The organism is Polaromonas jejuensis NBRC 106434, assembly GCF_001598235.1.
In the GTDB taxonomy this organism is placed as follows: domain Bacteria; phylum Pseudomonadota; class Gammaproteobacteria; order Burkholderiales; family Burkholderiaceae_C; genus Polaromonas; species Polaromonas jejuensis.
In genome coordinates this window covers 54783-112453 of the sequence record NZ_BCYO01000013.1, presented here as the reverse complement: position 1 = coordinate 112453, position 57671 = coordinate 54783, and the positions used below count along the sequence as shown (strand labels likewise).

Annotated in this window: 46 protein-coding genes and 1 pseudogene (2 of these 47 cut by a window edge); 10 read left to right on the top strand and 37 right to left on the bottom strand. The window is 62.2% G+C overall.

The genetic code is table 11. The features are described 5' to 3' along the window. The 3 genes from PJE01S_RS15500 to PJE01S_RS15490 all read right to left on the bottom strand — a co-directional run. On the bottom strand, positions 1–371 hold the beginning of the coding sequence (locus tag PJE01S_RS15500) for a TerC family protein (protein WP_068834538.1). Its footprint begins 400 nt before the window's first position; the window shows 371 of its 771 coding nt (coding positions 1–371); the start codon lies at positions 369–371; the stop codon falls past the left edge of the window. A 76-nt stretch (positions 372–447) separates the two neighbouring features. After that, positions 448–1188 carry a LytR/AlgR family response regulator transcription factor gene (locus tag PJE01S_RS15495; RefSeq protein WP_068834537.1) on the bottom strand — a complete coding sequence of 247 codons (741 nt, stop codon included), beginning with the start codon at positions 1186–1188 and terminating at the stop codon, positions 448–450. Further along, a complete protein-coding gene (locus PJE01S_RS15490) occupies positions 1185–2249 on the bottom strand; it encodes a sensor histidine kinase (RefSeq protein WP_084389582.1) in 1065 nt (354 codons plus the stop codon). Before PJE01S_RS15490 ends, PJE01S_RS15495 begins: the two co-directional genes overlap by 4 nt. 245 nt (positions 2250–2494) lie before the next feature. Here PJE01S_RS15490 and argH point away from each other — a divergent pair, with 245 nt between their 5' ends. From argH to PJE01S_RS15475, 3 genes are all read left to right on the top strand, one after another. Then, on the top strand, positions 2495–3886 hold the full coding sequence (argH, locus tag PJE01S_RS15485; RefSeq protein WP_068834536.1) for an argininosuccinate lyase: 1392 nt from the start codon (positions 2495–2497) through the stop codon (positions 3884–3886). A 162-nt stretch (positions 3887–4048) separates the two neighbouring features. Then, on the top strand, positions 4049–4705 hold the full coding sequence (locus tag PJE01S_RS15480) for a response regulator (RefSeq protein WP_068834535.1): 657 nt from the start codon (positions 4049–4051) through the stop codon (positions 4703–4705). Continuing rightward, positions 4705–6045, top strand: a complete 1341-nt coding sequence (locus tag PJE01S_RS15475) for an ATP-binding protein (protein WP_068834534.1) — start codon at positions 4705–4707, stop codon at positions 6043–6045. The genes PJE01S_RS15480 and PJE01S_RS15475 overlap by 1 nt, the downstream gene beginning before the upstream one ends. Positions 6046–6198: 153 nt before the next feature. On the opposite strand, the gene PJE01S_RS15470 is transcribed toward PJE01S_RS15475, so the two are convergent. From PJE01S_RS15470 to PJE01S_RS15445, 6 genes are all read right to left on the bottom strand, one after another. Next, complete coding sequence (locus tag PJE01S_RS15470; protein ID WP_068834533.1) at positions 6199–7539, bottom strand: HlyD family type I secretion periplasmic adaptor subunit; 1341 nt, start codon at positions 7537–7539, stop codon at positions 6199–6201. 14 nt (positions 7540–7553) lie between these two features. Further along, positions 7554–18338, bottom strand: a complete 10785-nt coding sequence (locus tag PJE01S_RS15465; protein WP_068834532.1) for an SPM autocatalytic domain-containing protein — start codon at positions 18336–18338, stop codon at positions 7554–7556. An 8-nt stretch (positions 18339–18346) separates the two neighbouring features. Continuing rightward, a complete protein-coding gene (locus tag PJE01S_RS15460; RefSeq protein ID WP_157090352.1) occupies positions 18347–19234 on the bottom strand; it encodes a hypothetical protein in 888 nt (295 codons plus the stop codon). 139 nt (positions 19235–19373) lie between these two features. Next, positions 19374–19856, bottom strand: a complete 483-nt coding sequence (locus PJE01S_RS15455) for a GNAT family N-acetyltransferase (protein WP_068834530.1) — start codon at positions 19854–19856, stop codon at positions 19374–19376. A 3-nt stretch (positions 19857–19859) separates the two neighbouring features. Next, positions 19860–20846, bottom strand: coding sequence for a hypothetical protein (locus tag PJE01S_RS15450; RefSeq protein WP_068834529.1), 987 nt, complete (start codon positions 20844–20846; stop codon positions 19860–19862). After that, entirely contained in the window at positions 20846–22987 is a 2142-nt protein-coding gene (locus PJE01S_RS15445) for a peptidase domain-containing ABC transporter (protein WP_068834528.1), read from the bottom strand. The genes PJE01S_RS15450 and PJE01S_RS15445 overlap by 1 nt, the downstream gene beginning before the upstream one ends. A 255-nt stretch (positions 22988–23242) precedes the next feature. On the opposite strand from PJE01S_RS15445, the gene PJE01S_RS15440 reads away from it, so the two are divergent. Beyond that, positions 23243–24757 (top strand): DegQ family serine endoprotease, encoded by a 1515-nt coding sequence (locus PJE01S_RS15440; protein WP_068834527.1) that lies wholly within the window; start codon positions 23243–23245, stop codon positions 24755–24757. Positions 24758–24846: 89 nt separating this feature from the next. On the opposite strand, the gene PJE01S_RS15435 is transcribed toward PJE01S_RS15440, so the two are convergent. Together PJE01S_RS15435 and PJE01S_RS15430 are read right to left on the bottom strand one after the other, a co-directional pair. Continuing rightward, positions 24847–25281, bottom strand: coding sequence for a c-type cytochrome (locus tag PJE01S_RS15435; RefSeq protein WP_245660797.1), 435 nt, complete (start codon positions 25279–25281; stop codon positions 24847–24849). Between the two features lie 22 nt (positions 25282–25303). Then, on the bottom strand, positions 25304–25900 hold the full coding sequence (locus tag PJE01S_RS15430; protein WP_068834525.1) for a ferritin-like domain-containing protein: 597 nt from the start codon (positions 25898–25900) through the stop codon (positions 25304–25306). Positions 25901–26259: 359 nt separating this feature from the next. Here PJE01S_RS15430 and PJE01S_RS15425 point away from each other — a divergent pair, with 359 nt between their 5' ends. From PJE01S_RS15425 to PJE01S_RS15415, 3 genes are all read left to right on the top strand, one after another. Then, entirely contained in the window at positions 26260–26835 is a 576-nt protein-coding gene (locus PJE01S_RS15425) for an RNA polymerase sigma factor (RefSeq protein WP_068834524.1), read from the top strand. A gap of 7 nt (positions 26836–26842) precedes the next feature. Then, complete coding sequence (locus tag PJE01S_RS15420; protein WP_068834523.1) at positions 26843–27652, top strand: anti-sigma factor; 810 nt, start codon at positions 26843–26845, stop codon at positions 27650–27652. A 155-nt stretch (positions 27653–27807) separates the two neighbouring features. Next, positions 27808–28962 carry an alpha-hydroxy acid oxidase gene (locus tag PJE01S_RS15415; protein WP_068834522.1) on the top strand — a complete coding sequence of 385 codons (1155 nt, stop codon included), beginning with the start codon at positions 27808–27810 and terminating at the stop codon, positions 28960–28962. A 136-nt stretch (positions 28963–29098) separates the two neighbouring features. Here PJE01S_RS15415 and PJE01S_RS15410 read toward each other — a convergent pair whose 3' ends face one another. From PJE01S_RS15410 to PJE01S_RS15340, 15 genes are all read right to left on the bottom strand, one after another. Further along, complete coding sequence (locus PJE01S_RS15410) at positions 29099–30145, bottom strand: porin (protein ID WP_068834521.1); 1047 nt, start codon at positions 30143–30145, stop codon at positions 29099–29101. A gap of 130 nt (positions 30146–30275) precedes the next feature. Further along, positions 30276–31259, bottom strand: coding sequence for a PDR/VanB family oxidoreductase (locus tag PJE01S_RS15405; protein ID WP_068834520.1), 984 nt, complete (start codon positions 31257–31259; stop codon positions 30276–30278). 22 nt (positions 31260–31281) lie between these two features. After that, positions 31282–32325 carry a Rieske 2Fe-2S domain-containing protein gene (locus tag PJE01S_RS15400; protein WP_068834519.1) on the bottom strand — a complete coding sequence of 348 codons (1044 nt, stop codon included), beginning with the start codon at positions 32323–32325 and terminating at the stop codon, positions 31282–31284. A gap of 18 nt (positions 32326–32343) precedes the next feature. Then, the gene (locus PJE01S_RS15395) at positions 32344–32565 is read right to left on the bottom strand and encodes a recombinase-like helix-turn-helix domain-containing protein (RefSeq protein WP_068834518.1); all 222 of its coding nucleotides are present in this window, start codon (positions 32563–32565) and stop codon (positions 32344–32346) included. A 27-nt stretch (positions 32566–32592) separates the two neighbouring features. Continuing rightward, on the bottom strand, positions 32593–33579 hold the full coding sequence (locus tag PJE01S_RS15390) for a Bug family tripartite tricarboxylate transporter substrate binding protein (RefSeq protein WP_068834517.1): 987 nt from the start codon (positions 33577–33579) through the stop codon (positions 32593–32595). A 116-nt stretch (positions 33580–33695) separates the two neighbouring features. After that, on the bottom strand, positions 33696–34685 hold the full coding sequence (locus tag PJE01S_RS15385; RefSeq protein WP_068834516.1) for a Bug family tripartite tricarboxylate transporter substrate binding protein: 990 nt from the start codon (positions 34683–34685) through the stop codon (positions 33696–33698). 6 nt (positions 34686–34691) lie between these two features. After that, entirely contained in the window at positions 34692–35651 is a 960-nt protein-coding gene (locus PJE01S_RS15380; protein WP_068834515.1) for a VOC family protein, read from the bottom strand. Between the two features lie 28 nt (positions 35652–35679). Continuing rightward, positions 35680–37167, bottom strand: a complete 1488-nt coding sequence (locus tag PJE01S_RS15375) for an aldehyde dehydrogenase (protein ID WP_068834514.1) — start codon at positions 37165–37167, stop codon at positions 35680–35682. 11 nt (positions 37168–37178) lie between these two features. Next, a complete protein-coding gene (locus tag PJE01S_RS15370; RefSeq protein WP_068834513.1) occupies positions 37179–37982 on the bottom strand; it encodes an aspartate dehydrogenase in 804 nt (267 codons plus the stop codon). Positions 37983–37995: 13 nt separating this feature from the next. After that, positions 37996–39678 (bottom strand): thiamine pyrophosphate-binding protein, encoded by a 1683-nt coding sequence (locus PJE01S_RS15365; RefSeq protein WP_068834512.1) that lies wholly within the window; start codon positions 39676–39678, stop codon positions 37996–37998. After that, the gene (locus PJE01S_RS15360; protein WP_068834511.1) at positions 39671–40468 is read right to left on the bottom strand and encodes an SDR family oxidoreductase; all 798 of its coding nucleotides are present in this window, start codon (positions 40466–40468) and stop codon (positions 39671–39673) included. Before PJE01S_RS15360 ends, PJE01S_RS15365 begins: the two co-directional genes overlap by 8 nt. Positions 40469–40479: 11 nt before the next feature. Beyond that, positions 40480–41319: an IclR family transcriptional regulator gene (locus PJE01S_RS15355; protein WP_068834510.1), complete on the bottom strand. Its 840-nt coding sequence runs from the start codon at positions 41317–41319 to the stop codon at positions 40480–40482. Beyond that, positions 41312–42208: an alpha/beta fold hydrolase gene (locus PJE01S_RS15350; protein ID WP_068834509.1), complete on the bottom strand. Its 897-nt coding sequence runs from the start codon at positions 42206–42208 to the stop codon at positions 41312–41314. Before PJE01S_RS15350 ends, PJE01S_RS15355 begins: the two co-directional genes overlap by 8 nt. Positions 42209–42219: 11 nt before the next feature. Further along, a complete protein-coding gene (locus PJE01S_RS15345; protein WP_068834508.1) occupies positions 42220–42756 on the bottom strand; it encodes a cupin domain-containing protein in 537 nt (178 codons plus the stop codon). A 23-nt stretch (positions 42757–42779) separates the two neighbouring features. Further along, positions 42780–43553 (bottom strand): SDR family oxidoreductase, encoded by a 774-nt coding sequence (locus PJE01S_RS15340; protein WP_377372028.1) that lies wholly within the window; start codon positions 43551–43553, stop codon positions 42780–42782. Positions 43554–43943: 390 nt separating this feature from the next. Here PJE01S_RS15340 and PJE01S_RS26005 point away from each other — a divergent pair. Next, positions 43944–44056 (top strand): annotated as a pseudogene (locus PJE01S_RS26005) (alpha-hydroxy-acid oxidizing protein); the annotation flags it as partial. A gap of 117 nt (positions 44057–44173) precedes the next feature. Here PJE01S_RS26005 and PJE01S_RS15330 read toward each other — a convergent pair. Then, the gene (locus PJE01S_RS15330) at positions 44174–44800 is read right to left on the bottom strand and encodes a LysE family translocator (RefSeq protein WP_068834506.1); all 627 of its coding nucleotides are present in this window, start codon (positions 44798–44800) and stop codon (positions 44174–44176) included. Positions 44801–45272: 472 nt separating this feature from the next. Between PJE01S_RS15330 and PJE01S_RS15325 the strand changes: the two genes are divergently transcribed. Continuing rightward, entirely contained in the window at positions 45273–46562 is a 1290-nt protein-coding gene (locus PJE01S_RS15325) for an MFS family transporter (RefSeq protein ID WP_068834505.1), read from the top strand. A 425-nt stretch (positions 46563–46987) separates the two neighbouring features. Here the strand turns inward: PJE01S_RS15325 and PJE01S_RS15320 are convergent, their stop codons facing one another. The 6 genes from PJE01S_RS15320 to PJE01S_RS15295 all read right to left on the bottom strand — a co-directional run bounded on the left by PJE01S_RS15320 (position 46988) and on the right by PJE01S_RS15295 (position 51959). Further along, on the bottom strand, positions 46988–47398 hold the full coding sequence (locus tag PJE01S_RS15320; RefSeq protein ID WP_068834504.1) for a hypothetical protein: 411 nt from the start codon (positions 47396–47398) through the stop codon (positions 46988–46990). Positions 47399–47807: 409 nt separating this feature from the next. After that, on the bottom strand, positions 47808–48083 hold the full coding sequence (locus tag PJE01S_RS15315; RefSeq protein WP_068834503.1) for a hypothetical protein: 276 nt from the start codon (positions 48081–48083) through the stop codon (positions 47808–47810). 372 nt (positions 48084–48455) lie between these two features. Further along, positions 48456–49133: a DUF2726 domain-containing protein gene (locus PJE01S_RS15310; RefSeq protein WP_068834502.1), complete on the bottom strand. Its 678-nt coding sequence runs from the start codon at positions 49131–49133 to the stop codon at positions 48456–48458. 45 nt (positions 49134–49178) lie between these two features. Beyond that, positions 49179–49415 (bottom strand): hypothetical protein, encoded by a 237-nt coding sequence (locus PJE01S_RS15305; RefSeq protein ID WP_068834501.1) that lies wholly within the window; start codon positions 49413–49415, stop codon positions 49179–49181. A gap of 322 nt (positions 49416–49737) precedes the next feature. Then, a complete protein-coding gene (locus PJE01S_RS15300) occupies positions 49738–50688 on the bottom strand; it encodes a helix-turn-helix domain-containing protein (protein WP_068834500.1) in 951 nt (316 codons plus the stop codon). Between the two features lie 320 nt (positions 50689–51008). Then, positions 51009–51959: a helix-turn-helix domain-containing protein gene (locus tag PJE01S_RS15295; RefSeq protein ID WP_084389579.1), complete on the bottom strand. Its 951-nt coding sequence runs from the start codon at positions 51957–51959 to the stop codon at positions 51009–51011. Positions 51960–52381: 422 nt separating this feature from the next. Between PJE01S_RS15295 and PJE01S_RS15290 the strand changes: the two genes are divergently transcribed. Next, the gene (locus tag PJE01S_RS15290; protein ID WP_084389578.1) at positions 52382–53596 is read left to right on the top strand and encodes a Y-family DNA polymerase; all 1215 of its coding nucleotides are present in this window, start codon (positions 52382–52384) and stop codon (positions 53594–53596) included. Positions 53597–53822: 226 nt separating this feature from the next. Here PJE01S_RS15290 and PJE01S_RS25220 read toward each other — a convergent pair whose 3' ends face one another. From PJE01S_RS25220 to PJE01S_RS24565, 4 genes are all read right to left on the bottom strand, one after another. Beyond that, positions 53823–53963: an RT0821/Lpp0805 family surface protein gene (locus tag PJE01S_RS25220; RefSeq protein ID WP_157090350.1), complete on the bottom strand. Its 141-nt coding sequence runs from the start codon at positions 53961–53963 to the stop codon at positions 53823–53825. A gap of 59 nt (positions 53964–54022) precedes the next feature. Further along, positions 54023–54352: a hypothetical protein gene (locus PJE01S_RS24570; protein WP_084389577.1), complete on the bottom strand. Its 330-nt coding sequence runs from the start codon at positions 54350–54352 to the stop codon at positions 54023–54025. Positions 54353–54682: 330 nt separating this feature from the next. Further along, positions 54683–55768 carry a pilus assembly protein gene (locus tag PJE01S_RS15285; RefSeq protein ID WP_068834497.1) on the bottom strand — a complete coding sequence of 362 codons (1086 nt, stop codon included), beginning with the start codon at positions 55766–55768 and terminating at the stop codon, positions 54683–54685. 322 nt (positions 55769–56090) lie between these two features. Then, positions 56091–57671: the end of a PilC/PilY family type IV pilus protein gene (locus PJE01S_RS24565; protein ID WP_157090349.1), read on the bottom strand. The gene runs 3018 nt beyond the window's last position; the window shows 1581 of its 4599 coding nt (coding positions 3019–4599); its start codon lies off the right edge, out of view; the stop codon is at positions 56091–56093.

Below are 57671 nucleotides of genomic sequence, written 5' to 3'. Positions count from 1 at the left end.
GTCGCCTTGACGGCGCTGGAGCCATGGCCTTCCTCGCCTTCGAGCGACTGGTGGATTTCGCCGGTGCTTTTCCAGATCAGGAACAGCCCACCGGCAATCAGGATCAGGTCGCGGCCGGATATTTCCTGTTGCAGGATGCTGAAGAGCGGTGCTGTCAAACCGATGATCCACGACAGCACCAGCAGCAGGCCTATGCGCATGAACATGGCCATGAACAGGCCCAGGCGCCGCGCCAGGTCCTGCTTTGCGCGGGGCAGCTTGTCGACCAGGATCGATATGAAGACGATGTTGTCTATGCCCAGCACCAGCTCCAGCGCGGTCAGCGTGGCAAAGGCCATCCAGGCCTGCGGATCGGTGAGCAGTTCCATCATGGCTTCTCCCTCGGGTGGTGGCCCCGATGGTAGCCGCTGTGAATGACCAGCTGGGCGCCGGATGGGCCGCCGCTCATCAGCCCGCAATGGCCTCCCGCACCGCACCCAGTTGCCGGCGCGACACCGCCAGCAGTTCGTCAATGCCGTTAAGCCGCACCGCCCAGCCTTCGCCCTCCTCCGGATCGAAATGCTTTTCCAGCGCCCGCACGGCGTGCCGTGCAATCAGCGCGTTGCGGTGGATGCGCATGAACTGCGCGGCATGGCGCTCTTCCAGCTCGCTCAAGGAGCCGTCCAGAATGTAGCTGCGGCTGGCGGTGCGCACGGTGATGTACTTGAGCTCGGCCTTCAGATACAGCACCTCGGCCAGCGGCACCCGCTCGGTCCGGCCGCGGTCCTGGATGATCAGCATTTCTTGAGACATATGGGCCTGGGGCACCCGTGCAGCCTGCGCAAGTCGCTCTACTTTTTGTAGCGCCTGCTGCAGGCGCTGCAGCCGCACCGGCTTGGTCAGATAGTCAACGGCTTCCAGCTCGAAGGCCTGCACGGCATGTTCGGCGTGCGCGGTGACAAAAACCACCGCGGGCGGATGGGGCAAGGCGGCCATGGTGCGCGCCAGCGCCATGCCATCGGCGCCCGGCATGCGGATGTCCAGCAACACCGCATCAAAGCTGAGTTGCCGCAAGGCGCTCATGGCCTGCACGGCATCGGCCGCTTCGGCCAGCACCTCTGCCGCCGGCGCCACGCAATCCCCCAGCAGGGTGCGCAGGCGCGATCGGGCCAGCGCTTCATCGTCCACCACCAATACTTTGAGTTTCATGCAGGAATCTCCAGCCTCACCTGAAATACGCCGTCCTTGAACACCGTCCTGAACTGGGCCTGCACATCATGCAGCAAGTACAGGCGTTCGCGCACATTGGCCAGCGCCAGCCCGTGGCCCCGTTCACCCGCACCCGCGGGCGTTGAGTTGGTCACCTTGATCACCACGCGGCCGCCGCGCCTGAGCGTGGATATCTTGAGCTGCGCACCGTGGGCGCTGGGCTCCACGCCATGCTTGACGGCGTTTTCCACCAGCGGCTGCAGCAGCAGCGGCGGCAGTTTGGCCTTGTCGGCGCCCGCATCCAGGCTCCATTGCACCTGCAGGCGCTCGCCAAAGCGGATCTGCTCAATTTCCAGATAGCGCTGGGCCAGCGTGATTTCCTGGCTCAGGGTGACCGACTCGGCCGGGTCGGCCAGCGCATGGCGAAACAGCTCGGCCAAGTCTTCCAGCACCGCCTCGGCCTTGGCCGGTTCAGCGCGCACCAGGGCAATGGCGCTGTTGAGCGTGTTGAACAGAAAGTGCGGCCGGATGCGCGACTGCAATTCGGCCAGGCGCGCGGCCGTGGCCGCCGGTGTGCGGGCCTTGGCGCGCCAGAAAAGGCCGGCCAGCACCATGGCCGACAAAAGCGCCCCCGCGGCGGCGCTGGCCCACCAGGGTGCCGGCTGCAGCAGCCCCATGAGGGCCAGCAGGCCGCAGCCGTACAGCCCGGCAGCCGCGCCCAGCACGATGCCGGCCAGCCATTGGCGTGAACGCTCCAGCCGGCTCAGCCGGGTCTTCAGGGCGCACACGGCGATCAGCCAGGCCAGCGTCGCGGGCAGAACGCCCCCGGTCAGCAGCGAAAAGCGCAGCAGCCAGTCCAGCGGGCTCCCCGCGCCAAACATGGCGCCCACCCCCATGACCGCCTCCACAAACAGCACCGCACGCAACACCACACCCACATGGCAGGCGTCAAACATGCTGGCGCGCGCCGGCGGGCGTGGCGGCGCCTCTTCGTCTGCGTAAATCACGCCGCCCAGCAATGTGGATTCTTCAAACTTCGGGGGGGCGGGCAAGGGCTTCATCGGTTTTTCGGGATGTTGTTGTCGTCTTCAGTCTCTTTGGGCCGCGCGGCACGGTTTCGCAGCGGCGCGCGCAGATAAAATCATCAGGATGAGTATTGCACCGGTCACGCCCTCCCTGCCATGGGTCAATACGCCCTACCAGCAGCGCCCGGCCGGACACCTGCCCAGAATAGCGCACTTGGCCCCTTAAACCCCGCCTGGGGCTTGCATCGCCCCGATCCGTGACTGCCCCAAGAAAGCCTGACGTGAACCAATTCGACAAGAAATCCCAAGCCTGGTCTGCCCTGTTCTCCGAACCCGTGAGCGACCTGGTCAAACGCTACACCTCCAGCGTGTTTTTTGACAAGCGCCTGTGGCAGGCCGACATCGCCGGCTCGCTGGCCCATGCGGAGATGCTGGCGGCGCAAAAAATCATCGCACCGGCTGACCACGCGGCCATCCAGGAAGGCATGGCAAAAATCACCACCGAAATCGAATCCGGCGCCTTCGAATGGAAGCTGGACCTCGAAGACGTGCACCTCAACATCGAGGCGCGCCTGACCCAGCTGGTGGGCGATGCCGGCAAGCGCCTGCACACCGGCCGCAGCCGCAACGACCAGGTCGCCACCGATGTGCGCCTGTGGCTGCGCGGCGAGATTGACCTGATCAGCGGCCTGCTCACCGACCTGCAAAAGGCGCTGGTGGATATCGCCGAGAAGAACGTCGAGGTCATACTGCCCGGTTTCACCCACCTGCAGGTGGCGCAGCCGGTCAGCTTTGGCCACCACATGCTGGCCTATGTCGAAATGTTCAGCCGCGATGCCGAACGCATGGCCGACGTGCGCCGCCGCGTGAACCGCCTGCCGCTGGGCGCCGCGGCCCTGGCCGGCACCAGCTACCCGCTGGACCGCGAGCGCGTGGCCAAAACCCTGGGCATGGATGGCGTCTGCCAGAACAGCATCGACGCGGTCAGCGACCGCGACTTCGCCATTGAATTCAGCGCCGCCGCCAGCCTGTGCATGGTGCACATCAGCCGTTTCAGCGAGGAACTGATTTTGTGGATGAGCCAGAACTTCGGCTTCATCCAGGTGGCCGACCGTTTCACCACGGGCAGCTCCATCATGCCGCAGAAGAAAAACCCCGACGTGCCGGAACTGGCGCGTGGCAAGACCGGCCGCGTGGTCGGCCACCTGATGGGCCTGATCACCCTGATGAAGGGCCAGCCGCTGGCCTACAACAAGGACAACCAGGAAGACAAGGAGCCGCTGTTCGACACCGTCGACACGCTCAAGGACACGCTGCGCATCTTCGCCGACATGGCCGGCGGCATCACCGTGAAACCCGAGGCCATGGAGCGCGCCGCCCTCAAGGGTTATGCCACCGCCACCGACCTGGCCGACTACCTGGTGAAAAAAGGCCTGCCCTTCCGCGATGCCCATGAAACCGTGGCGCATGCGGTCAAGGCCGCCGTCTCGCATGAGGTGGACTTGTCGGAACTGCCGCTGGCGGTGCTGCAGCAGTTCAACCCGACCATCGAGAAAGACGTGTACGACGTGCTCAGCCTGCGCGGCTCGCTCCATGCGCGCAATATCCTGGGCGGCACGGCGCCCGCGCAGGTGCGCGCCCAGATTGCGCGACACCGCGCCCGGCTCGCATAGGGGGGCACAATTTTCCGCAGGGCCGCCCCAAGGAAAATTAGCCCCCTTTTATGATGAAAGGGGCAGCGCAACGCCGAAGGCTCGCGAAGCAACAAGCGTGGGAGCCATTTAAGCCTCGCCTAAGCTGCCACTTGCATACTGTGCAGCTTCAAGGACCTCACGATGCGTTTACTGCTGGTTGAAGACGATGCCATGATCGGTGAGTCAGTTCTGCATGTGCTGCGCACCGAGCACTATGCCGTGGACTGGGTCAGGGACGGCAGCCTGGCGGACGAAGCGCTGCGCAGTGAACAGTACGACCTGGTGCTGCTCGACCTCGGCCTGCCCCGGCGCAATGGCCTGGAGGTATTGCGCGCGCTGCGCGCCCGGCGCAACACGACACCGGTTCTTGTGGCCACGGCACGCGATGCGGTAGAAGACCGCATCGCCGGCCTGGACGCCGGCGCCGACGACTATGTGGTCAAACCCTATGACACCGATGAGCTGCTGGCCCGCATACGCGCCTTGCTGCGCCGCAGCGCCGGACGGGCCGAACCGGTGTTCGAACACAAGGGCGTCAGCCTCAACCCGGCCACGCACGAAGCCACGGTCCATGGCCAGGCGGTGTCGCTGTCGGCCCGCGAGTGGGCCGTGCTCGAGGCCCTGCTGGCCCGCCCCGGCGTGGTGCTCTCACGGGCCCAGCTCGAAGAAAAACTGTTCAGCTGGAAAGACGACGTCAGCAGCAATGCGGTGGAGGTCTATATCCACGGCGTGCGCAAAAAACTCGGCAACGACCTGATCCAGACGGTGCGCGGACTGGGGTATGTGGTGCCTAAATAATGAAGGGGTCAACATCACACTCCCTGCGCAGGCGGCTACTCTGGTTTGTGCTGGTGGCCATTTTTCTGGCTGCGCTGGCGCAAGCCATTACCACCTACCGCGGCGCCGTACAACAGGCCGACGCGCTGTTCGACGAGCATTTGCAGCAGATGGCACGCTCACTGCGCGGCGGCGTTCCGCTGGGGTCGCTGCTGGCGGAAAGCGACGCCGACAGCGGCTTTGATCTCTATGTGCAAATATGGGGACAAGACGGCACCCAGCTATTTCGCTCCACCCGTTCTGCGCTGCCGCCGCGTGCGGTGCTGGGCTTTTCCGATGTGGAAGCCAATGGCAACCGTTACCGGGTCTACACCCTGCAAACGGCTTTTCAAACAGTCCAGATTGCACAAGATCTCGATGCCCGTGCAGCGCGGGCCCGCGTACTGGCCATCCGGGCCGTGCTGCCCTTTGCCTTGCTCACACCCCTGCTGATGCTGGCGGTCTGGTGGGTGATCAGCCGCTCGCTGGCCCCCATAGAGCGCGCGCGCCGCCAGGTGGCGCAGCGCGGCGCGGAAGACTTTTCCCCGCTGGCCGATGAGGGCCTGCCCGACGAGGTCCGCCCGCTGGTCGATGAACTCAACCTGCTGTTCGGCCGGGTGCGCAGCGCTTTCGATGCGCAAAAGAATTTCGTCGCTGATGCCGCGCACGAACTGCGCTCGCCGCTGACGGCGCTGAAGCTTCAGGCACAGGCCCTGCGCCGATCCGACGAAGACCCCGCTGCGCGCGAAGCCGGCATCACCCGGCTGAACCAGGGCATAGACCGCACCATCCGGCTGGTGGAGCAGTTGCTGGTGCTGGCAAGCGAGGAAGCCAGCACGGGACAGACATCAGGCACCGCCGAGCCGGTCGATTTACAAAAGGTCGTCAAGCTGGCCATTGCGGACGTTTTGCCCTTTGCGAGGCACAAGCAGATTGACCTGGGCCTGGCCGACAAGCAGCTGCTAGAGCCCGTGCAGGTCAGTGGCCAGGTTGAGGCCTTGCGCATCTTGCTGCGCAACCTGCTGGACAACGCGATCAAGTACACGCCCGAGACTGGCCGGGTGGACGTGTTCCTTCAATTACACGCAGGCCAGGCGGTGCTGGCAGTAGAAGACAGCGGGCCGGGCATCGCACCCGACGATCGCCCGCGCGTGTTTGACCGCTTCTTTCGCGCCAGCGATGTCGCGCTGGAGCCCGGCAGCGGCCTGGGGCTGGCCATCGTCAAAGTCATCGCCCAGCGGCATGGCGCAGCGATTGCGCTGGACCGGTCCGACCGCCTGGGCGGGCTGAAGGTGGAACTGCGGTTTTCATCTGCAAGGTGAACTCCCGCTCCGCCATCACCGCGTTCACAGGATCGACAACAAGAAATTTGCGGGCCAGGCTCGCGGCGGTGTGCCGTGTAGAAAACATGACCCATGCGCGAAGACATTTTCAGCCATTCAGTGCAAATAGAACCGGACGGGACAGTGTGCGGACTAACGCTCCCGACCCGCTTCCTGGGCCACCTTCTGCACCGGCGACAACAGATACTCCAACACCGTGCGCTGTCCTTGATGAATTTCTACCTGAACCACCATGCCCGGCGAAAGTTTTAGCACCTCGCCATTGGAGGCCTGCAATTCCTGGCTCGCCAGTTTGACGAGTGCCTTGTAGCTTTGCGGACTTTGCCCCAGGGCCGTGGCTTTTTGCGGATCGTTCGCCGACGAGTCGGCACTGATCAGTTCCACTTTGCCTTCGAGCATGCCGTACTTCTGGAACGGGTAGGCCTGGAGCTTGATCTTGACGCTCTGGCCCGGCGCCACAAAGCCCACATCCTCATTGTGAATCGCCACCTCGGCATACAGAGGCTCGTTCCTGGGAACCAGTTTGAGCAGCGCAGCCCCCGGTTGCACCACTGCGCCCGGACTGTAAGTCGCCATGTCTTTGACCGTGCCGTCTTCCGTCGCCTTGAGCGCCAGCAGGCCAGACTTGTAAACCTGCTTTTGCAGCTCGCCATCAGTACGTTGCTGCTGGCTCTGCAACTCAACCCGCTCGTTGAGCAGCTGGCTTTCATAGCCCGACTTGATCTGCGCGAGTTTCTTGCGTGACTGTTCCACCGCAGAGGTCATGGCGCTCATGTTGGCTTCCTGGGTCTTGAGCTCCTGCTCCTTCTCTATCCTCTCGCGGATCTTGTCGTTGGCGCCGAGTTCCGAGACGAAACCTTCCTTGACCAGCTTTTCGTAGGAACCGGCGGATTGCTGGTACAGCGGTACCGTGGCTTGCAGCTTGGCCAGTTGCTGGCGTGCGGCGATCAGGTCATGCTGGGCGCGATCCAGCGTGGCCTGCTCCTGCGCCAGCGCGTCCAGGTAACTCTGGCGTCTGGCCCGGTATTGCGCCAGCACCTGGGTGGCCACTTCAGTAGGATCGCGGGCGTCGACCAGCAGCGGCTGGCCGCGCAGTTCGGCGTCGATACGGCGCAGGCTCAGGGCTTTCAGCGCCGCATCGGCCTTGAGCGTACCCATGTCGGCACTGGCGGTCGTGGCGTCCATGCGCATCAGCACCTGGCCGGCCCTGACTTCGTCGCCATCGCGCACCAGCACCTCGCGCACGATACCGGCTTCGGCGGGCTGCAGCACGCGGCTGTAGTTGCGCGGCACCAGCCGACCTTCGGCGCCGGCAATGATGTCCAGCTTGCCGAAGGTCGCCCAGGCCAGCAGCACGCCGAACAGGCCCACCGTGACATGGCCGACGGTACGGGGCAGCCGCGAGGGCGGCTGCTCCTGGATCGTCAACAGGTCCGGCGTGAAGTCGGCAGTCTCGGTCGCAAACACTCGCATTCAACGGCCTTTCATCACATCAGCCTGACGCTGCCCTGCGCGAGCTGGCTGCGGCTCTTCAGGTTTTGCCAGTCGGTGCCGGCGGCGAGGCTGGACTGCGCGGCGCCCAGGCCGATGCCCGACAGGCGACCCGCCGTGGCGTACTGGTAACTCAAGTCGCCGCCCAGCGCCGCCGTGTTGCTGCCTTGCAGGTGCGCGTCGAGCAGGCTGTTCATGGCGGCCCAGCCGTTGGCGTTGGCCGTGTTGGCCGTACGCGCCGCATCGAACTTCTGCACCAGCTTGGCGAAGTCGAACACCTCGACCTGCTTGTTACGGGTCTTATCGGCGGAATTGGCATCGTAGTCACCGCCGACGGTGACGACTTGCAGCTTGTCGACGTTCTTCGCGTTGTTGCCCAGGTACCAGTTCTTGATGGTCATGCTGTCGCCCTGGCCGACGTTGAGCACCAGGTCGTTGCCGGCCTTGGCCAGGCTCAGGTCGGCGTAGCGGATGCTGCCGCCCAGGCTGATGGTGTCCCTGCCGTTGCCGCTGTTATTGAGGGTGTCGGCCCCGTCGCCGCGGTTGAAGGCGTAGAGGTTGCGGCCATTGCCACCGTCGATCACATCATTGCCCTTGCCGGCGACAATCCAGTCGTCGCTGTTGCCGGTGCCAATGTTGTCGTCACCGGTGCCAGCATCGACCAAATCATTCTCGTTGCCGCTGACGATGACGTCGGAGCCAGCGCCGGTCTGGACAAGGTCACTGCCGTTGTCGGCATAGATGGTGTCGTTGCCTGCACCAGCCATGATGGTGTCGTCGTCGTTGCCGGCGTAGAAGGTGTTGTTGCCCCACAGGTCGATCAGCAGGTCCTTGCCGTTACCACCATCGAGCAGATCGTTACCAGCCTCGCCGTGCAGCTCGTCGTCGCCACTGCCGCCGTACAGCTTGTCGCTGCCACCGCCACCAAACAGGATGTCGTCGCCATTCTCGCCAAACAGCTGGTCATGGCCCGAACCTCCATACAGCACATCCCGGTCGTTGCGACCGAACATAGAGTCGTCATTGCGCCCACCAATCAGTAGATCGGCCCCGTTGGTGCCAGTCAGCGAGGTCGACTGGATCAGCAGGTCACCCCAGCCGTAACTGCTGCCGTCGGCGAACACAAAGTTCTCCAGCGGCGAACCAAGGCGGCCCTGTGCATCGATGGGCATCACGTAGTCAATGCCCTGGTCGGCGATCTCGTTGCCGGTGGCATCGAGCACGCGGATCTGGGCGACCTTCTGGCCGTTGACTGTGGCAATGCGCAAAGCCACGTTCTCCAGGGTGAGGCCCGGGCCGAAGCTCACGGTATCGACGCCGCTGGTGTCAAGAATGGTGTCGAGCCCGCCGCCCACGGTGTAGACGTAGGTGTCGTTGCCGGTTCCACCCGCCAAAGCGTTATTGCCGGCATTGCCGGTCAATATGTTGTCCAATTCGTTGCCGATGGCGCTGATGTCAGCGCTACCCGTCAGCGTCAGGTTCTCGACATTGGCCGACAGGGTGTAGCTGACACTGGACAGGACGGTGTCCTTGCCTTCGCCTGCAAGCTCTTCAACCGTGTCGGCGGTGTTGTCCACGACATAGGTGTCGTTGCCGGCACCTCCCGCCATGGCATCGGCGCCGATGGCGCCATCGAGCAGGTTGTCTTGCGCGTTGCCGGTCAAACGGTTGTCGAGGTCATTACCTGTACCTTGAACCGCTGCGCCGGTCAGCGCCAGGTTCTCGACCTGGCTGCTCAGGGTATAGCTAACGCTGGCTTCGATAGTGTCCACGCCCTCGGCGGCCGCCTCGGTGACGATGTCGAGTACGTCATCGACGATGTAGCGATCATTACCCACACCACCGGCCATCACATCGGCACCCATGCCACCATCGATCAGATTGTTGCCGGTATTGCCCAGAATGACGTTGTTCAGGGTATTGCCGGTGGCGGCCAGATCGGCGGCGCCGGTCAGCGCGAGGTTTTCGACGTTGTCCGACAGGCCATAGCTGACACCGGCCAGGACGGTGTCTTTGCCTTCTGCGGCCAGTTCGACCACGGTGTCGCCGGCGTTGTCCACCACATAGGTGTCATTACCTGCGGCACCAACCAGCTGATCAGCACCGGCATCACCGTCGATCAGGTTGTCGAGAGCGTTGCCATACAATTGGTTGTCCAGCGCGTTGCCGGTTGCCGTGATGGCGTTGCCCGTCAGGCGCAGGTTCTCCACATGCTGCGGCAGCACGTAGTTGATGCCGGCCAGCACGGTGTCCATGCCCGCGGCTAACCACTCGGTCACCATGTCACCGCCATCGTCGACCACATAGGTGTCGTCGCCCGCAGCGCCGGCCATGGCATCGGCACCTAGGCTGCCATCGAGCAAGTTGTTGCCGCCATTGCCCGTCAGCATGTTGTTGAGCGCGTTGCCGGTGGCGTCAATGTCAGCCGCACCGGTCAGGGTCAGGTTCTCGACGTTGCTTGAGAGGGTATAGCTCACCGAGGACAGCACGGTATCAACGCCCTCGCCGGCTTGCTCCGTCACCGTATCGAGCACGTTATCCACCACGTAGGTGTCGTCGCCCGCACCACCAGCCATCGCATCGGCACCAGCCGCACCGTCCAGGGTGTTGGCGCCGATATTGCCGGTCAAGGCGTTGGCCAAATCATTGCCGATGGCATCGATGTCGGCCACGCCCATTAGCGTCAGGTTCTCCACGTTGGTGCTCAGGCTGTAGCTCACGCTGGCGAGCACCGTGTCCATGCCTTCATCGCTTGCCTCGACGACGGTGTCGCCAGCGTTGTCCACCACATAGGTGTCATCGCCTGCGCCGCCTGCCATCACATCGGCGCCCGTGGCACCGTCCAGTGCATTGGCGCCAGCGTTGCCCAGCAGCGTGTTGTCCAGCTCATTGCCGGTGGCGCTGATGTCGGCTGCCCCAGTCAGGGTGAGGTTTTCCACATTGGCGCTCAGGTTGTAGCTCACGCTGGAGAGCACGGTGTCGATGCCCTCGTCGGCGAGTTCCACCACGCTGTCGGCCGCGTTATCGACCACGTAAATGTCGTTGCCGGCACCGCCGCTCAATTGATCGGCACCTGTGCCGCCGTCGATCCTGTTGGCACCGCTGTTGCCGGTGATCACGTTGTCGAGATCGTTGCCAGTGGCATGGGTGTCTGCCGAGCCGGTCAGGGTGAGGTTTTCGACATTGGCGGTTAATGAGTAGCTCACGCTGGCCAGCACCGTATCGCTGCCCTCGTCGGCCAACTCCACCACGCCGTCGCCCACATCGTCGATGACGTAGGTGTCGTCGCCTGCCGAGCCGGCCATCTGGTCCGCGCCGGCCGCCCCATCCAGCCAGTTGGCCCGGGCGTTACCGATCAGCACATTGTTCAGGCTGTTGCCCGTGGCGTTCACGGCATTGCCGGCCAGGGTCAGGTTCTCCAGATGGGTACCGAGGGTGTAATCGATGGTCGAAACCACGGTGTCAATGCCTTCGCCAGCGGCTTCAATCACGGCATCACCAACCTGATCGACATGATAGGTGTCGTCGCCGGCGTTACCCATCATGACGTCGGCACCCGCCGCGCCGTCCAGCACGTTGGCTTGGGCGTTGCCTTGCAGGATGTTGGCCAGCTCATTACCGCTGGCCGCGATGGCATTGCCGGTCAGCGTCAGATTTTCGACATTCGCTGACAGCGTGTAGCTCACCGATGCATGGACGGTATCGGTGCCTTCACCCGCGTTTTCCATCACCATATCGCCAACATCGTCGACGATGTAGAGATCGTTGCCGCGGCCGCCGCGCATCACGTCCGCGCCCGCGCCACCGTCGAGTACGTTGGCAGCGATATTGCCAACCAACACGTTGCCCAGATCGTTGCCCGTACCGTTAATGGCGTTGATGCCGACCAAAGTCAGGTTTTCCGTGTTGGCCGTCAGCGTCGTACTGATGCGACTGCGCACGGTGTCCGTGCCTTCACCGGCAGCCTCAACGATCTGATCACCCGCATGGTCAATCACATAAGTGTCGTCGCCTGTTCCGCCGTACATGAGGTCGGCCCCCAGGCCACCATCGAGCACGTCGTTGCCGCCCATGCCTGTCAGGGTGTTGTTGCCGTCGTTGCCAACCAGTACGTTGTCGGCCGCATTGCCCATTCCACTGAGATTGCCTTGGCCTGCGAGGATGAGGTTTTCCAGCGTATCGGCCAGCGTGTAGCTGATAGAGGCATTCACCGTGTCCAAGCCTTCACCAGCCACTTCGATCACAACATCGCCGGCCGAATCCACTTCGTAAGTGTCATCGCCTGTACCCCCCTCCATGGTGTCGTCTCCGGCCCCACCGAGCAACAAGTCATTTCCCGCTCCACCGTCCAGCAGATCATTGCCGACTCCACCCCACAGTTCATCGTCACCTTTCTGGCCGAACAAGGCATCCCAGCCGTCCTCGCCGAACAGCTTATCGTCGCCGGCGTTGCCGCTGAGCACATCGTTACCCAAGCCGCCACTGACGAAGTCGTTGCCCGCGCCGCCAAAGGCGACGTCGTTACCGTCTTCCATCATGATGAGGTCATCGCCAGCTTCGTTCTCGCCATCACCGAACACCAGGTCGTTGCCGGCACCGGCAAATACCGTGTCGTTGCCAGCCCCTGCCACAACGATGTCGTTGTCTTTGCCGGTATAGATGAGGTCGTTGCCGTCGCCCGCTTCAACCGCGTCGTTGCCGCCATCGTCAACGATCACGTCGTCGCCTTCAAGCATCACGAAATGGTCGCTGCCTTGCGTGCCGAAAACCAGGTCCTTATCCGGCGTGCCGATGAATTCCTGGCCTTTGACGTAGGTGGGAACGCTCGCCGTGCTGGTGGTGGTCGAACCGTCCGGGTTGACCGTGGTCACCAGGGTCTCATTTTTGTAACGCAGGGTCACATCCGCCACCGCCAGCGTGCCACCATCGGCCTTGCTGGCCATGCCCAGGCCATGCACGGTTTGAGCATCAATCACACGGAATTGACCATCATTACTCAGGTTGATGCCGGTGATCCCCATGTCGCTCAGCGTCTTGAACTCGCCCGCGTCGGTCAGGCCGTTGGAATTGGCGTCCTGCCAGACGCCGAAGCTGGTCCATTTTTCGTCATTGGTGTTGAACACCCCGTCATGGTTGGTATCGAACGCTGCTTTCAGCGCCGCCAGGTCGGTCTGCTGATCGGGCGCGTAGGGCACGAAGCTGATCTCGTCGAAGCTCGTGATCTTGCCGTCACCGTCCTTGTCGAAGGCCAGCAAGCCGTCGCCGGGTGAGGTCCAGGCCATGCGGCGTTTCCAGCCGTCGCCGTTGACGTCGAAGAAGACGTTGGAGTCGTCCACATCGGTGAAGTGAAAGCCATTGCCGTCCAGATCGATCGCGATCGGTTTCTTGCCACCCCCAGAGTCGGCGATGGTCGGATGCGGTGGCGGGCCATAGTGAGTCGCGGCGATCTCGACATCCTTGAACGTCTGTCCAGTTGGGTCGGTATTGTCATAGACCCGAACGCTGAAGTAGTCGAGGAACGTGCGCTCATCCGGTGCGTACCTGTTGGAGTCTATGTTGGGATAGCCGTAAAGAGGTGCGTCCCCGACCGAGACAACAGTCCCGTAGATGAGTAAGTCTTGAGCGCCGTCGCCATTCACATCTGGGACCAGGTAGCCCTCGGGCCTTCTGCCGGTGTAGCTCCAGTTACCGGCGCCGTCCAGGCTCGCCGTGCCGTACAGGGGCTGGCCCAGCAACTGGTAAGTGAACGAGCCGCCATCGGGATCGCTCGCAATCACCCGGCCGGTATTGGGCTTGTCGGTAGCAATGACCTCGTAGTGCGGGACGTACTGCTCTTGCGTGTAGCCGATTATTACATTCTCGTAGTATTGATCCTCGCCAGACCATCGCAGTATTCGCTCATAGATGGGAACCGGTGGAATGAGCTCGACATAGGGCTCATACCGCGCCCCGCCGCGAACCGCACCGCTGCGCTGGATTTCCGAGGAGTTTTCTCCCCAGCCAGTGCCCTCCACATACTGGTAACCCAGCGGAAAATAACCATAGATTGCCCGCTCGGGGGAGAAACTATTGGTGACCACCGGCGCGTCGTTGACCGCGGTGATGTCCAGCGTCACGCGCGCCTCCTGGGGTGCAACCACAGCCTGCTGGCCCGGCACCACCACGGTGTAGAAGAACTCCGCCGCACCGTGGTAATTGGACTCCAGCCGTAGACTGATGTCGCCGTCCGCGCGCAGGCTCACGCTGGTGTGGGCGCCGGCGCGCACATGGGTGATGGCGAGTCCCGCACCCACGCCAGCCATGCCGGCCCAGGTATCGTTGGCCAGCAGTTGCGCCGCGCTGATAACGATCTCCCGCTGACCGCCTTGGGTATTGGGGTTGTAGCCGTAGGGCAGGCCGTCTTCATACAGTTCGGCGCCCGGCACGCCAATCGTCTCACCACTGGCAGCGATCTGCAGGCCCTGGTAGACGGCCTGCTCGCTGAGCACCTGGGTGATGACGATCTGCGGCGTGCCATTGCTCAACTCTATCTGGATGCCCGCACCCACCGGCGTGTAGCGCGTGCCTTCGCTCTCGGCCTCCAGTGTCTGGGTTGCGATCTGCCCGTAGCCCACACCGTTAGCACTGGAGGCGCTATTGAACTCATAGCGCCCATTGCCGTAGTCGATGGCGCTGATGCCGGCTTCCTGCAGGCTTTTGAGTTCCTTCTGCCCGCCCGTTTCATCCTGCGCCAGGGCCTGCACGCTGCCGACGGTAATCACCTGGGTGTTGTTGCCGTCCTGGTTCAGGTCCTGCCAGACCTTGAGCTGCTGGTACACCGGGTCATTCTGGTCAATCCGGCCGTCGCCGTTGGCGTCATAGGCCGCCAGGGTGCGCAGGCCCTTACCGGCATCGGCGATCAGCGGGTTGGACAGCAGTTCCTTGGCATTGTCCGCGCTCTGGTTGAAGTTGTGGTCCAGCATCAGAAAGCCGTCTTGCGCGCCTATCCAGCCGGTTTTCTTCTGGTAGCCCTGGCCATCCCAGTCGAAGCTGATGTCGGTTCCTGCGGCGGCGTTCTGGGCGATGCTGCGGGTCTCGATCCTGCCATCGCCATTCAAGTCCAGTCCCACGGCCATGAAGTGGCCCTGGCGCTTGTTCCTGGCTTGGGGGTCGTTGGTGTGGGCGGCGGCATAAGCCGCATCCAGCGGGGCGGCATGGCCGGCCTTGGCGGCACGCTCTTCTTCGGTCAGGCCGGCATTGGGGTCACCGGCTTCCTGCTGCATCCTGGCGGTCTTGACCTCCCACATCGGGGCGATGGCTTGCCGGTCCAGCGCGCTGTTGAGCATGTAGGCCGTGAGCGCGGGCACGTTGCTGGCCCCATCCAGGTAGAGCATGGCGCGTACTTCGGGTGTCATCTGCTCGGGCAAAGCGCCGAACAGCCGGCCCTGGTCGTCAAAGCGCAGGAAGGGCGCGCGCTGGGCACCTGTCAACGCATCGATGTCGGTGACGCTGTAGCCCTTGTCGGCGAACTCTGCGGCCCGGTAGTTCAAGGATGGCAGGCGCTGCGGGATCAGGCCCAGGTGCTGGGTGCTGTCGGGGTTGCTGCTGTTGGCCTGGTTGATGATGCCGTTCAGCGCATCCAGCGTGCCCTGCAGCTGGCCGCGCACGCGCTCGGGGCCGAAGTTTTCGCCGGTGGCGTTGACCTGACTCAGGTAGTTGGTGATGCCGGGGCCGAAGGTCACGTTGGCCACGCCCCAGGCGTCGGGCGGGCTGTCGTCGCTGAAGAGGGACTGGAGAATGCTCGCGCCTATGAGTACCCAGCCCAAAGGGGTCACCGCCCCGGCGCTATACAACAACGCGGGGTTAAACAAGGCTATGGCGCTTTGGGCCATGCCGATGGGGTCTTCGGCCTTGATGGCGCTGATGAGGCCCAGGGCGGGCAAGACGCCGGGGGTGCCGTTGAGCAGCCCGGTACCGTTGAGGGTGGTATTGAGGGCTGTGCTGCCCAGCCCGTTGGAGATCAGGGTCTGGTTGACGAAGTTCAGGCTGTTGAGGGTGGCGCTGGTCTTGGCCAGGCCATCGCCGTATTTCCAGGCGTTGGACAGGCTGTACAGGCTGACAATGCCGCCCAGCACCTGGCCGGTGCCGGCGCTGAACAGCGGCTGGCCGTTTTGGGTGGACAGCTTGTTGAGCAGCACGGCACCGTTGGCGAGCTTGATGGCACCGGGGGCGTTGGTGGCCAGCAGTTGGCCGAACTGGATCAAGTCAACGGCAGTTTGCGCGGCGGTGGCAAACGCGTTGACCGGCTGCTGCACCACCACGGACGTTGTATTGCCGTCAACGTCGCCGGTGATTTTTCTGACGGCTTGCGTGCTACGGTCGATTTCAAGCGCGGTGAACGAACCATCACTGGCGCTTAGTCTTTCTGTGGTGGTCAGCAGGGTGCGCGTGCCATCGCCGTTGACTTGATACAGGTTGGCGGTGGATTCGAAGCTGCTCTTGGCTTGTATCTCGGTAACCTGGATGGCTCTGCGGTCCGAGTCGCGCAAGGTAATCAGGGTCAGGCCGTTGCCAAGTTCGAGGGTGTGCTGGCTGCCGCCGTTGGCGAGGTCAGTGACCATGACTTGGGGAGGGCTCCAACCACTGGCGGCGACGCTTCCGGGGTTCAGGCCCTCGATAAGCCCGGTAGAGCTTGCAGGCAGAGTGCCATTGACTATGTTGCTGAAGGTGAACCCGTAAGCCTCCAGGTCTTGGGGGTCAATGGCGTAGGTATCCGGGGGGAGGTCCAGGCCGTTGATGGAAATAACTTGGTCAATCACGAAAGCATCCGACTCGTCGTCGCCAAGGTCATCCTCATCGCCTGACAAATGCCCCCGCAGGACTGTGTCCGCACCGCCAATGTCAACATGCATTTCGCGTCCATTCACGCCAAGGTGCGAGCCGCTAACCATCTCACCATTCGGTTTGAACGCCACCACAGCCCATTGACTGCCATTTTGAAAAATCATGGCCTCGCTGGTGAAGGCGAAATACTGCTCGCCTTTGCTGGCATAAATGCCATTTTCATCTCGGCTGACTTCATAGCCTTGCACAATCATCTCGGCCTCAAGTTTTGAAGCTGTGTCAATCTGCGCGCCGGGCAGGTAACCTACCTGTGTACCTTGCAAGAGTCGAGATAGGTCAATATCGGCAGGACCAAAATTGTCGCTACCCCAGTTCATCGCAACCTGCTGGGCACTGCTGTCTTTAGTGGGCAAGGGCGCAGGTATTGCGTCGAGCAGGGTGTAGGGATTGACGTTTACCGGTGGTGGGCCAGCGTAGTCGACTGGCAAAACGGGACGGCCAGAGGCGTCATAGCGCTGGCCGTCCTTGATGAACTCTCCCACCGGTTCGCCGGTGGCAATATCTTTTGTGATTTGGCGGGTCTTTATGTTGTCCTTACTCCACTCGACGATGGTCTCCTTGGTCTTGTCGGCGCTTAGCGAACGCTGATACACGGTGCCGTCGGCGCGCCAAATGGCCTCCATGTAAAAATTGGTTCCATTGGTCTCATCCTTGTCGTAGCTGATGCTGACAAGATCGCCTTTTTTGTAGCGCCCGTCCAAGCTGTCGGCTTTGAGCTCGTACTCGTAGGTGGTGCTGCCGTCGGTGTGGTGCGTTGCGGTGCCTGTGCCTGGGTAAAAGGTGTTGACAACAGGGTCTGTGCGCGAACCAGCCACCCCGCCAGTCGGAGCCTCCACGCTTGCGCCAGCCATTCCTGGCGCAAGGGTGCCGCGAAAACTGTCCAAGCGGGACAGAAAGGCGAGTTTTCCCACGTTGTCGAAATCCACAGGGTCATCCAACAGCGCTAACCGCTGCTTCACACCGGTGGGACCGTATTGCCAAGCGGCACCCAGCAAACCCTCTTCCGTGATCAAGTGGCCGCCAATGGTTTTACCTACGCTGTCCATTGCACCGTTCTTGATCAGACCAGCGCGCAGCACATCAACGTAAGCACCTGCAGCCCTTTCTTGCTCGGCGCCGTTGGCCAGAAAATCTGCACGGCTGTTGATACCGTTTTTGCCAAGCCAGTTGCCTTGAGCATCGGTATAGCCTGTTGCTGTCAGTGCGCCACCTTTTTCAAGCATCTGGTACTTTCCAAGCGCGTTGCCGTTTTGAGCGTCGTAAGCTTTTGGCGCGCCACGGCTTTCAATCCAGGCCGTTTGGGTCAGCCAACTGCTGGCGTAACCGCTGGGGTTGGGGTTGCTCGTGGTGGGAAGTGCGGGGGCGGATTCGAGTGGGGGTGGGGTGGAAGTGTCGGTGGAGGAACGCCAAATGTCTTTGTCTCTGTCACTAACAGCGGTAACCCGAGTGAATCCAACAAACTGTTTGCCACCGGTTCCCCAATAGGTCAGGCCATTTTGAGGGGCGGTAGTGAAGGGTGCATCGGTTACGCCGTAGCTGCTGGTGGAGCTGCGGAATATTCCCACGCCGGTTTTGTTGTCGTAAGACACGACGATGCCCACATGACCTTGGAAGTAGACCAAGTCACCTTGCCGGGCTTGATCGGTGTTGATGGTTTGTTGCCACTTGGCTCCCTCGGTAGTCAGGCTGCCATCGGCCTTGACGGTTTGCGCGGTGCTGGTGTAGTTATCGACCTTGTAGCCGCTGTTCTTGACGACGTAGTTCACAAAGCCAGAGCAGTCAAACCCGTAGCGGCCATCTGAAGTGACGGCTCCGACATTGTTCTTGCCGTTGCCGTTCTCAATCCGGGCGGAGTTGGCAGAACTGAAGCGATAGGCGTTATAGAGAAGTTTGTCCATGGCTTGCCTTACTCAAGTTGAAGGTCACTGAAGGGATGGATTGATTCCAGGCGCGATAAGGCATCTAGGAGTTTGGCTATGCGCCATCGGCGTTCGTCATCTTGTCGACGCATTCGTATCAAGTCTTTTTGCAAGGCATCACCAGTAGCTGATGAATCTCTGTCGGACACGCCTCGGCGAAGCAACTCCTCCCCTTCTCGAAGAGATGCAGCAGTTCGCTGGACGGATGCCGCTACAGGATGGTGTCTAGGAAACTGAGGATAGAGTTGATAGGGTGCATCTCGGGCCACACTGACGCGAAATTTGAAGCGCACATAACGTTTGTCGAGGTCAACTGCGATGTAGCCATCGCGCACGCCCTCGGTGCGCGGCACCAGTTCACCCCAGTTTTTGAAGGTCTGCAGGTAGGGTTTTTTGAGAAGGTCTGGAATCCTTTCAAACCGCTTAGTTGCAAAGGAATATTGCTCATACTCGAATTTGCACTGCACCACGCCCTCTTCGTTCTGCCCGAACGGGTAGCCAGTACCTTCGCCGACATCCAGCATGAGCAGCTCTACCCATACGGGCACCACAACCACGCTTTGCTTCTTGTCCTCAAAGTATGGCTCGCGGGTTTGAATTGCACGCATGACGGCGTACATACCGCAGTCAATCACGGGTTGGTCTTTCCAGGTCGGAAATTTGGGCTGACGCTGGAAGAATTGCTGCCCAGGACGGGCATCTTCCTTCAAAAAATCGTCCGCATACTTGCGCGCCGCTTCCAACTTGCTCTGCGGGGTATCGCGGTAGTCTGCTTGGGCACACAGCGTGACACAGAACAACAATATGCCAACTAAACAGCTGTGTATGGATATGCTCACTTTTTGCCTCATGTCGGTTGATAAAGCGTGGTTCATGCGACTAGCAGGCTCAGGCCCAAGACGGTGCGGCGCGTGGCAGCGGTTGCGGTGTAGGCAGTGGCTGGCTTGGACATGGGGTCTCCTTCTTGGTTGAAAAATGAATCTGCAAAATCGGTAGTGGCGTTGCGGTGGGTGACTACTGTGACGATGCGAGCCCTGGCTCCAGGCGGAGCACGAAGTTTTCACCCACCTTTCCATACCCCATCTTGCGCACGAAGCCGCCAACACTGTCCATCTCGGTCAGGCTGTTGATGCCCAGGCTGATTTCCACCACCTTGCGGTTCTTGCCCCATTGTTCAAAAGCCTTGAGCAATCGCACACCGTAACCACCCATGCGGCTTTCAGGCAGCACGTCGTAGTGCATGACGCTGGCAACAAGTTGCTCGCTAAAGATGTGCTGCTCCAGCACTGCCAGCAACACCCCCACCAGACGCTGGGTGCTGTCTTCCGCCACAAGACAGACGTATCGCCCATTTCCTTTTTCGATCGCGGCGCTGAGCGCCTGCGCCACGCGCTCCTCGTTGTACACAAAGCTTTTGAAGCGCGTAATGGCGTGCATGCGCTTACCCAGCGCGACCAGCCCAGGTATGTCGTTCACGGTGGCAAAGCGAATAGGCATAACTCAGTGTTTCGTTGTTGGTGTTGTTGCAAAGAGGACGTCGAGCATTGGGGTATAGAACGCCGGGTGCAACTGTGGGTTGCAATTCATCTCCAGGAAATGGACCTGGCCCGTGCCGTCGACAATGCCGTCCAGGGTGAACGCCACGTTGTGCCTTATGTCGGCAGGTACACAGTTCAGGCAAAGCGCTCCAGCCTGCACGAGTTGATGTTCCAGACTCGTTCCTGCGATTTCAGCGCGGATGTTGTGGTCCACGGTCATGGCAGGGTTTAATTCAGACAGGTAACGGTAATCGGCAACGATGACTTTGCCTTTTGGCAAAACAGCGTCTGCACCCTGCCCCTGAAGCTGAATCAGGTTGGTCAAGACTTCAGGCCATGGCGTACCTTGCGGCAGCCTCCATGTGATCAACTGCCTGGGGGTCGATATTCCATCCCCACAGATCGTGGGCATAGGCGTTGCCTCCACCACACTTGGCACGCCGTTCCAGTACCAGGCCTTGAGCAAGCGGCCAAATACGAACTGCTCACAATATTCGCCTTCGGTTAAAGTCAGGCGCGGCGGCTCGGCTGGCGGAGGTGCCGCCGCGAAGGGGCCGCGTTGCGCGCGTCCGAGCGTGGAATGCCGGTGCTTGATCAGAAACGCGCCTTTAACGGTGGCGAGACTTTGGCTCCACGCCGGCGTTGTCAACCCACTGGCTTGGGCAAAGCGTTTGAACGCCAACTTATCTCGGGACTCTTCCCATCCCTTGCCGAAATAGGGCAACCAGCCCACGAAGCCGCTGACGCCGGGCTGCAATTGCGGAACAAAGCCAATCCCGCCCTGCTGTTCGGCCACGAACTGCGGATAAAACCGCACAGGCTGGCCGTTGTGCTGAATTTCCATGGATAGGCTTCGCGGATCGATGCCGCCCTTGGCCTCGTGCTGCAACATCCAGGCACTGACCGCCAGGGAATGTTGAAGAAAGTTACGCTTGAAGGGCTGCTGCATCAGAGCGCTCCTCCCGCATCTGCTGCCGCTTTCACCATTTGCATTTCATTGGCTCCGTGTTTGCCCATCTGTATGACTGAATCGACGCGCAAGCTTTTAGGCAGCGCGTGTGTAATAAACACCATCGTCACCTTGCCCTTGAGCGCATTGATGGTTTTGGCAAAATGCTCGGCGGTCTCCGCATCCAGCGCGCTGGTGGCTTCATCAAAAATCAGCACCTTGGGCCGCTTGAGCAGCGCGCGTGCAATCGCCAGTCGCTGCTTCTGCCCGCCAGACAGACCCGCACCCCGCTCGCCGATCTGCGTCTGGTAGCCCTGCGGCAGGGCTTCGATGGTGGAATGAATCTCGGCCATCCGGCAGGCCTGCACCACCTGCTCGAAGCTGGCATGCGGGTTAGCCAAGGCCAGGTTGTCGTAAATCGTGCCGCTGAACAGCACCGTCTCCTGCGGCACTACGCCAAAGGTGGCGCGCAGCTCGTTGGCGCTGAGGTGGCGGATGTCGATGCCGTCCAGTCTGATCTGCCCGTTGGTCGGCCAGTAAAAGCCTTGCAGCAGTTTGGCCAGGGTGCTCTTGCCGGTGCCGCTGGGCCCCATCAGCGCAATGGTGCGGCCAGGCTCGATCGTCAGGCTCAGGTTCTCGTAAAGATAAGGCAAGTCATCGGCATAACGGAAGGCAATGCGCTCAATCTCGATGCGGCCTTGCCCGATGCCTTTCCGACCTGGGGTCAGGCTGTACGGCTCCACGGGCGCGTTCATCAGGTCGCCCAGCCGGGCCACGGCTAGGCTGGCTTGCTGGAACTGCTGCCACAGCCCGACCAGGCGCATCATCGGCTGGCTCAGCTTGCCGGCAAACATCTGGAAGGCCACCAGCATGCCTATGGTGAAGACCGCTGCTTTGCCGGTAGCTGCCTCAGCGGACGGATTCATCACGATCCAGGCGCCTACCAGCAGTATGAGCAAGGTCATCAGTTGCTCCAGTGTGGAGGCGATCACGTTGTAGGTGTTGCCTATCTGCTTGGTTTGGAAGCCTGACTGCAGATACGTCGCCAGGTAAGCTGAGTACTTGGCTTTGAGCTGGGGCTCGAACTGCAGGCTCTTGACGGTTTCAAACCCCGCGATGTATTCGGTCAGAAACGCCTGATTGCGGGCGCCCAGCACGAACTGCTCGTTCAACCGCGCCTGAAATACCGGGGCGACCAGCATCGACAACATGCCGATGACGGCCAGAATTCCCAATGCGATCAGCGTGAGCGGCACCGAGTAATAAAGCATCACGGCCACCGCAATCAGCATGAAGGGCAGGTCAAGAATCAATGTGACCGCCACCGAGCTGATGAACTCGCGAATCGTCTCCACCCCATGCAACCGGGCCGCGACCACGCCGGTGGGGCGGTTCTGGAAATAGCGCGGCGGCAATTTGAAGAGATGGTCAAACACCTCGGCCGCCAGCACCGCATCGACCCGGTTGCCGGTGTGCAGCACCAGATATTGCCGCACCCAGGTGAGGACGGCCGTGGCAATCATGAAGATCGTCATGCCAATGGCAATCGCGATCAGGGTGCTCTTGGTCTGGTGAACGATGACCTTGTCGATGATGACCTGGGTGAACAGCGGCAGGCCCAGGGCCAGCAGCTGCAAGACCAGCGAAGCCCACAGCACGTCGCGCCAGACCTTGCGGTGCTTGAGCAGCTCGGGCACAAACCAGCGAAAGCCAAACGAGGCTGAACCCTGTTTAGGCTGGTCGGGGTCGTTGACCGCTTCGACCTGCGGCTGCAACAGCAGGACTTGGCCGCTGTAGCGCGCTTCGAATTCAGCCAAGGGCTGGATGCGGGGTTCGTTCGAGCCACCGGGTATCCACGTCACGGCGTCAGCGTTGGCACTGACCAGCAGGCCTAAGCCGGCCTGGTTTTCGGCGGGTGTGAGCAGGAGGATGGCGGTCGTTGAGAGGCCGACCAATTCAGCCGGGCTTGCTTCGAGCAAGCAGGTTTGAAAGCCCAGGGAGCGAGAGGCAGTGATCAGGGTGGCCGCGGAATACGGCGGCGCATGCTGTTTGAGCAGCAGCTCGGGATCAAACGGTTTGCCATGCAATGCGCAGCACGAACCTAGCGCCCAGACCAACTCCCTCGACTGAATGTCTTGCATTAACTTTATTTTCTCCACCCACAAATTTGCTTGTGAGCCCCCAACTGTTGTCACAAAAGTATATGTTTGAAACATTTAAAAACGGATGCAATTAATGCCCAAAAGGGCATCGACACAACAGTTGCACCTGTCAGAACTGACAGGGGTGAATGCGAAAACAGGTAGGCCTGCCCGCTTTAAGCCCCGTCTAAGACTGCGTCCTCATAGTCGTGGCTATCGGCACCGCTGTGTGCCTCCTACCGAAGGAATCGCTCCATGACATCTGCCGCTTTGAAAAATACCTCGCTGGTTGTTGCCCTGTTGACCGCCGGTGCCATTGGTGGTGCCGGGGTGACAGCCCTGAATGCCATGCATGCAACGGCCACGGCGGCCGCGCCAGGTGCCACAACCAGCCAGCCTGCGGCGGGCGCAGTCAGCACGACTGCGACATTGCCAGACTTCGCCCAGATCACCGAGCGCTACGGCCCGACCGTCGTCAACATCAGCGTGACCGGCACGACCAAGGTGTCCAACGACTCGCCACTGGCCCAGGGCGGAGACGACGAAGACGGCGCATTTTCCAACGATCCTTTCCTTGAATTTTTCCGCCGCTTCCAGCAAGGCCAGCGGCCCGGCAGCGGACGGGACTCACAGCAGGAAATGCCCGTGCGCGGCCAGGGCTCGGGCTTCATCGTCAGCGCCGACGGCATCATCCTGACCAATGCCCACGTGGTGCGCGATGCGAAGGAAGTGACCGTCAAGCTGACCGACCGGCGCGAATACCGCGCCAAGGTGCTGGGCGCGGACCCGAAAACCGACGTGGCCGTGCTGCGCATCGATGCCAAAAACCTGCCCGTGGCCACCCTGGGAAAAACCAGCGACCTCAGGGTCGGCGAGTGGGTGCTGGCGATAGGCTCTCCCTTCGGTTTTGAAAACACCGTGACCGCCGGCGTGGTCAGTGCCAAGGGCCGCTCCTTGCCCGACGACAGCGCCGTGCCCTTCATCCAGACCGACGTGGCGATCAACCCCGGCAATTCCGGCGGGCCGCTCTTCAACACGCGTGGCGAGGTCGTGGGCATCAACTCGCAGATCTACACCCGCAGCGGCGGCTACCAGGGCGTGTCGTTTGCCATTCCAATTGACGTCGCGGCAAAAATCCAGAAGCAGATTGTGGCCACCGGCAAGGTCGAGCATGCCAGGCTGGGCGTGGCCGTGCAGGAGGTGAATCAGGCCTTTGCCGATTCCTTCAAGCTGGACAAGCCAGAAGGTGCCCTGGTCTCCGCGGTCGAAAAAGGCAGCCCGGCCGACAAGGCCGGCCTGCAGTCGGGCGACGTGATTCGCCAGGTCAACGGCCAGCCTATTGTGTCTTCGGGCGACCTGCCGGCACTGATCGGTCTGGCGGCACCCGGCGACACCGTCAAACTGGGCATCTGGCGTCAGGGCTCCCCCAAGGAACTCACGGCACGCCTGGCGAACACCAATGACAAATCGGAGCCGGTGGCCAGCAGGAAAGAGCCGGCCAACCAGGGCAAGCTGGGCCTGGCCTTGCGTCCGCTTCAGCCCGATGAAAGGCAGCAGGTGGGCGTGGACAACGGCCTCGTGGTCCAGCAGGCCAGCGGCCCGGCGGCAATGGCCGGCGTGCAATCCGGCGACGTGCTGATTTCCATCAACGGCGTTCCGGTGAAAAGCGTCGAGCAGGTCCGCTCGGTCGTGGCCAAGTCGGAGAAATCGGTGGCGCTGCTGATCCAGCGCGGCGACAGCAAGATCTTTGTGCCGGTTCGCATCGGCTGACACCCGACAGCCTCAGGCAGCACGCCAGAAGATGTAGTCCGCCGTGCCTTTTTGGGCACGGCGTCCATATAGGCGCTTAGCCAATGTCGTCAGCGGGCAGCGCCGGTCCTGGGGCTGGTGAGTGTTGCCAGATAAGCCACCACATCTTCGCGCTCGCTGGCTTCACCCAGGCTGTAATTCATGCCTTGGCCGGGGATCACTGACTCGGGATCCTTGAGCCAGGCCAGCAGGTTGTCGCGGGTCCAGACCAGCTTGCTGCCGGCCAGCGCCCTGGAGTACGCAAAGCCGGGCGCACTGCCCGCCTTGCGGCCCAGCACGCCCCGGTGCGCCGGGCCAATGCGGTTGGCATCCACGCTGTGGCAGGCCCCGCATCGCGCCTCATAAAGCATCTTGCCGCGCTCGACGGACTGGGCGGCCACATGGACCGGCACAGCCCAGAGCGCGGCAGTCGCGGCGGCCAGCCAGACGACGGCCCCCAAGGGAGTCGTTGCATAGGTCATCGCAATGGCTTGGGCAGATGCCATACGGCTTGGCCTCACCAGGACATCAGGCACCAAACGACAAAGCAGCTGCGGGCAACGGACGTCCCAGCGCATTGGTCAAAAAGGTGTAGTGCATGGTCTCGTCGGCGGCCAGGCGGGCGGCAATCTTGGCCAGGTCTTTGCTGCCAAACGCGGGGATCACACCCAGGTAGGCATTGGTGGCGCCCAGTTCCAGGCGGGCAGCCAAATCCAGCACATCACCCTGGTTACGCAGCGTATCCGCCTTGAGCGCCTTGGCGTATTCGTCGAGCTTCTTCTCCATCACCGGCGTTCCGCCCATTTTCTGGATGGTGGCCATCAATGCGTCGCGGTGCGACTTGTGATGACCCTGAAACTGCACGGCAATATCAAGCACCGGCTTTTGCAGCAAGCCGCTGCCGGCCCCCAACTGGTACGCGTTGATGGCTTCATGCTCCAGGCCGAGCGCCACGTTCAGGATGCCGACGTCCTTGGACATGTCGCCACCCATGCCTTGCGCCAAGGCGCTTTTGCCTGCCAGCAGGGCCACGGCCACAGCGGACAGCGTGCCCGTGCGCCCCATGAAAGTGCGACGTGAAGCGGCAAATGCTGGACTGGTGAGGGTTTGAACAACTGATTTCATGGCGGTCTCCTTTGAGATGGGTTGATGGCGTAGTGCCAGCATCGGAAAAATCGTCCGACGGTTTGAATACGCAAGCTCAAGCCAAACTGGATTCAGTTTGTCCCCACGGCCTGGTCGGACATTGGCATGCGTGAATCCGCCAGCCCGCAGGCGGCGTATCCACTGCATCAAGCCACTCCGGCTGCTACCGGTTGATTTTTATTTTTTCCTCGCCCAGCCCATGTCTTCATTTCACGAGCAGCTATAAATTAGATAGCAAATCGGAACCGCCCAGGCACTTGCCTGCTTCGCGCGGATTCGGGATTTCCGGATTCTTCTTTGCTGCTGCTCTTTCCGCGCGAATCACAGACAATCCCACCATGAACGCTGAAACCACTGACGCCGAGTTGATCGCCCTGCTGGACCGCGTGGCCACGCAGGACCATGCCGCGCTGAAGGCCCTGTACGACCGCTGCTCGCCCAAACTTTTCGGGCTGGCCATTCGCGTGGTTGGCAACCGGGAACGCGCCGAAGACGTGCTGCAGGAAGCCTTTCTCACCATCTGGCGTTCGGGCGGCAGCTACCGTGCGTCCCTGAGCCCACCCATGGCCTGGATGGGCCTGATCGTGCGCAGCCGGGGGCTGGACTTTCTGCGCCGCCGCACCGCCGAGCGCAGCCATGTGACGCAGGAAATCGACGAGGCTCTGGCCGAGACACTGGAGGGTGATTCACCCTGCCCGATGGACACCGCGCAGGCCAGCGAACAGGCCTGGGCGCTGCATCAGTGTCTGGATCAGCTGGAAAACCGCCAGCGCGAGGTGCTTAGCCTGGCCTACATTCGCGATTTGAGCCACAGTGAATTGGCTCAGCAGCTCAAGCTGCCCCTTGGCACCGTCAAGACCTGGATCCGGCGCGGGTTGGACCAGTTGCGCCTGTGCATGGCACGGTTTGCATGAGGGCCACATGAACCCTGTCAAAAACCCCGAGTTGCTGAACCACCTGGCCAGCAGTTATGCATTGGGCACCCTGCGTGGCGGTGCGCGCCGCCGGTTTGAGGCGCTGGCACGCGAGCAGGCACCGGTGCGGGCGGCCGCGCTCATCTGGCAATCCCGCATGGCCAGCATGAACGAGTTGCAGCCTCAGTCAGCGCCCGATCCAGCCGTATGGACGCGCATCGACAAGCTTCTGCAAAACGAAAAGGAGGCGCTCTCGATGCAGGCCACTCGACAGGCCGCGCTGAAAGACACTGCGAGCCCCGGCGAGGGTCTTGGCGGCTGGCTGCGCAGCCTTGCCCTGTGGCGCGGTGCGACCGCAGCCGGGGTGGTTGCCACGGTGGTGGCCGTACTTGTCGGCGTGAACATGCGAGACCAGCTGAGCCAGCAACTCGGCAGCCAGGTGGCCGCCTTGCGAGCGCAGTTGCAGGCGGCTCCGCAAATTGAATACGTGGCCGTGCTGGCCGACGAAAAATCGGCAGCCAGCATGCTGGTGACGTTTGACCCCAAAAACCGCAAGCTGGTTTTGCAACGCGTGGGCGACTACCAGGAGGCCGGCGACAGGTCATTGCAGCTATGGGCGCTCCCCCCCACGGGCGGCCCCAAATCGCTCGGTGTATTGGGCCGTGAAAAGGTGCTGCGCCTGACTGCGGCAGAGGGCGATGTGCGCGAAGTGCCCGCACTGGCCATTAGCCTGGAGCCCAAAGGCGGCGTTCCCGGTGCGGGCGGACCGACCGGGCCGGTGCTGTTCAAGGGTGCATTGATTCAAAAAATACTCTGAAAAAAAGCCTTTCTCGTATTTGTCCAATGCAGCCCCCGGACTCGCTGCCGGCATGAGAAAAATTACACCGGCGCGCCCATTTCCAAAAAACTTTCAACCCGCCAGGCGGCCAAACTGGCTACGATGCGGTTCGAAGAATCAGGAGTTACCGCCTCATGCCCGTCATCACCCACATCGAAGACCTGCGCGTTCTGGCGCAAAAGCGCGTCCCCCGCATGTTTTACGACTATGCCGATTCCGGCTCATGGACCGAAGGCACCTACCGTGCCAATGAAGCCGATTTCCAGAAAATCCTGCTGCGCCAGCGCGTGGCCTGCAACATGGAAGGCCGCACCACCCGCACGCAGATGATCGGCCAGGACGTGGCCATGCCGGTGGCGATTGCGCCGACCGGCATGACGGGCATGCAGCATGCCGACGGCGAGATCCTGGCGGCGCGCGCGGCCAAAAAATTCGGCATTCCCTTCACGCTCTCGACCATGAGCATTTGCTCGATGGAAGACGTGGCCCAGGAGACCGGCAACCACCCGTTCTGGTTCCAGCTCTACCTGATGCGCGACCGTGATTTTTCGGCGCGCCTGATAGACCGCGCCAAGGCGGTGGGCTGCTCGGCGTTGGTGCTGACGCTGGACTTGCAAATTCTGGGACAGCGTCACAAAGACATTCGCAACGGCCTGTCCACGCCGCCCAAGCCGACGCTGGCCAACCTCATCAATCTGGCGACCAAGCCGCGCTGGTGCCTGGGCATGCTGGGCACGCAGCGGCGCAACTTCGGCAACATCTTCGGCCACGTCAAGGGCATAGAAAACATGGGCTCGCTGTCGGAGTGGACGGCCCAGCAGTTTGACCCCACCCTGTCCTGGGCTGATGTGGAGTGGGTGAAGAACCGCTGGGGCGGCAAGCTCATCCTCAAGGGCATTCAGGACGCCGAAGACGCGCAACTCGCGGTCAACACCGGCGCCGACGCCATCATCGTGTCCAACCACGGCGGGCGCCAGCTCGATGGCGCGCCGTCTTCCATCACCGCCCTGCCCGCCATCGTCGATGCCGTGGGCCGCCAGATCGAAGTGCACATGGACGGCGGCATTCGCTCGGGCCAGGATGTGCTCAAGGCCGTTGCCTTGGGCGCCAAGGGCACCTACATTGGCCGCTCCATGCTGTATGCGCTGGGCGCCATGGGTGAGGCCGGTGTGACCAAGGCCCTGGAGATCATCCACAAGGAGCTGGACCTGACCATGGCGTTTTGCGGGCGGACCGACATCAACACCGTCGACAAAAGCATTCTGCTGCCCGGCACTTACCCGGCTTGATGGTAGCGGCTCTTGTCGCGGTACCAAGGGGGTGCTACCAGGCGACTTCCGCAAACGCGGCTGGCTCCGGCAGGCGAGTGACGGCAAGGTGCAACGGCCGCTGCGGGCCGTGCGTCGCGTCGCCTCGCCTGACGCGTCAGAAGAAATGGCGGATGCCCACCTCATAGCCACTGGAGCGGCCACCCAGCGTCGTCCCGGTTGCCGTCAGGCCCTGCACGCCTATCGATTTCTGGGCGCCGGCCTTGTTTCTCAGGTGTGCATAGGTTCCGTAGACCTGCGTCCGCTTGGACAGGTTGTGGCCATAGCCGACGGCGTATTTGTTCCAGTCGGCGTTGCTGTTGGCGGTGTCGTAGCGGCCGTACGTGGCACGCAACTCACCCTGGCCCAAGGGCACCGTCACACCCAGTTGGGTGGCCGTCACTTTCAAAGCCCCGCGCTTTTCAACGGCCCACAGAAAGCTGGGCTTGGCCACGCCAAAGTCGTAGCTCAGCCCCAGGTTGCTGGCGGTCAAGTCGTTGTCGCTGACATCACCTTTGAGCTTGCCAGTTGCCAGCGCGGCGTGCAGCGGCCCCTGGCGGTAGCCCAGCCGCAAACCCCGGTAATCGCCCTGATTTTTGTTGGCAGCATTCGACAGTTGCTCACCCAGCGCCACTTGCGCCTGGCCATAGAAACCGCCCAGGTTCTCCGGCAAAAAGTAGCTCACAGCATTGCTGATCTGGATCGGTGCGCCACCCGCGGCGGTCGCCGCGCCCGGGATACCCAACATGGCGAAGGCCATGGTGCCGCCCACACCATTGGTCAGGAAGGGGTCAAAAACCAGCGTATTCAGGAACGTGGCCGCATCATCGCGGCCCAGGCGCACTTCGCCGATCGGACCGGACAGGCTTACCGTGGAGCGGCGGTTAAAGCTCAGGCCGCCCGCGCCCTTGCCGCTACCGGTGTCGACATCCAGCCCGGCTTCCAGCCAGAAGCTGGCGGCCACGCCACCGCCCAGGTCTTCCGTGCCGCGAAAGCCCCAGCGGCTGATGTTGGCACCACCGGTGGACACGCCGGTCTTGGACACGCCGTCGCCCGTCAGGTGCGCCAAGCCCACGTCGACGACGCCAAACAGCGTGACTGAAGACTGGGCCGATGCACAGCCGGCCGCAGCCACCGCCGCGATGGCGATCAGGGATTTTTTCATGCGTTGCTCCTCCGGCACATGTGCCGCTTATTGGTTGTTGCAAAAGAGTGAAGTGGGTAGGACGGGACCACCCGGCCGAAGATGCGGCCGGCTCCCAAACCCGTCCTGCGGGAAATTCAGAGGTCCGGGCTCAGAGGTCCAGGGCCAGCGAGTCGCTCTTGCAGCCGGAGACGCAAACCATCATGACCTTGTTGGTCGCGCGTTCCTTGGCGCTGAGGATGGAGTCGCGGTGGTCCGGCTCGCCCGCCAGCACGCGGGTCTCGCAGGAACCGCACACGCCTTCGCAGCAGCTGTGATCGACTGCCACTCCGGCGGCGAGCAAGGTGTCCAGAATCGACTTGCCCGGCGTGATGGTGATGATGCGGCCGCTGCGGCGCAGCTCGACGGTGTAAGTCGCATGCGCATTGGGCGATGCCGCCACCTCCACCGCAGAAAAGCGCTCGATGTGGGCGTTCTCGTGCCCGAGTTCCTCGCAGATTTTCTCGAAGGCGTCGAGCATGACCGCCGGGCCGCAGGCGTAGTAATGCGTCTGTACTTCGGGCGCACGGACCGACAGCACTTCGTGTGGGTGGGCCGACAGCAGCGCCTTGAGGTCGGGCGGGCCGCCCTTTTCCTCGTCGAAATGCAGCAACAGCGGCATGCCCAGCGCCTCGAGCTCGGCCACAAAGGCCGCACCCTGGCGTGAGCGCGCGAAATACATCACTTCGAATGAACGCCCTATCGCCTTGAGCCGGCGCGCCATGCACAAGATGGGCGTGACACCGATGCCGCCGGCGATGAGCACGGTGTGTCCGGCCTCTTCGTGCAGCGGGAAGTTGTTGCGCGGCGCGGAGATGGGCAGGCGCATGCCGACACGCAACTGCTCATGCACGCAGCGCGAGCCGCCGCGGCTGGCGCGGTCGCGCAATACGCCCACCACGTAGCGGTTGTGCTCGTCGCAGGAATTGGACAACGAGTAGCTGCGCTCCATGCCGTTGGGCAGGTGCAGGTCGATGTGCGCTCCCGCGGTGAACGCGGGAAACTCCGTTCCGGGCACGGGTCGCAACTCGACGCTGATCACATCGTCGGCCTCATAGCGCAGCGTGTGGACGAAGGCGTTCAGGGTGGTAGTCATGGCTTGGCAACAATCAGGGTGATCAGGCCGGGGCGCCGGCCTTCGCCGCAGCTGCAGCCTCGAGCTGCTCGTCTGCCAGGTTGCGCAGGTGGCGGCGCAGGCGTACCACGCCAATGTCATGCTGGTAGAGGTTTTCGTGCTGGTTCGCGTCGGGCTCCATTTGCTCCAGCATGATGCGGTCCTGCTCAAGCACCGCCCAGTGGCGTGCTTCCAGCCGGTTGCGGTACAAAAACCTCCAGGTGTCTCGCTGCCAGGACGACACTTTGCGGCAACGCCAGAAGAACACCGCCGTCATATTGCCGTCAATCGGGGTGGCACAGGCGACGATGGCAAAGTTGCCGCCGGGGCCGCCGGTCTTCGGATACGGAATTTCCAGCCGCATCCAGTGAACGCCGGTGCTGCCCCATTCCGTCCAGTCGAAGTTGACGCCGCGCTGGCCGGTCTTTTCAAACACAAAACCGGTGTCGGTCGTGCGGATCTGAAACGTGGCCGTGCTGTCACCTTCGGCCATGGAGTGAGACTGCTTGTGCAGGAAGGTGCCATGCATAGGGTCCATCACGTTGTCGAGCGCGTAGCGATAGTCGCCCTTCCACTCGGCATAGCACAGGAAATGCGAATACTCCGGCGAGCTCAGCTCTTCGGGCATGGTCATGGGCGGCGGCGTGTCGATGTTCACGTCGCTGTTGTAGAGGAAGATGGTGCCCCAGGCTTCCTGCACATGGAAAGACAGCGCCGCACGCGTGCCTTCGAGCTTGCAGCCCGGGCTTCCCGGCACCTTGGTCACGGTCCCGTCGCAACGCACTTCGACGCCGTGGTAGGGGCAGGCGAGCCGGTCACCCAGCACCATCCCCTGCGACAGCGGTGCGCCGCGGTGCGGGCAGTGGTCTTCCAGCGCATGCAGCGTGCCGGCCGCGTCACGCCACAGGGCAATCTTCTTGCCCAGCCGGCGCAATGAAACCGGACGCTCGCCGACGAAGCCGGATGGGCAGATGGGGTACCAGAGATCCTTCAGACCGACCTTCAGCAGCGCGTCGACGGGGTCCTGGGTGAGAGTGATGGTGTTCATGATTTCTTCCTTAGGTCCTTAGTTGCCGAGGCGGGCCATCAGGGCCTGGAAGCTCTGCTCCGTCCACGCCTGGCCGTTCTCGCTGGACGGACCGGTACGGTTGAGGCTGGCCACCAGTTCGGGCAGCGTGTGCGCGCCTTCCGCGAAGGCGCGCTCGATCGCATCGCCCAGCAGGTCTTCAAAGGTGGTGGGGGCACGCTTGCGTGCCTGGTGGGGTTCAAGGTAGCGGTCGGTTTGCATCAGGGGTCTCCTTTGATGTCAATCGGGTCAGTCGGCCTGGATGCCGAATTCTTTGATGATCTTGCCAAAGCGTTCGTAGTCGCCAGCGTTGGCCTTGGCCAGCCGCGACGGATCGCCACCGACGGGAAGCGCGCCAAAAGTGGCCATCCTGGCCGCCACATCGGGCATCTTGAGAATCTCGTTGAAATGGCTGTTGAGCGTCTTGGCGATGTCGGCAGGCAGGCCCTTGGGTCCGAACAGTCCCTGCCAGGCACCGACTTCCACGTCCTTGTAGCCCAGCTCGGCCAGCGTCGGCACATTGGGCGCCAGAGGGGAGCGCTGGGCGTCCGCCACGGCCAGCGCCACCACCTTGCCGGTGGCAATGTACGGTGCCACCGGGCCGTAGGTGATGAAGGTCACAGGTACATGGCCACCCAGCAAGTCGTTGAGCGCCGGCGCCACGCCGCGGTAGGGCACGTGCGAAAGCTTCACGCCGGCAGACTTGTTGAACATCTCTCCCAGAATGTGCATCGGTGAACCGCTGCCGGGGCTGGCATAGGACAGCGTCTTGACCTTGGACATGGCGACCAGCGCCTTGACATCCTTGGTGCCTGCGGAGGTGCTGGCCGCAATGAACAGCGGCTGCACCGCCGTTTGCACGATGGGCGTGAAGCCGCCCAGCACGTCGTAGGCCGGGGCTGAGCCCGAGCCAGTCTTGAGCACCAGTTGCGCGATGGAGAACGTGCTGGGCGCGAGCAGCAGCGTGTAGCCGTCCGGCGCGGCCTTGGCCACATGGGTGCTGCCTATGATTCCGCTTGCGCCGGGCTTGTTGTCCACGATCACCGGCTGGCCCAGGCGGGCCTGGAGCTTCTCGGCGAACATGCGCGCCATGGCGTCGGTGTCGCCACCGGCCGGATAGGCCACGACCAGCGTGATGGGCTTGCTGGGATAGGCCTGTGCCATGGCACCGCCCGTGGACAGAACGGCACCCATGCAGGCAGCCAGGGCGAATGCTTGACGACGTGTGAATTTCATAATGGTTTCCTAAAACTACAAATAAAACCCGGCATCACCGGTACTGGGGGCAAAGCTTGGGACTGCGTCGGAACAGCTGGATCGCAATACCGTTATCGGTTCAGTACCGCATGGCGTCATTGGGGTTCGATCTTTCTGCTCTTGATGATGGGCGCCCAGGTCGCGGCCTCCTTGCGGATGAGCTCGCCAAACGCGGGGCCCGTCGTGATCCAGACATACAGGCCCTGCTTCTCGAGCTGGGCTTTTGTGGCCGGGGCGTTGAAGATCTGCGTGATGTCACGCGCCAGTTGCGCCAGCACCGGTGCCGGCGTTTGCCTGGGCGCCACCACGCCGTACCACGAGGTCACGGCCACCCCTGGCACGCCGGCTTCGGCCAGCGTCGGCACATCGGGCAGCGCCGAAGCGCGTGTCGGGTCAGTCACCGCCAGCGGGCGCAGCTTGCCGGACTGGATGTGCGGCAGCAGCGCAGGCAGATTGCCGAGGATCATGGGCACCGTGCCGCCCAGCACATCGTTGAGGCCCGGCGCCGAGCCCTTGTAGGCCACGTGCAGGATGTCGGCGCCGCTTTGCTGCTTGAACAGCTCGCCGGCCAGGTGCAGGCCGCTGCCCACGCCCGGCGAGGCATAGCTGATCGAGTCGGGCTTGGCCCTGGACAAGGCCACCAGTTCCGCCACCGTCCTGGCCGGCACCGACGGGTTGACGGCCAGCACATTGGGCGCCTTGGCGAGCGACGCGACGGTGGCGAAGTCAGCCTCGACGCTGTAGCCGAGTTTGGGCATCAGCGTGGGGTTGATGGTGAGGTTGCCGGCGGGCACCACCAGCAGCGTGTGGCCTGTCGGCGCGGCGCGCTTGACCAGGTCGATGCCGATGTTGCCGCTGGCACCCGCGCGGTTGTCCACCACGGCGGGCTGCTTGTAGCGTTCGGCCAGGCCGGTGGCCAGGATTCGCGAGAGCGTGTCGACTGGGCCGCCGGGCGGGAACGGCGCGACGATGGTGAACGGCTGGGAGGACAGCTGCTTGTCCACCGCGCCTTGCGCGTGGACCGACGGCAGCAGACCCGCGCAGGCCAGGGCCGCGATGATCTTGAGGAAGGAGGTGCGTCGCATGATGTCTTACTTTCGGTCGGTGATGAATTGGCCCTTGGGCGCCTCGGCGCTCTTCTGGCGGCGCGTGTTGCCGTCAATTCCGCCCTCGATCGCCCATTCGGCAAAGACCGTGGGGCCGGGCTCGAAATCGCGCGGCTGCCAGTCGGCGGTGAGCTGGTCTTCGTCGGCGTAATACTCGACGAGTGCACCCGCCGGGTTGCGGAAATACCAGAAGTAGGCCGAGGAGATCGGATGCCGGCCCGGGCCCAACTGGGTTTCCCAGCCGCAGCGCGAGATGTGCATGCCGCCGCCAAACACCTCATGGATGTCGCGCACGGTGAACGCCACATGGTTCAGTGCGGAATCGCCCGCGGGGCGCTGCAGCAGAAAGATGTCGTGGTGGCCGCCCTCGGGTGCACAGCGCAGGAAGGCGCCGCGGCCCGGATAGTGGTCGGAGGCGGCGAAACCGAAGCTCTCGCGATAAAAGCGCTCACAGACCACCACGTCCTTGACGAAGAACACCACGTGACCGACTTCGATCGGCGTGGCGCGCTCGTAGGCCGGGCTGGGCTTGTTGATGCGATGCTTGCTGCTCCAGGTGTTGTGCTCGGCGCACTCCACGTCAATATTGCGCTTGCGCGTGACCTGCAGACGCACCGACAGGCCGTTGGGGTCGGTGCAGCCGATGCGGCCGGCTGCCTGCTCGAAGCCCGGCTGCTGGCGGATGTTGTCGGCATAGCGCGCGAGGTCGGCCTCGTTCTCCACACCCCACACCACCTGGCGCAGCGTCGGCCCCGCTTCCATCGCGGGCGGCAGACCGGCGCGGGTGCTGGCGGCGACGATCACGCGGCAGCCATTAAGGGTTTCAAAAACCAGTTGATCGGCCTCCTCGGTGACCAGGGACAGCCCCCAGTCCAGGAAGAAACGGCGGCAGGTCGGCAGGTCGTCCGCGCCGTAGGTTATTTCGTCGATGCCCAGTACGCTCATGTGATGGCTCCTTGTGTTGCGCGCGGCTTTAGTTGGCCCACGCCAGCGGTTGTTCATTGAGGCCCCAATACAGGCTCTTCTGTTCCATGTATTGCAGGATGCCCAGGCGCCCCTTCTCCCGGCCCAGGCCACTGTCGCGCCAGCCGCCGAACGGCGTCGAGATGGAAAACTGCTTGTAGGTGTTGATCCACACCGTGCCGGCCTGCACCGCGCGGCCTATGCGCCAGGCCCGCTTGTAGTCACGCGTCCAGATGCCGGCAGCCAGGGCGTAAACGCTGTCATTGGCCTGTGCAATCAGGTCTTCTTCGTTGTCAAACGGCATGGCGACCAGCACGGGGCCAAAGATTTCCTGCTGGCAGATCTGGTCGGTGTTCTTCACGCCTTCAAGAATGGTCGGCATGTAGTAATTACCGCGCGCGTACAGCTCGCCTTGTGGGCGTGCGCCGCCGGTGCGCACGCTCGCGCCCTCGCTGCGGCCCAGTTCCACATAGCGCTCGATGGATTCGCGATGCTTGGCGGTGATCAGCGGGCCCATCTGGGTGCGCTCGTCGGCTGGATCGCCTACGCGCAGCGCAGCGGCTCGCACGCTCAGACGCTGCAGGAATTCGTTGTACAGCTTGCGCGCCACAAAGAGGCGCGAGCCGGCGATGCAGGACTCTCCCGACGAGCTGAAGATGCCATACAGCACGCCGTTCACCGCGTGGTCGAGGTCGGCGTCGTCGAGCACCATGGTGGCCGACTTTCCGCCCAGCTCCAGCGAGACCGGCATCATCTTGTCGGCCGCGATGTGGGCAATGTGCTTGCCCGTGCTGGTGCCACCCGTGAACGACACGCGCTTGACCAGCGGGTGCTTGGTGATGGCATCGCCAATGACCGAACCGCGGCCCGGCAGCACGCTGATCAGGCCCTTGGGAACACCGGCCTCTTCACAGATGGCGGCGAGTTCCAGCGCCATGAGCGGCGTGGCCTCGGCCGGCTTGATGACGACTGCGTTGCCCGCGGCGAGGGCCGGAGCCACCTTCTGCGCCTCGCTCGCGATGGGCGAGTTCCACGGCGTGATGGCCGCGACCACGCCCATGGGCTCGTACACGCTCATGGTCATGAAGTCGCCGCGCGACGGGGTGATGGTTTCTTCCAGGGTTTCGCAGGCGCTGGCGAAGAACTGGAAGGTTGCGGCCGCGCTGGCCACCAGGGCGCGCGTTTCATTGATGGGCTTGCCGTTGTCCAGGCGCTGACGCTGGGCCAGCGGCTCGGCGCGCTCGCGGATCAGCGATGCCACGCGGTACAGCACGGCAGCACGTTCATGCGGTTTGCGCTGTGCCCAGCCGCTGGTGCGAAAGGCATGGTCGGCACGCGCGATGGCTTCATCGACGTCGGCCAGGCTGGGCGCACGCAGGCGCGCCACCACTTCACCCGTGGCCGGGTACAGCGTGGCGGATTCGTCGCCGCCGCCCAGGCGCATTTCTCCGCCTATGTTGATGGGAAGCAGGTCTTTCGATTCGGTGATGAGCGACATGGCAGGGTTCCTCAGATGGCCAGTGCGCGGCCGCGGTTGAGCAGCGCACGCACCACGCTGTACACGGTCAGCGCGGAAGTTTTGGGATTGGCCGCCAGCGGCTTGCCGCGCATGGTCAGCTCGAAGCAGCCAAAGGCGCCGTGGGCCTCGACGTGGTGGACGTTCTCGGTCACAGCGGGATCGGCAAACAGCCGCACCCGGGTGCGCTGCAGGCCCAGGCCCGCAAATGACAGCGTTGCCGCCACGTTGGCGTTTTTGGGATAGAGCTGCGCGGCCAGCTCGGCGCTGCCGTCAAAAATGCAGTGCGCCGTGGTGAGGCTGTCGAGGTCGCAGTCAGCCTCGGCCGGCGTACCCTTCCACGCACCGGGCGGTTTGCGGCCGGTGTACAGCACCGCGTCGAGCCCGCCCACGCGGGCAGCGGCTAGCGCGTCGATGCCGCCCATGGCGCCGGACAGCAGTTGCACCTGTGTCTTGCCGCGCCGTGCGGCCTGTTCCAGCAGCTGCGCCATGCCGGGCGCGCTCAGCGCGCCGACGGAAGCGATGACGCAGGGGATGCCGCGCTCCAGCGCCGGCACCACATGCTCGGCAATCGCGCTGTGGCCGGCGCATTCGACGACAAGGTCCGGCGCGTCATCAGCGGCCAGCGCCTCCAGCACCCGGGCCTGCGGGGCCCAGCGTGCAACCGTGGCCTCGGTCCGGGCACGGGCATCGGATGCCGTGACCACGCGGTCCACCACCACGTCGGGGTCACCGTGCAGCAACTCCAGCACGCTGGCGCCAATCGCGCCGCAGCCAATCATCGCAACTTTGAGCATGGCATCAGACCCTTCAGGCACTTACCGCGACCTTGGTCGGCGGGCCGGCAAACGCAGTTTTAAAGCTGCCGATGGAGAGCATGTCGATCTCCAGGATGAAGGGGCCGTCCGCTGCGATGGCCTTGTCGAGACCGGCCCCCAGGTCGGAAAGATTGCTCACGCGGGTATGGCCCAGTTTCAAGGACGCACACAGTTGTGCGTAGTCCGGCGTATGCAGGTCCACGTAGCAGCGGCGACCGCCGTACTGCGCATCCTGGATGTTCTGGATCACGCCATACCGCTGGTCGTTCATGAGCACATACACCACGCTGGCCTTCTCCTGCACGGCCGTGGCGAGTTCGCCCAGGTTCAGAATGAAGCCGCCATCGCCCGACAGGCAGAAGGTTTTCCGGCCTGAGCCGGTGGCGGCCGCACCCACGGCTGCACCCACGCCCATGGCCAGGCCCTGGCCGATGCCGCCGCCCAGCGCATGCACGCCGGCGCGCGGATCGAAAATGTGCAGCTGGCGGTTGCCCCAGGTGCTGTTGGACACCGTGACGTCACGCACCCAGTTGAAGTTGCGGCCGGCGGCCTGCTGCAGCTGGCTCACCAGTTCGGTGTAGGGGCCGAGGCCGTCGAGCAGGCCTTTTTCGGCTGCTGCACGCGCGGCGCGCAGATCAGCCATGAAGGCCGGATCAATCGACAGGCGGCCTTCGAGACGATCGGCCAGGCCTTGCAGCACGAGCTCGGCGTCGCCGTTCACGAAGTAGTCCGTGGCGTAGCAGCGGCCCTCGGCGGCCGGATCGACGTCCACGCGGTACAGCGGGCGCGGCAGCTTGAGTTCGTACTTCAGGGTTTCATTGCCACGCAGGCGCGAACCCACAACCACCATGGCATCGCAGGACTGGTAGAAGTTTTCTACCGGCTTGTGCAGGTTGTAGGCACCGAGCGAGCGGGCATCGTCTTCGGCCACGATGCCACGGCCCTGGGTGCTGGTGACCACGCCCAGGCCCATGGCCATGAGACGGGCCACCGCCGCGCCGGCGTGGCGGGCCCCGCCGCCCAGCCACAGCAGCGGACGGCGGGCCTTGGCCAGGCGGTCGGCAAGCTCGTCCAGCGCGCGCGCCGTCGGCTCCTGCGCTATCACTGGCAGCGGCTTGAGGTCCACCGGCATGGCAATCAGCGCGGCCTGGATGTCGATGGGAATCTCCACGCTGACCGGGCCGGTAGGGGCCGTCAGGGCAGTCTGCACGGCCAGCTTGATGGTGCCCAGCGCGGTCTCGACGCTGCGCACGCGAAACGCGGCCTTGGACACGGCCTTCAGCATGGTGAGCTGATCCGGTGCTTCGTGGATATACGACAGGTTCTGGTCGAGGTAAGGCGTTTCGATCTGGCCCGTGAGGTGCAACAGCGGCGTGCCCGCGGTAAGCGCTTCGACCATGGCGCCCGCAGCGTTGCCCGCGGCAGTGCCGGTGCTCGTCAGGCAGACGCCCAGGCTGCCCGTGGTGCGGGCGTAGGCGTCGGCCATGTTGGTGCCGCCGGCTTCGCCGCGCGCCATCACGAAGCGGATCTTGCCGCGCTCGTTGAAGGCATCCAGGATGGGCATGTTGTGGATGGAAATGACCCCGAAAGCGGCCTTGACGCCGCATTCCTCGAGGAATGCGGCAATGGCGGCACCGACCGTGATTTGATTCGGTATTTGATTGGGACTATGCATGACGGGAAAGGCCTCCAGAGACGTCGATGTGACTGCCGGTTGTGTACGACGACAGCGGGGTTGCTAAAAAGAAAATGGCGCGCGCGGCCTCTTGCGGCAGTCCCAGGCGGCCCAGCGGGATATGTTTGCGGGCGGCGAGCTCGCCGGTCCAGGCCGTCCAGTCGAGCGCGCGGTTCTCACGCGCCTCAAAGCGGCGGCGCCATTGGCCAGACTCGATCAGGCCCACGAGAATGCCGTTCACGCGTACGCCGGTGGGTGCGAATTCGGTGGCCATGGAGAGCACCAAATTCTTGATGCCGGCACGGGCCGCCGAGGTGGCCACCATGTGCGGCTCGGGCTGACTGGCCAGCAAGGAATTGACGCAGACAATGGCCGGACTCTGCTGGCGCTGCAGTTGCGGCAGGAAGGCACGCGTGGGATAGATCACCGAAAAGAATTTCAGTCTCAGCTCTTCCGTCCAGGCGCTGTCTTCGGTGTCGGCAAAGGTTGAGACGCGGCCCTGGCCAGCGTTGTTGACCAGGATGGAGGCAGCGCCCAGTTCGCGTTCGCTGCTCTCGGCAAATCGCTGCATGTCGGCGGCATCCAGCACGTTGCAGCTCGCGGCGAACAGGCGGGCGTCGGGAAACTGCGCACGCAGCTTCGCCTCGGCGTCACGCAGACGTTTTTCATCACGGCCGCAGAAGGCCACGGCCGCGCCGCTTTGCAGCAGCAGCTCCACCGTGGCCAGGCCGATGCCCGACGAGCCGCCGGTGACGACGGCCACGGTATGGTTCAGGTCAATCAGATTCATCGTGGTGGCATTCAGCGCAGGCGCAAGGGGACCACCGTATTGGTGCTGTCGCTGCCGCGCGGTTGGTAATTAAGAAGTCGGGACAGCTCATCGGCCGACATGCGCACACGCCGCACCATGTCGTCGATCAGTCCAGTTTCGATATGGGCCGACGGGATGGTGGTGCCCAGCGCGGCGACGATGCGATTGCTCTCGTCGCGCACCGGGGCCGCAATGGTCGAAATGCTGGCCTCGTAAAAGCCCTCGCCCAACACGTAGCCGCGCTGGCGATCAAGCTCAAGCAGGTTGAACAGATCCAGCACGGTCTTGGGTGTGCTGCCGGAAAACGCTTCCAGGTGATCCTCGGGGTAGAGCGCGCGCAACTCGGGAAGGGTCAGGTCCTGGAGCAGCACCCGGCCCAGTACGGTGGCGTGAGCCGGCAGGCGCGTGCCCACACGTACCGAGCTGGCAAAGGGCGTGGGCGGCGCGACCTTGGCCACATAGACGATGGAGCGCCCATCCCGGACCACCAGATTGCACGAGTAGTGAATCTCGTCGCACAGCCGCGCGAGCAATGGCTGGCCCAGTTCGGTCAGTTCCAGCGAGGACAGGTATTCGAATCCCAGGCGCAATACCGCCATGCCAAGGCGGTATTCGCTGCTGCTGGCAGTCCGCTCGATGAAACCCATGACCTCCAACGTATTGAGCAGGCGAAACACCGTGGAGCGCGGCAGGTCGAGCCGTCGCGCCAACTCGGGCGCGCTCAGCGTGCGGTTGTCGCGGCTGAATTCGCCGAGCAGGCGCAAGCCGCGCTCCAGGGCAGGCACGATGTACTTGTCGTTGTTGTTTTCTTCGGCGATGTTGTCACTCATGTTGCTTGGCTCCGGTTAGTTGCAGCGCGGCGCGCGTGATCAGGCGCGCGACCGCTTCAGGTTGCTCCACAGGACTGGCATGGCCAGCGCCCTTGATCAAGTCAAAGGGCGCAGCATACAAGTCCGCCCAGCCACGGCAGGCGACGGGCGGTGTGACGACATCGGCGTCCCCGCAATGAACTTCGACGGGCATCGCCACACCGCGGCTCTTGCCGAGATCGCTCTGGCACAGCAACTCAACAGCCTGCAGGTAGCCCGCAGGCTGCAAATTCGCGGCATTCCACCGCACCCAGGCGCGCGCCGCGCTGTTTGCCGCCGGCGAGAGCAGGCGCTGCGGGATGCGCTCGGCAAGGCCGTCGACGCCCAGCGTCTGCAGCGCATCGCGGCGCTCACCGCGCACGCGCGCGCTGGTGACGGCCTGCGCAACAGCACCATAGCCGCCCGCCGGACTGATAAGCACCACACGCGTCACACGTTCCGCGCCCAGGTCGCGTGCATAGGCGCAGGCCATCAACGCACCCAGCGAATGGCCGACCAGCACGCAGTGGCGAACGTCCAGCACCAGCAGCAATTCATGCAGGCGCGCGGCGTAGTCGGCGTCAAGGGGGGCATCGCCCGGCAGAGGCGTGGATTCGCCGTAGCCCGGCGCATCCCACGCGATCACATGCAGCTGCTCACCGGCCAGCAGGGCCGCTTGCAGCCACGAGGCGGCCCCGGAACTGATGCCGTGCAGCAGTACCACGGTGGGAGCGTCACCGCGCGCACCGCATTCGCGCAGCGCAACGCATGCGCCCGAAGGCAGCGTCACGATGCGCTGGGGGAAGCGACTATCCAGCAGCGCGAGTGGCGCCTGCAACAGATCGTCAGCAGTGCGGGTTGCGGCATCCATGACGTCAATACTCAGCGCTTGATCTTGGCGAGCGGGTGCTCGGGCGGATAGGTCGGAGTGATGGGCTTCTTGGCGCCCAGCATCACGCACATCAGCGCGTCTTCGTCGCCAATGTTGATTTCCTCGCGGTACACACCTGGCGGCACCGACACCACGTCGCGGTCGGTCAGGATGGTTTCAAAGCGCTCGCCGTCCTTTTCCAGGACCAGTTTGAGCTTGCCGCGAATCAGAAAGAACACCTCTTCGACATCGGTGTGCAGATGCGACGGGCCTTCGTTGCCGGCCGGGATCACCATGGTCGAGAAGGTGAAGTTTTCCGCCGGTATGGTGCTGCTATCGGCCGCAACGCCGGTGCCGCCTGTGCCGATGTAGCGCATCTGGCCGCGGCGGTATTTGGGGTCAAAATCCGCCTGGAACTTCAGCGCGTCGAAGTCGTACTTGCGGGTGGAGAAGCGCGCAACCCGGCTTTCCATCCAGGAGGCGAAGTTCGCACCCTCGGGTTGATCCCAGCTTTTGGGCAGTTGCGGCTGTTCAGACAGATCACTCATTGTGTATTCCTTTGAATTTGCGTTTAACGCATGACGAAGCCGCCGTTGACGGCAAGAACCTGACCGGTGACAAACCGGGCCAAATCGGACAGCGCATACAACACGGCCCCCGACACGTCCTCGGGCATCTGCTCGCGCTGCAGGGCGCGCTGGTCGATGTATTGACGGTGCCGCGACTCGGGCACGTATTGCGTGGCCTCCACCAGCACCAGGCCGGGGGCGATTGCATTGACGGTGATGTTGTCGGGGCCAAGCTCGCGTGCCAGCGAGTGCGTCATGGCAATCACGGCGCCCTTGCTGGCCACATAGGCCAGCAGGTTGGGCGCACCCCACATGGCGGTGTCGGAAGCGAGGTTGACGATGGCACCGCGTCCGCTGGTGCGCAGCGCGGGGCGGCAGGCCCGCGTCATGAGCCAGGTGCCGCGCACGTTGACGTTCATGACCTGATCCCACTTGGCAATCTCGATGTCGTCCATGCCGCGGCCGCCGGAATCGGTCACGGCGGCGTTGTTGACGAGACCGTCCAGGCCTCCGAGCTTGATCACCGCCTGCTCGGCACAGCGCTGGATGGATGCAGGATCTTCGACATCTACCGCGATGCCGTTGACGTCAAAGCCCTGGTCGCGCAGGGTCGAAACGGACTGCTGCAGCAACTCTTCGCGCAGGTCTGCCAGCACCACCCTGGCACCGCTCTCGCACAGCGTGCGGGCGAAGGAGAAACCCAGACCGCGGGCAGCACCTGTGACCAGGATGCGGCGGCCGGCCACGAGACCTGGCTGGCTGGTAGCGACCATCATGCGTCCTTCGCACAGATTTTTGCGAAAGCCTGGCGTCCTGAAATACGAGGACGATTATTGATGCACGTAACTTCAATCATGAGAAAACCCGCTAGAAGTGACCCTATAACGTTTTACAGGTGAAACAACGATTAATATATGAAACGACAAACGAAGCTTAAGCCTGTTTTTTGGGCTCAACATTAGTAAAAACCCTAATCAACCAATACAGGCGAGGAGTCACTCGGGAAGGGTCGCGTCACCCAGTTTTCTGGATGCGGAACTCGACAGGCTGTTGTGGAACACCTTGACGGAGAACCAACGCAGCAGGGCCTGTTGATTGAGCGTGAACGGTGAGATCGCCGTGCAGAAGGACTCTTCGCCTGTCATGGGCCGATGTGGAGTGAGTGAAAAAACCGCTGGAGCAGCAAGCTCATCCTCCAGGGCATTCAGGATGTTGAGGACGCACAACAGGCCGTCAACTCGGGCGCGGATGCCCTCATTGTTTCGACCACGGCGGCCGCACCGACATCAACACCACCGTGGACAAAAGCATTCTGCTGCCGGGCACTTACTGGGACCGGTGCCACGCCTGCCCCGCCGGCAGGCAGGACGGGGCGGGACGGCCCCGCCCGGCTTTCTCAGGCGGGGCGTTTGGCCAGCAGCGCCCACACGCCCGCAGCCGAAAGCAGCGAACCGCCGGCCATGTTGAAGCGGCGCTGCGCGCGCGGCGATGCCAGCAGCCTGCGTGCAGAGCCGGCAAATACCGCATACAAGCTGGCATTGAGTGTGGCCATGGCGACGAATGTGACGGCAAGAATCCATAGCTGCCGCGTCAGGTCTGCACCGGGCCGGATGAACTGCGGCAGGAAGGCGACGAAAAACACAATGCCCTTGGGATTCAGCGCCGTGACCAGATAGGTATTGGCAAACAGACGCCAGCGGGAACCAGGCGTAGCCGGACTGGCCGGCCCGGCAGGCGAAATGCCGGCGCGCAGCAGCTTGATGCCCAGGTAAAGCAGATACAGACCGCCCACCCACTTGACCACGGTAAACCAGAAGGCCGATGTTGCCAGCAGGGCGCCGAGGCCAAGGAGCGAGACCAGCAAGGCCGTTGAGTCGCCAAGCGCCACCGCGGCAACCAGCGGGACATTCGCACGGCGTCCGTGTGCCATGGAGTAGCTGATGACGGTGAGGATGGTCGGGCCCGGAATAATCAGCAGGACCGCGGATGCAGCGACAAAGGCTAGCCAGAGCTGGACAGGCATGGGAAGGTGCTCCTTGAACGGTTGGCATCACTATGCCTGAAAACCCGCCATCGCTGCAGATGCGTTGTGACCCTGCCAGCAGCCTTTTCACCCTTTCAAAAATAGGCACACAAGAGGCCTGGGCGTCCAGCGCATTGAGTTCGCGCAGCGACTCAAAAGGCATCATGGCGGTCGCCGTGGCAGGTGACAAGGAATGATCAATGTCAGGGCCCTGCGCATGCCGGTGGACACGCTGCCTCGGGTAAGGCGGCAAGGCAAAACCCTGGATGCCCGCAGTCTCCTGCTCACCAAGCCTGTGCAAAATAATTCCGCAAAACACACCAATACTGCGCAAAAGGCATAATGGAAAACCCTTATGCGACGCCGCACTTCGATACAAGAAATCTGTTGAGGGCGCTGGACGCCGCTTCACCCAAGCGGCAGTCTTCACAGCCATCCCGACGTTGCTCAATGCACCAAAACAAGCCTTTTCATGACAACACCTCTCTACAGCGCTGAAGAGCGCCGCAAACGAATCTTTGCCATTGTTGGCGCCTCCTCCGGCAACCTGGTGGAATGGTTCGACTTCTACGTGTATGCGTTCTGTGCCATCTATTTCGCGCCGGCATTCTTCCCCTCCAGCGACCCCACCACGCAGTTGCTGAACACGGCCGGCGTCTTTGCCGCCGGCTTCCTGATGCGCCCTATCGGCGGCTGGCTGTTCGGCCGGATCGCCGACAAGCACGGCCGCAAGAACTCGATGCTGATCTCGGTGACCATGATGTGCGCCGGCTCGCTGGTCATTGCCTGCCTGCCCACCTATGCCAGCATTGGCGCCCTTGCCCCCGCGCTGCTGTTGCTGGCGCGCCTGTTTCAGGGCCTGTCGGTCGGCGGTGAATACGGCACGACCGCCACCTACATGAGCGAAGTGGCGCTAAAAGGCCAGCGCGGCTTTTTCTCGTCCTTCCAGTACGTCACGCTGATTGGCGGCCAGCTGCTGGCCGTGCTGGTCGTGGTGATCCTGCAATTCCTGCTGAGCGAGGGCGAGTTGCGCGCCTGGGGCTGGCGCATTCCTTTTGTGATCGGTGCGATGGCCGCCGTCATCGCCATGTTCCTGCGCCGCTCGCTGGAGGAAACCACGACTGCCGCCACGCGCGCCAACAAGGAAGCCGGCAGCCTGGCCAGCCTGTTCAGGCACCACAAGGCGGCGTTTTTCACCGTGCTCGGCTACACCGCCGGCGGCTCGCTGATCTTCTACACCTTCACCACCTACATGCAGAAGTACCTGGTGAATTCGGCCGGCATGTCGGTGAAAACCGCCAGTGCCATCATGACCGGCGCGCTGTTTGTCTACATGCTGATGCAGCCGCTGTTTGGCATGCTGTCCGACCGCATCGGCCGGCGCTCCTCCATGCTGTGGTTTGGCGGCCTCGGCGCCCTGTGCACCGTGCCCATCCTGATGACGCTGCAAGGCGTGAGCAACCCCATCGTGGCCTTCCTGCTGATCATCCTGGCCCTGGCCATCGTGAGCTTTTACACCTCCATCAGCGGCCTGGTCAAAGCCGAGATGTTCCCGCCCGAAGTGCGTGCGCTGGGCGTGGGCCTGTCTTACGCGGTGGCCAACGCCGCGTTCGGTGGTTCGGCTGAATACGTGGCGCTGGGCCTGAAGTCGCTGGGACATCAGGAAACTTTCTACTGGTATGTCACCGGCATGATGGTGATTGCCTTCTTCGTGGCATTCCGCCTGCCGCGCGAAGCCAGTTACCTGCATCACGACCATTGAAGCGGTCCATGAAAGGGCCGGCCACCGCCATGTGTACAGCGCATTGCCATTTACCGATCCCGGCTTCAGGCGCACACGCACCGCAAAGGGCCCGCAGGCAATGGGTGCGGCGCTGTACATCGGCTCCGTCGCAAATCCGCCCAGGCGCTGCCGCATGCTGCTTGCGATGCATCGTCCGGTCTTTCCCCTGTTGGCCTGAGTTGAGGCGTCGGATATCGGCAAACTGTGCCGCGCAGTCCGCATAGCGCAGCGCCTCGTCGGCGGTGACCTTCTCCTCCCAGTCAATGCCAGGTCCGCACGATTCGATAGGCATGATCACGGTTGCAGGTTTCAAATGAGTCATTGAATCCGCCTGACGAAATCAAGCTCATGCGGTGCAGACGCTCGCACGGCGGGAATGCTAGCGTGTAACACCACACTAGCGTTCATGGCGCCTCCTCGACGTTGCGGGTCTGCAGCTCGAGTTGCGTTTGTTCATAAACCGCGAACCAGAGGATGTGGGCCCGCGTGTGCGGCGGGTAGGGGGCTGGCCTGCGCGTGCCCGCCGTAAAGTCCTCAAAGGCAGCCATCATGGCCTCTTTTTGAATGGCCGCCATGGTTGGACGTGAGAGCTGCTTCAGCGGTTGCACCTTGGGTGGCGGCGCTGACGCTGCAGGTGGCGCGTCCGGCACTTGCTCCCGCGATTCGCGCACGTCACTTTCAATGACGGATAAATTGGTTGTGCGGTATTCAGGTGCGTGCTTGACCTCTTGCCAGCGAGTGGACAGCCATGATCCGACAAGAGCGCATGCAAAGGTAAGGACAATGGCCACGATCAGCCAGAGAGTTAAGTTCATTCGCGGTTCTTTCGTGGTGATGTCGTTGTCCGAGGCGCATCAGAATCTGGTCAATGATTGGGAAGACTGCAGGTGCCGTACCGAGCTCGAATTAGTACGACTTCAACAAAGAGGTATCAGAACGCCATGAAAGCGATGGATTAGGACCTGGGCGCAAACCGCAAACCGCAGACGTAGCCGTAGCTATGGCGAGGGTTTGCAATGACGGCATGGATGCGAAGGTGCGCTTTCATGATTCGATATTTCTGGGGCGGAGTACTAGGGGGTGGCGGCGGTGAAGCTGACCTGTCCGTTGTTGTTGCCTGCCGCAAGAGAGGTCAAGGGGAGGTAAGCGAATGTCCAATTGGCATTGCCAATGGTTAGAGGTGTCGTTTTCGGTGGCTTCATTTCCGGGTTGTTCGTGGAGCGCTCATGGTGTTGCCTTCTGGTTGACAGAACGGCTCAAAAAACCGGGCAACGCTTTGCAGTCCGAAGTGACGCGATAGCTCAGGCTGGTCGCATGGTCGCGGCTTTCCACGAAACCGCCAGCTTCCAGCGCATCCATGGCGTGCTGGACGGTGTGCGGTGTGTGGGTCGGCTTCCAGTGATGCGTGAGCATGTCCAGCGTCCACCAACCGCCGTCCTTGCGCAGCCGCAGCCACAATGCGCGCACGTCTTGAGTGATGGGGTCACCTACGGTTGACATCTGATTTCCCTTGTCATTTCATTGCCGTGATGGGTTTCCCTCGTGCAATATGTCACTGGCGGGTACCCGGCAGTGAGGTGTTTTCTGCGGCTGCGCATCGAAAGGAGGTATGGATCTTTCTTCCATTGGCGGCTATCGTTTTTTTTTGCGCAGACACATGCTGGGGAACTGAGCCGGATGTACTCTGGCCTCGCGGTCTGCAATCACTGGCCCAGCAGATCGAGTAACCAAGAGTAACCAGCCTGTGGGGCACTCACAATGGCCTATTGCCTGGCAGCGCAGCCATCATGACCAGAAGTGCAGGCGCATGCCTGTTCAGAGAGGCAAGGCACCCTAAGCGCTTCTTTCCGAAAGGTATCGCAACTCAGTCGGTCAGCTGTTGGACTGTATGAAGAATGAGTCGTGCCGGTGACTGGGCATGCTGCTGGTGGCGCTCTCCCCGTATTCGGGGAAGTCGCTGGGTTTACGCATGCGGCGTTGCTGGACCAGCGTTTGTTTCAGGCTGACGCGGGCGGCTGCCACGGCGGCGGCTTCCTCGCGCTTTGAATCCCGACTTCTTTCAGTCACTTCACCCAAGAATTCATTCCGAATTTCTACCGGGTTTGGCAGCCTGGACGGGTTGAGCACGATGTAGGCAATGCCGCAATGCGCCAGCAAATCTTCTTTCAGGGTTCTGGCCTTTTGGGAGAGTCCAAAAGACTTGGGCACATCGACACAGCCGACAACATGGCCATCCTCGGCACACACTGAAAATGTACAGGTGATGTTCTTGAGCAAGCCATACCAGTACAGGCCGGTTTCGCTGGCGTGGGGTCTGATGAAGCGGGTCACCGCTATCTTGATCATCACATGGTGGTCGTCAAAAGTTTCCGACAGCCAGCGCCAAACCCGCAATTCTTCGCTGTTCACCAGTTCCCTCGCATGCAAGGGCCAGCGCCTTGGGATGCGTCGTTTTTGCCGGGCTACCCACCGCTGCCGCAACCAGTACAACACGCAGAACATCGCCATCAGAGGCAGTGCTGCCAGCAACCATTCCAAGTCTGTGTTCATGTTGCAACCCTGATTTGGTACTAACAATTACCAGATACGCCCAATCTAGGCGGCGTTCCGCAGTCGCTGGACCGGGTCGCGCCGCTCCGCCAGGTTGACCAGAATGTCGGCCTGACGCAGATGGAAAAGCGCCAGGCGCAGCGTGGGTTCGGCCTCGTGCCGCAAAAAGTCGTTGACCTTCGGATCCTTCAGATACATCCGAAGAAGAGTCATCGCCAGCATTGCCTTTTGCTGCCCCTTCTTGCCTTGCGCCCGTGCAAGCTTGCGCAGTTCCTTTCTCATGTCAGTCCGCCCGCAACGCAGTAGTGCTCAATGGCACGCAGACCTTGAATGTGGCCGGCACGCACGGCACGATCAGGACGCCCGCAGCCATTGCTCACCATACTGACGCACACCGCATCGGCCCCATGCGCCCAATAACGCATCCCATGGGCTCTTGTAAATCTCGTTCATTCAACGCGTCCTCGAGTGAGTTGAAATTAAGGGGTAACCGAGAGTAAGTCGGCCTGTGGGGCACTCACAATGGCCTATTGACTGGCAGTGCAGTCATCATGGCCAGGAGTGCAAGCGCATGCCTGTTTGGGGCGGCGAACGGGACGGGCGTTCAGCCCGCCCGCAGCAGCGCCCCCGGCGGCATGCCATAACGGGCGCGAAAGCGCCTGGAGAAGTGGGCTGCGGAACTGAAGCCACAAAGGGCAGCGATCGCGATGACGGTGGTGCTGTGTTGCGGCGCACCTTGCAGCATGGTGTAAGCACGTTGGAGACGGTGCGCCATCAGCTCGGCGCCGAAGCTGGTCCCGTCTTGGGCAAGGCGGGCATGCAAGGTTCGCACTGACACACCCATTTGATGCGCGACGGCGGCCGGGGACAAGGCCGGGTCAGCGTACTGCCGTTCGATCAACTGCTGCACCTTGCGCCGCAGGAAGCGCCGTTCTTTCCTGGCTCCAGCCGAGTCTTCGGTCGCATCCAGCAGCACGGCCTGCAATGTGCTCACCAGCAGGTCCGACACCCGGGCCGATTCGGCAGCTTGCAGTGCATGCGGCCATGTGCTGAGGGTTCGCATCTGGCTGGCCAGCAGCTGGACCGATGCGCGCTCGGGCAGGCGGCGTGCGGTGAGGGCGCTCAGCGCGGGCCCCAGGGCGCCCAGCGCGGCATAGGGCACGCCCAGCACGAGCAGACTCACCGGATTCGGGTGGTTGAGCCTGTATTGCTCACAGCCGTCGATCAGGAAGAGCTCGCCGGGCTTTGCCGTGATCTCACTCCCCGACTGGAGTGCCTGTGTCTGCCCTGACAAGTACAAATTCGCAAACACACACGCAGGCCCACCACGCGCCAGGTCCGCGGCGGTGCGTTCCATGTCGTGGCTGGGGGCCTGCACCTGCACCTGGTTCAGCACCAGATTGTCCAGGCCGCGATGCGTGATCTCGGCCTGGAAATCGTCGAGCCTGGGGATGTGCGGCGTCAGCGGAACGATGGCCTCTTGATTGGCCGAACGCCAGAACTCTGCGCGATGCCGCGGTGCGATGTGCAAGGTGGACCAGCGGTTGTATTTCAAAGTGCACCTCGCAACGAAAGCACTCCATGCTTCAAATACCGCAGCGGATCGAAATGGACTCAACGCGACGGGTATTCGCACTCGTCTTTGGAGAAATGAGCCGATTCCGGAAAAGTCTGCATGACCCCATCACGATAGGAGTTGATCAAATGACCAATGCAGATCGGTAACCAAGAGTAACCAGCTGGTGGGGCACTCACAATGGCCTATTGACCAGCAGTGCAGTCATCATGACCAGGAGTGCAGCCAGGTGTTTGTTAGGGAGGCGGAGCCCCTGGCTTTCAGGCCAAGGCGCCGATGGCGACGAACGGGACGGGCGTTCAACTTTCTCGCAGCAGCGCCCCCGGCGGCATGCCATAACGGGCGCGAAAGCGCCTGGAGAAGTGGGCTGCGGAACTGAAGCCACAAAGGGCAGCGATCGCGATGACGGTGGTGCTGTGTTGCGGCGCACCTTGCAGCATGGTGTAAGCACGTTGGAGACGGTGTGCCATCAGCTCGGCGCCGAAGCTGGTCCCGTCTTGCGCCAGGCGGGCATGCAAGGTGCGCACCGACACGCCCATTTGATACGCCACCACGGCCGGGGACAAGGCCGGGTCGGCGTACTGCCGTTCGATCAACTGCTGCACCTTGCGCCGCAGGAAGCTCCGTTCTTTCCTGGCTCCAGCCGAGTCCTCGGCCGCATCCAGCAGCACGGCCTGCAGCGTGCCTACCAGCAGATCCGACACCCGGGCCGATTCAGCGGCTTGCAGATCATGTGGCCATGCGCTGAGGGCTCGCATCTGGCTGGCCAGCAGCTGGAGCGATGCTCGTTCGGGTAGATGGCTCGCAGTCAGGGCGTTTATCGCGGCCTCGTGGGCACCCAGCGCGGTATAGGGCACCACCAATGCGAGCATGCTCACCGGATTCGGGTGATTGAGCCTGTATTTCTGGCGGCTGTCGATCAGGAACGGTTCGCCAGGTTTTGCGATGATCTTGCGGTCGTGCTGGGATGCGTGTACCTGCCCCGACAAGTACACATCCACAAGAAGACACGGCGGCCCACCGCGCGCCAAGTCGGCGTCGGTCTGCTCAACGTCGTGGCTGGAAGTCAGCACCTGCACCTGGTTGAGCACCACGACATCCAGACTGCGAGTCGTCAGCGTGGCCTCGAAATTGTCTAGCCTGGGAATGTGGGGCGTTATCGGTGTGAGCGCATCCTGGCCCGCTGAGCGCCAGAACTCGGCGCGGTGCCGCGGTGCGATATGCAAAGTAGACCAGCGGTTGTATTTCAAAGTGCACCTTGGTACGAAAGCACTCCACGCTTCAAATGCCGCAGCGGATCGAAATGAATTCCACGCGACGGGTATTCACGCTCGCCTTTGGAAAAAATGAACCGATTCCGGAAAAGTCTGCATGACGCTAGCACGGCATGAGTTGATCAAATCGCTGGTCATGCAGTAGATCGGTAACCAAGAGTAACCAGCCTGTGGACGCCCACAAGAGCACGATTGACTGACAGTGCAGCCAACATGACCAGGAGTGCAGCCAGGTGCCTGTTGGGGGACGCGAAGACCCCTGGCTTTCAGGCCAAGGCGCCGATGGCGGCCTGCCTTGTACCGCCAGAGCGCGCTCAGGGCAGTCGCGCTATGCTTGCCGGGTGAGCGACCTGTCTTCTTCCCACCCGTCCAAAATTCGCCGCATTGCCCACCTCGACATGGACGCGTTTTTCGCGTCGGTCGAGTTGCTGCGCTATCCGCAACTCAAGGGCCTGCCCGTCGTCATCGGCGGTGGCTGGCGCAAGGTCGACGAGGAGTTGCGGGCCGCGCAGGGCGAGCGGGCGCTGCGCTTCATCCCGGTCGAAAGCTTTCCGCTGCTGAAAGACTATGTCGGGCGCGGCGTGATCACCACCGCCACCTATGCCGCGCGCCAGTTTGGCGTCGGTTCTGCCATGGGCATGATGAAGGCCGCCAAGCTCTGCCCGCAGGCCATCGTGCTGCCTGTGGATTTCGAGGAGGTGCGCAAGTACTCGAGGCTTTTCAAGTCCACCATCACCGAGATTGCGCCGCTGATGCAGGACCGCGGCGTGGATGAGGTCTATATCGACTTCACCGAGGTGCCCGGCGGCCAGCGCGAGGGCGGCCGGGTGCTGGCCCGACTGATCCAGAAGGCCATTTTCGAGAAAACCGGCCTGACCTGCTCGATCGGCGTGGCGCCCAACAAGCTGCTGGCCAAGATGGCCAGCGAGTTCAACAAGCCCAACGGCATTTCGATCGTTCATGAGGACGACCTGCAGACCATGATCTGGCCGCTGCACGTACGCAAGATCAACGGCATAGGCCCCAAGGCCGGCGAGAAACTGGCCAGGCTGCACATCCACACCATCGGCGAGCTGGCCGCGCAGGAGCCGCAGTGGCTCATAGACCACTTCGGCAAGGCCACGGGCGCCTGGATGCACGAGGCCGCCTGGGGCCGCGACGACAGTCCGGTGGTGACCGAGAGCGAGCCGGTGAGCATGAGCCGCGAGACCACCTTCGACCGCGACCTGCATGCGGTGCGCGACAAGGCCGAGCTGGGTGCCATCTTCACCGAACTCTGCACCAAGCTGGCTGAGGACTTGCAGCGCAAAGGTTATGTGGGGAAAACCATTGGCATCAAGCTGCGCTACGACAACTTCAAGAGCGTGACGCGTGATCAGACCCTGGACACCTACACGGCTGACGCCCAAACCATACGCCACACCGCGGGCCTGGCCCTCAAGCGCGTGCCGCTGGACAAACGTTTGCGCCTCCTGGGTGTGCGGGTAGGAGGGCTGATCAAGGCCGAAGAACTGAATCCGACTCGAAATCTTGATGGAAAAGTGCCTGCAGCCCCCAACAATCGGCCGCATGACGCTATCGATTCAGTAGCACACACTGACCAGCTGTTCTAAACGTTCAGTGCGCCCACTGACGATCCGGGGACACTGTCACAGAACCAGGTGGCCCCCAAGCCTGGCCGGCCAATGCCTGCAATATCCATACCCCTGAGCCACCTTGCGAACCTCCATGGGTGCTTGATTCTCAGGGTTTATCAGCGACAACCAGTCAGTGTGAGATCGGCGTTCAAATACCGACTCATACCATGACAATTTTCCCATGCCGCATGTCGCATGCCGGTTAGTTGATCATTTGCCAGACGCCATTGGGTTGCCGGCAGGCTGTGCTGGAGACTTGGCGGGTATAGCCGTCAATCACGGCATGGGTCAGGTACTTGCGGCAGTATCGCCCGTCTCGGTTTTTGTACGGTTTGTCGGGCATGAATCAGGGGGTAAAAAAAACAGGTTGCCACATTCGAAGCGCGCAACCTGCTCACTCAGTTATTTACGGGAAGTATGGTGACGAGTGCGCTGATGCCGGTCGGCTGCACGGGCTTTACCCTTGTCTCTGTCAGCGGACTTGATGCCGTTGGAATTGAGTGCTGCTTTTTTTGAGGTCTTGCTGTTTGCCCGGTCAGCCGCGCGCTCCTTTCCGAAGTCGCGGTCCGTGGACTTAGTCCCGTTCGAATTGGCGCTCGCCGCACCCGCTCCGTGTGATGATCCGCCGCCCCCTCCGTGTGATGACCCACCGCCGGAGCCGGCCGCTGTTGCCACACCTGCAGCAGACAAAGTAGCGAGTGAAACCAGTGTTGCGATGAAAAATTTACGCATTTGTATCTTTAGTTAGTTAGTTTGGTATCCCACTACCAGCAACGCACGAACCAACTACTTGCTGACCAACCGCGCGAGATTGCTGGTTAGTTAGAGAGACATTGGCAACCGAGCGTAACTTGCCAGAGAAGTCGCGATAGCGCTTTAGACGAAGACACGGTGACTTATGCTTATATGGTTAGTGTCCGTTCCCTGGGGTTCCCCCCATCAGCGCCAACAGGATGAAACGCCTGTGCAAGCAGTCCATGGACAGAACTGCAGCATCACTGAGACTTCAGGCGCGCAAGCGCGGAGGGCTTTCCTTCCGGCAAACGCCGCGCAAGACGCGCCTTAATTCTTGTCTATCAGCCGCTGCCAAAATGTTCGATACCTGCGGCCCAAGGTCGGACCGGGCGGGGTCAGCACCTGGGTACCGCTGATGGCGCCTTGGTAGGTCTTGCCGCCGATCACGACGGAAATGGGCACGGGCGTCGGGGGATAGCCGCCGCCGGCCCGCATGAAGTAGCGGTCGGCCGTGGTCAAGGTACCGCTCTTGTTCTCGTCAACGGTGGCCGATCCGTTAAGGTAGCTCATCGCATAAAGCCGGGCTTGCCCGAGGTTACCCACGCAGGCATTGTCGGCTACCGCCGTGGGCATGTTGGTGCCGAAATAGACCGTGCCGGCCAGCGTGGTCGAGCCCCCCACGACCTTCTCGCCCGTAGGCGGCTTACCCGGCGTAAACAGGATCACATACCAGCCGCTGGCAGTGGAGAAGGCCGTCTTAGCGGCCGCGACCTGCGTCGACGTTCCCACCTGAATCAGATTGGACGTTGCGTCGTACAGCTGGCCCGCGACGCCGGTGATCGACCCCGCGGTCCCCTCGGTGATCGGCGAGGATCGCGTTGCGGTCAGGCCATGGTCGTCCTTGATCATGTAGTAGCGGTTGATGATGGCCTTGTCAAACGGGTGTTCGCGGTCGCCGGAGCCGAGCAGCAGCGAGTCGAAGTTGTTGGTCGTATCCGCCGGAATGATGTCCAGCGTATAGAGAAACTTGCGGGCATTGGCGCCCGTGCCGCCGAGCGATGCCAGTTGATTGACCGTCCAGTTGGCGGGATTGGCGTCATCGACATTGATGCGCCAGACATTGGCGCCGGTGTCGGCCGCGTAAATGCGGTCTATGTTGCCGTCCCCATCGGAGTCGTACAACGCAACCGTAGCGGGAATGGCATAGCTCATGCCGGCGACGGTTTTGTTGAAGGTGGCACTGGCAGGGGCGGGGCCGGCCTGCCAGATCGGATTGCTAGTCGTCGCATCCAGCACCATCACGCCGCGGCCCATGGTAGCCGTTCCTTGAATGGTCGGGTCGTTGGCCGCAGCGTCGTAGCCCAGGCTGAAAATCAGTACCGGGTTGGTCTGGTAGCGCAGCTTGGCCACCATATCCGACCTGGACTGACCCAGTTCGGCGAACCCGGTATCGGCGTTGCTATGCTTCCAGAGGAATTTCGGCGCCGGCTGGTTATCTCCTCAAATTATCCACTCCATTGGTGGGAGAGGCGCTGGTAGAAGCGGCGCTGCGTGGCGGTTATCCTCGCAAACTTTGTTGCATAAGCGATGTTTGGACTTTCTCAGCGCAGCCTCAAATTCCAAGCGATTTTCTTTTCTGGTCCCAGTCAGCGGATAAAGAGGGCTGTTTTCAACCACGTAGAAGCAGCATTTTCTAATATAGAAATCTGCACCACAATGGAAAAATAGACTCTCATTACTCGGTAACCAGCTCACGCCAAGAAACCCGCTTGGTCGAATTAGTCCCGACTCCGAACCGCAGCTTCACCGGCACCTCCTGACCATTCGACAGCCGATATTTGGCGATCACGGTGCGGTCAGGCAACTGCTCTATTTGTGGCGCCGTAGCAATGCCGGGTCCCAAGACAGCAGCGATGACACCCGTTGTCGTACCGACAGCACCGCCGGTCAAGTAATCCAAAATATAGTCCAATGCCAAGGGGTCGGCGCTGGTCGATGAACCGCATACATCAGATGTTGTCGCGGTTGGCACACTGGTTGAAAATGCTAGCGTACCGGTAACGAGCTTAGGGTCGGTAAAAGCCAACTCTCCAGAAGAGGCTGGAAAATCAACAAACCAACCATTCTTGGTACTCAGACTATCAGCCGATGTTCCATTGTTCTGAGTGACCGTTCTCACTTTCGTGCCCGGATGGCAGATATTGATATCCGTCCCCGCAGGGCAGACACCATCAACTGCGGTCTTGCTGATGAAGGTGGTACTGCTGGCGCGGGGGTTGCCATAACTCGTGGAGCCCAAATTATCTTTAATGGCATAAAACGTTTGTTGAAGAGAGCTTCCCACATCGGAGGTGCCCAGGTAGCGGCCGGTTCCCACGTAAACCAAAGGCAGCCCGTTGTAGGTGGTGACCTGCGGCCTGCTGGTGATAGGCTGTGGGTTGCCTGAGGGATCTTGAAATGTCGCCAGCAGTTGCGCGCTGTAGCCGGCCGACCCGATGGTGAAGCGCCACAGGTTTCCGAGCAGATCGCCGCCATAGACCCGCTTCGTGACGTTGTCCGAGCCGGCTTGGGCGATGATACGCGCCAACCCACTTGGGGTGCTGGTGCTGCCAACCGTGGTAGATATTGCAGCTGTCGAGTTGATTAGAGCACCCGTGGCGGCGTTAAGTACATAAAGGTACCCTTGGCCGTTGCCAGTCGCATTTTTAACGCAACTCGCCGATGCTGTGCGTGGGCAATTGTCATAACCTGATGTCAGCAGCACGACCCAAGTGCCGTCGTCCAATTTGGTGATCTCCGGATTACCGAAGGAATAACCCATATTGACGTCGGTGAACTCCCACAACAAGACGGGCGTCGCAGGGTCGGTAATATCCAGCGCATAGTAGCCCGTGCCGCCACCGTCCAAACCACCGACCAGGATGGTTTTCCATGCGCCGCCAATATAGACATCGCTTGACCTCGGCGTGCCCTCGACAAAATACTGGTGCTTGTCGGAGTATTTTTTGTCGGCCAGTGTGTAAAGTTTCGGCAGCACAAACGAGGGAATGTAAGCCCATTTTTCGTCACCTGTCGTGGCATCGAACGCATGCAGCATTCCGTCGTTGGCGGCCGCGTAGACCACGGCCTGCCGGGACGCTTGGGCCACCTTGAATGCAGCGTATCCGCTATCCGCATAGCTCTTGCTGGGCGGCCCCACATACTGTGGCTGCGCGGACACGATATCGCCTAAAACATGAGCCCGACGCCGAAAAAACTTCGTCGGATCAGTCACCGGACCATCCTCGTTGCTGCGATCCCCCCGCAGGAAATTCAC

What these genes read in the sequence shown, in the direction of transcription:
- PJE01S_RS25220 (WP_157090350.1), bottom strand. Translation starts at nt 53,963, where the DNA reads ATGCCCGACAAACCGTACAAAAACCGAGACGGGCGATACTGCCGCAAG.
- PJE01S_RS15360 (WP_068834511.1), bottom strand. Translation starts at nt 40,468, where the DNA reads ATGAATCTGATTGACCTGAACCATACCGTGGCCGTCGTCACCGGCGGC.
- PJE01S_RS15330 (WP_068834506.1), bottom strand. Translation starts at nt 44,800, where the DNA reads ATGCCTGTCCAGCTCTGGCTAGCCTTTGTCGCTGCATCCGCGGTCCTG.
- PJE01S_RS15455 (WP_068834530.1), bottom strand. Translation starts at nt 19,856, where the DNA reads ATGCCTATTCGCTTTGCCACCGTGAACGACATACCTGGGCTGGTCGCG.
- PJE01S_RS15310 (WP_068834502.1), bottom strand. Translation starts at nt 49,133, where the DNA reads ATGAACACAGACTTGGAATGGTTGCTGGCAGCACTGCCTCTGATGGCG.
- PJE01S_RS15425 (WP_068834524.1), top strand. Translation starts at nt 26,260, where the DNA reads ATGAACGCTGAAACCACTGACGCCGAGTTGATCGCCCTGCTGGACCGC.
- PJE01S_RS15475 (WP_068834534.1), top strand. Translation starts at nt 4,705, where the DNA reads ATGAAGGGGTCAACATCACACTCCCTGCGCAGGCGGCTACTCTGGTTT.
- PJE01S_RS15325 (WP_068834505.1), top strand. Translation starts at nt 45,273, where the DNA reads ATGACAACACCTCTCTACAGCGCTGAAGAGCGCCGCAAACGAATCTTT.
- PJE01S_RS15465 (WP_068834532.1), bottom strand. Translation starts at nt 18,338, where the DNA reads ATGGACAAACTTCTCTATAACGCCTATCGCTTCAGTTCTGCCAACTCC.
- PJE01S_RS15370 (WP_068834513.1), bottom strand. Translation starts at nt 37,982, where the DNA reads ATGCTCAAAGTTGCGATGATTGGCTGCGGCGCGATTGGCGCCAGCGTG.
- PJE01S_RS15380 (WP_068834515.1), bottom strand. Translation starts at nt 35,651, where the DNA reads ATGAGCGTACTGGGCATCGACGAAATAACCTACGGCGCGGACGACCTG.
- PJE01S_RS15285 (WP_068834497.1), bottom strand. Translation starts at nt 55,768, where the DNA reads ATGGTGGCCAAGCTGCGCTACCAGACCAACCCGGTACTGATTTTCAGC.
- PJE01S_RS15375 (WP_068834514.1), bottom strand. Translation starts at nt 37,167, where the DNA reads ATGTCGCTCATCACCGAATCGAAAGACCTGCTTCCCATCAACATAGGC.
- PJE01S_RS15445 (WP_068834528.1), bottom strand. Translation starts at nt 22,987, where the DNA reads ATGCAAGACATTCAGTCGAGGGAGTTGGTCTGGGCGCTAGGTTCGTGC.
- PJE01S_RS15460 (WP_157090352.1), bottom strand. Translation starts at nt 19,234, where the DNA reads ATGAACCACGCTTTATCAACCGACATGAGGCAAAAAGTGAGCATATCC.
- PJE01S_RS15305 (WP_068834501.1), bottom strand. Translation starts at nt 49,415, where the DNA reads ATGAGAAAGGAACTGCGCAAGCTTGCACGGGCGCAAGGCAAGAAGGGG.
- PJE01S_RS24570 (WP_084389577.1), bottom strand. Translation starts at nt 54,352, where the DNA reads ATGCGTAAATTTTTCATCGCAACACTGGTTTCACTCGCTACTTTGTCT.
- PJE01S_RS15350 (WP_068834509.1), bottom strand. Translation starts at nt 42,208, where the DNA reads ATGGATGCCGCAACCCGCACTGCTGACGATCTGTTGCAGGCGCCACTC.
- PJE01S_RS15440 (WP_068834527.1), top strand. Translation starts at nt 23,243, where the DNA reads ATGACATCTGCCGCTTTGAAAAATACCTCGCTGGTTGTTGCCCTGTTG.
- PJE01S_RS15400 (WP_068834519.1), bottom strand. Translation starts at nt 32,325, where the DNA reads ATGAACACCATCACTCTCACCCAGGACCCCGTCGACGCGCTGCTGAAG.
- PJE01S_RS15480 (WP_068834535.1), top strand. Translation starts at nt 4,049, where the DNA reads ATGCGTTTACTGCTGGTTGAAGACGATGCCATGATCGGTGAGTCAGTT.
- PJE01S_RS15405 (WP_068834520.1), bottom strand. Translation starts at nt 31,259, where the DNA reads ATGACTACCACCCTGAACGCCTTCGTCCACACGCTGCGCTATGAGGCC.
- PJE01S_RS15410 (WP_068834521.1), bottom strand. Translation starts at nt 30,145, where the DNA reads ATGAAAAAATCCCTGATCGCCATCGCGGCGGTGGCTGCGGCCGGCTGT.
- PJE01S_RS15470 (WP_068834533.1), bottom strand. Translation starts at nt 7,539, where the DNA reads ATGCGAGTGTTTGCGACCGAGACTGCCGACTTCACGCCGGACCTGTTG.
- PJE01S_RS15450 (WP_068834529.1), bottom strand. Translation starts at nt 20,846, where the DNA reads ATGCAGCAGCCCTTCAAGCGTAACTTTCTTCAACATTCCCTGGCGGTC.
- PJE01S_RS15495 (WP_068834537.1), bottom strand. Translation starts at nt 1,188, where the DNA reads ATGAAACTCAAAGTATTGGTGGTGGACGATGAAGCGCTGGCCCGATCG.
- PJE01S_RS15395 (WP_068834518.1), bottom strand. Translation starts at nt 32,565, where the DNA reads ATGCAAACCGACCGCTACCTTGAACCCCACCAGGCACGCAAGCGTGCC.
- PJE01S_RS15420 (WP_068834523.1), top strand. Translation starts at nt 26,843, where the DNA reads ATGAACCCTGTCAAAAACCCCGAGTTGCTGAACCACCTGGCCAGCAGT.
- PJE01S_RS15355 (WP_068834510.1), bottom strand. Translation starts at nt 41,319, where the DNA reads ATGAGTGACAACATCGCCGAAGAAAACAACAACGACAAGTACATCGTG.
- PJE01S_RS15290 (WP_084389578.1), top strand. Translation starts at nt 52,382, where the DNA reads ATGGACGCGTTTTTCGCGTCGGTCGAGTTGCTGCGCTATCCGCAACTC.
- PJE01S_RS15390 (WP_068834517.1), bottom strand. Translation starts at nt 33,579, where the DNA reads ATGAAATTCACACGTCGTCAAGCATTCGCCCTGGCTGCCTGCATGGGT.
- PJE01S_RS15415 (WP_068834522.1), top strand. Translation starts at nt 27,808, where the DNA reads ATGCCCGTCATCACCCACATCGAAGACCTGCGCGTTCTGGCGCAAAAG.
- PJE01S_RS15345 (WP_068834508.1), bottom strand. Translation starts at nt 42,756, where the DNA reads ATGAGTGATCTGTCTGAACAGCCGCAACTGCCCAAAAGCTGGGATCAA.
- PJE01S_RS15435 (WP_245660797.1), bottom strand. Translation starts at nt 25,281, where the DNA reads ATGGCATCTGCCCAAGCCATTGCGATGACCTATGCAACGACTCCCTTG.
- PJE01S_RS15315 (WP_068834503.1), bottom strand. Translation starts at nt 48,083, where the DNA reads ATGTCAACCGTAGGTGACCCCATCACTCAAGACGTGCGCGCATTGTGG.
- PJE01S_RS15430 (WP_068834525.1), bottom strand. Translation starts at nt 25,900, where the DNA reads ATGAAATCAGTTGTTCAAACCCTCACCAGTCCAGCATTTGCCGCTTCA.
- PJE01S_RS15340 (WP_377372028.1), bottom strand. Translation starts at nt 43,553, where the DNA reads ATGATGGTCGCTACCAGCCAGCCAGGTCTCGTGGCCGGCCGCCGCATC.
- PJE01S_RS15490 (WP_084389582.1), bottom strand. Translation starts at nt 2,249, where the DNA reads ATGAAGCCCTTGCCCGCCCCCCCGAAGTTTGAAGAATCCACATTGCTG.
- PJE01S_RS15320 (WP_068834504.1), bottom strand. Translation starts at nt 47,398, where the DNA reads ATGAACTTAACTCTCTGGCTGATCGTGGCCATTGTCCTTACCTTTGCA.
- PJE01S_RS15385 (WP_068834516.1), bottom strand. Translation starts at nt 34,685, where the DNA reads ATGCGACGCACCTCCTTCCTCAAGATCATCGCGGCCCTGGCCTGCGCG.
- PJE01S_RS15365 (WP_068834512.1), bottom strand. Translation starts at nt 39,678, where the DNA reads ATGCATAGTCCCAATCAAATACCGAATCAAATCACGGTCGGTGCCGCC.